Origin of the sequence: Methylobacterium sp. C1, from assembly GCF_001854385.1 — a bacterium.
GTDB lineage: Bacteria > Pseudomonadota > Alphaproteobacteria > Rhizobiales > Beijerinckiaceae > Methylobacterium > Methylobacterium radiotolerans.
Genome location: NZ_CP017640.1, coordinates 4558045 through 4613521, shown reverse-complemented (window position 1 = coordinate 4613521; position 55477 = coordinate 4558045). Strand labels below are relative to the sequence as shown.

General features: G+C 67.5%; 51 protein-coding genes, 2 tRNA genes and 1 pseudogene (1 of these 54 cut by a window edge). 28 read left to right on the top strand and 26 right to left on the bottom strand.

The window, feature by feature from the left end; genetic code table 11:
* The first annotated feature begins 1 nt into the window (after nucleotide 1).
* Nucleotides 2-973 carry a bifunctional helix-turn-helix transcriptional regulator/GNAT family N-acetyltransferase gene (locus BKE41_RS21380; RefSeq protein ID WP_053621243.1) on the top strand — a complete coding sequence of 324 codons (972 nt, stop codon included), beginning with the start codon at nucleotides 2-4 and terminating at the stop codon, nucleotides 971-973.
* A 124-nt stretch (nucleotides 974-1097) separates the two neighbouring features.
* On the opposite strand, the gene BKE41_RS21375 is transcribed toward BKE41_RS21380, so the two are convergent.
* Both BKE41_RS21375 and BKE41_RS21370 read right to left on the bottom strand, forming a co-directional pair.
* Nucleotides 1098-2771: an ABC transporter ATP-binding protein gene (locus BKE41_RS21375; RefSeq protein WP_071000073.1), complete on the bottom strand. Its 1674-nt coding sequence runs from the start codon at nucleotides 2769-2771 to the stop codon at nucleotides 1098-1100.
* 364 nt (nucleotides 2772-3135) lie between these two features.
* Nucleotides 3136-3408 (bottom strand): hypothetical protein, encoded by a 273-nt coding sequence (locus BKE41_RS21370; RefSeq protein ID WP_012320980.1) that lies wholly within the window; start codon nucleotides 3406-3408, stop codon nucleotides 3136-3138.
* 314 nt (nucleotides 3409-3722) lie between these two features.
* On the opposite strand from BKE41_RS21370, the gene BKE41_RS21365 reads away from it, so the two are divergent.
* On the top strand, nucleotides 3723-5585 hold the full coding sequence (locus BKE41_RS21365) for an amidohydrolase (protein ID WP_063112032.1): 1863 nt from the start codon (nucleotides 3723-3725) through the stop codon (nucleotides 5583-5585).
* A gap of 15 nt (nucleotides 5586-5600) precedes the next feature.
* On the opposite strand, the gene BKE41_RS21360 is transcribed toward BKE41_RS21365, so the two are convergent.
* On the bottom strand, nucleotides 5601-6527 hold the full coding sequence (locus BKE41_RS21360; RefSeq protein WP_012320978.1) for a LysR family transcriptional regulator: 927 nt from the start codon (nucleotides 6525-6527) through the stop codon (nucleotides 5601-5603).
* Between the two features lie 117 nt (nucleotides 6528-6644).
* Between BKE41_RS21360 and BKE41_RS21355 the strand changes: the two are divergent.
* The 4 genes and pseudogenes from BKE41_RS21355 to BKE41_RS21340 all read left to right on the top strand — a co-directional run bounded on the left by BKE41_RS21355 (nucleotide 6645) and on the right by BKE41_RS21340 (nucleotide 10219).
* Nucleotides 6645-7959 (top strand): annotated as a pseudogene (locus tag BKE41_RS21355) (citrate:proton symporter).
* Nucleotides 7960-7984: 25 nt separating this feature from the next.
* Nucleotides 7985-9322, top strand: a complete 1338-nt coding sequence (locus BKE41_RS21350; RefSeq protein WP_024829003.1) for an acyclic terpene utilization AtuA family protein — start codon at nucleotides 7985-7987, stop codon at nucleotides 9320-9322.
* An 18-nt stretch (nucleotides 9323-9340) separates the two neighbouring features.
* Complete coding sequence (locus tag BKE41_RS21345; protein WP_012320975.1) at nucleotides 9341-9676, top strand: hypothetical protein; 336 nt, start codon at nucleotides 9341-9343, stop codon at nucleotides 9674-9676.
* A 255-nt stretch (nucleotides 9677-9931) separates the two neighbouring features.
* Nucleotides 9932-10219: a hypothetical protein gene (locus BKE41_RS21340; protein ID WP_012320974.1), complete on the top strand. Its 288-nt coding sequence runs from the start codon at nucleotides 9932-9934 to the stop codon at nucleotides 10217-10219.
* A gap of 773 nt (nucleotides 10220-10992) precedes the next feature.
* On the opposite strand, the gene BKE41_RS21335 is transcribed toward BKE41_RS21340, so the two are convergent.
* From BKE41_RS21335 to BKE41_RS21305, 7 genes are all read right to left on the bottom strand, one after another.
* Nucleotides 10993-11084 (bottom strand) — tRNA-Ser (locus tag BKE41_RS21335).
* A gap of 12 nt (nucleotides 11085-11096) precedes the next feature.
* On the bottom strand, nucleotides 11097-11954 hold the full coding sequence (locus BKE41_RS21330) for a glycosyltransferase family 2 protein (protein WP_175654151.1): 858 nt from the start codon (nucleotides 11952-11954) through the stop codon (nucleotides 11097-11099).
* On the bottom strand, nucleotides 11951-13219 hold the full coding sequence (gene lysA / locus BKE41_RS21325) for a diaminopimelate decarboxylase (RefSeq protein WP_071000072.1): 1269 nt from the start codon (nucleotides 13217-13219) through the stop codon (nucleotides 11951-11953). Before lysA ends, BKE41_RS21330 begins: the two co-directional genes overlap by 4 nt.
* Nucleotides 13220-13374: 155 nt before the next feature.
* Nucleotides 13375-13731, bottom strand: coding sequence for a hypothetical protein (locus BKE41_RS21320; RefSeq protein ID WP_012320971.1), 357 nt, complete (start codon nucleotides 13729-13731; stop codon nucleotides 13375-13377).
* A gap of 156 nt (nucleotides 13732-13887) precedes the next feature.
* The gene (locus tag BKE41_RS21315; protein ID WP_071000071.1) at nucleotides 13888-14190 is read right to left on the bottom strand and encodes a 3',5'-cyclic-nucleotide phosphodiesterase; all 303 of its coding nucleotides are present in this window, start codon (nucleotides 14188-14190) and stop codon (nucleotides 13888-13890) included.
* A 144-nt stretch (nucleotides 14191-14334) separates the two neighbouring features.
* Nucleotides 14335-15048 (bottom strand): hypothetical protein, encoded by a 714-nt coding sequence (locus tag BKE41_RS21310; protein WP_043343910.1) that lies wholly within the window; start codon nucleotides 15046-15048, stop codon nucleotides 14335-14337.
* Nucleotides 15049-15195: 147 nt separating this feature from the next.
* Nucleotides 15196-15840, bottom strand: a complete 645-nt coding sequence (locus BKE41_RS21305; RefSeq protein ID WP_012320968.1) for a DUF1134 domain-containing protein — start codon at nucleotides 15838-15840, stop codon at nucleotides 15196-15198.
* Between the two features lie 124 nt (nucleotides 15841-15964).
* Between BKE41_RS21305 and BKE41_RS32480 the strand changes: the two genes are divergently transcribed.
* Nucleotides 15965-16549: a YHS domain-containing (seleno)protein gene (locus tag BKE41_RS32480; protein ID WP_012320967.1), complete on the top strand. Its 585-nt coding sequence runs from the start codon at nucleotides 15965-15967 to the stop codon at nucleotides 16547-16549.
* On the opposite strand, the gene BKE41_RS21295 is transcribed toward BKE41_RS32480, so the two are convergent.
* Both BKE41_RS21295 and BKE41_RS21290 read right to left on the bottom strand, forming a co-directional pair.
* Nucleotides 16530-17402 (bottom strand): 3'(2'),5'-bisphosphate nucleotidase CysQ, encoded by an 873-nt coding sequence (locus BKE41_RS21295; protein WP_071000070.1) that lies wholly within the window; start codon nucleotides 17400-17402, stop codon nucleotides 16530-16532. The genes BKE41_RS32480 and BKE41_RS21295 overlap by 20 nt on opposite strands.
* Nucleotides 17403-17474: 72 nt before the next feature.
* A complete protein-coding gene (locus BKE41_RS21290; protein ID WP_071000069.1) occupies nucleotides 17475-20480 on the bottom strand; it encodes a bifunctional [glutamine synthetase] adenylyltransferase/[glutamine synthetase]-adenylyl-L-tyrosine phosphorylase in 3006 nt (1001 codons plus the stop codon).
* 429 nt (nucleotides 20481-20909) lie between these two features.
* Here BKE41_RS21290 and BKE41_RS21285 point away from each other — a divergent pair, with 429 nt between their 5' ends.
* The 10 genes from BKE41_RS21285 (at nucleotide 20910) to BKE41_RS21240 (ending at nucleotide 31535) form a co-directional block, all read left to right on the top strand.
* Nucleotides 20910-21620 carry a histidine phosphotransferase family protein gene (locus BKE41_RS21285; RefSeq protein WP_071000068.1) on the top strand — a complete coding sequence of 237 codons (711 nt, stop codon included), beginning with the start codon at nucleotides 20910-20912 and terminating at the stop codon, nucleotides 21618-21620.
* 104 nt (nucleotides 21621-21724) lie between these two features.
* Nucleotides 21725-24487, top strand: coding sequence for a hybrid sensor histidine kinase/response regulator (locus BKE41_RS21280; RefSeq protein ID WP_071000067.1), 2763 nt, complete (start codon nucleotides 21725-21727; stop codon nucleotides 24485-24487).
* 106 nt (nucleotides 24488-24593) lie between these two features.
* The gene (locus BKE41_RS21275; protein WP_012320962.1) at nucleotides 24594-25112 is read left to right on the top strand and encodes a chemotaxis protein CheW; all 519 of its coding nucleotides are present in this window, start codon (nucleotides 24594-24596) and stop codon (nucleotides 25110-25112) included.
* A gap of 11 nt (nucleotides 25113-25123) precedes the next feature.
* Nucleotides 25124-25516 (top strand): response regulator, encoded by a 393-nt coding sequence (locus BKE41_RS21270; protein ID WP_012320961.1) that lies wholly within the window; start codon nucleotides 25124-25126, stop codon nucleotides 25514-25516.
* A 58-nt stretch (nucleotides 25517-25574) separates the two neighbouring features.
* On the top strand, nucleotides 25575-26792 hold the full coding sequence (cheB, locus tag BKE41_RS21265; RefSeq protein WP_012320960.1) for a chemotaxis-specific protein-glutamate methyltransferase CheB: 1218 nt from the start codon (nucleotides 25575-25577) through the stop codon (nucleotides 26790-26792).
* Nucleotides 26789-27652: a protein-glutamate O-methyltransferase CheR gene (locus BKE41_RS21260; RefSeq protein WP_012320959.1), complete on the top strand. Its 864-nt coding sequence runs from the start codon at nucleotides 26789-26791 to the stop codon at nucleotides 27650-27652. Before cheB ends, BKE41_RS21260 begins: the two co-directional genes overlap by 4 nt.
* 249 nt (nucleotides 27653-27901) lie before the next feature.
* Nucleotides 27902-28480, top strand: coding sequence for a hypothetical protein (locus BKE41_RS21255; protein ID WP_234740833.1), 579 nt, complete (start codon nucleotides 27902-27904; stop codon nucleotides 28478-28480).
* Between the two features lie 153 nt (nucleotides 28481-28633).
* The gene (locus tag BKE41_RS21250) at nucleotides 28634-29650 is read left to right on the top strand and encodes an asparaginase (protein ID WP_024829013.1); all 1017 of its coding nucleotides are present in this window, start codon (nucleotides 28634-28636) and stop codon (nucleotides 29648-29650) included.
* Nucleotides 29651-29956: 306 nt separating this feature from the next.
* Nucleotides 29957-30862, top strand: coding sequence for an SEL1-like repeat protein (locus BKE41_RS21245; RefSeq protein WP_043074355.1), 906 nt, complete (start codon nucleotides 29957-29959; stop codon nucleotides 30860-30862).
* A 139-nt stretch (nucleotides 30863-31001) separates the two neighbouring features.
* Nucleotides 31002-31535: an isochorismatase family protein gene (locus BKE41_RS21240; RefSeq protein ID WP_012320955.1), complete on the top strand. Its 534-nt coding sequence runs from the start codon at nucleotides 31002-31004 to the stop codon at nucleotides 31533-31535.
* 39 nt (nucleotides 31536-31574) lie between these two features.
* On the opposite strand, the gene BKE41_RS21235 is transcribed toward BKE41_RS21240, so the two are convergent.
* Both BKE41_RS21235 and BKE41_RS21230 read right to left on the bottom strand, forming a co-directional pair.
* Nucleotides 31575-32171 carry a sigma-70 family RNA polymerase sigma factor gene (locus BKE41_RS21235; protein ID WP_012320954.1) on the bottom strand — a complete coding sequence of 199 codons (597 nt, stop codon included), beginning with the start codon at nucleotides 32169-32171 and terminating at the stop codon, nucleotides 31575-31577.
* Nucleotides 32168-32464 carry a NepR family anti-sigma factor gene (locus BKE41_RS21230; RefSeq protein WP_012320953.1) on the bottom strand — a complete coding sequence of 99 codons (297 nt, stop codon included), beginning with the start codon at nucleotides 32462-32464 and terminating at the stop codon, nucleotides 32168-32170. The genes BKE41_RS21235 and BKE41_RS21230 overlap by 4 nt, the downstream gene beginning before the upstream one ends.
* Before the next feature lie 472 nt (nucleotides 32465-32936).
* On the opposite strand from BKE41_RS21230, the gene BKE41_RS21225 reads away from it, so the two are divergent.
* Nucleotides 32937-33161, top strand: a complete 225-nt coding sequence (locus BKE41_RS21225; RefSeq protein ID WP_071000066.1) for a hypothetical protein — start codon at nucleotides 32937-32939, stop codon at nucleotides 33159-33161.
* Between the two features lie 121 nt (nucleotides 33162-33282).
* Here BKE41_RS21225 and BKE41_RS21220 read toward each other — a convergent pair whose 3' ends face one another.
* The 3 genes from BKE41_RS21220 to BKE41_RS21210 form a co-directional block, all read right to left on the bottom strand.
* On the bottom strand, nucleotides 33283-34041 hold the full coding sequence (locus tag BKE41_RS21220; protein WP_071000065.1) for an SDR family oxidoreductase: 759 nt from the start codon (nucleotides 34039-34041) through the stop codon (nucleotides 33283-33285).
* Nucleotides 34042-34058: 17 nt separating this feature from the next.
* On the bottom strand, nucleotides 34059-35273 hold the full coding sequence (locus BKE41_RS21215) for an ABC transporter substrate-binding protein (protein WP_012320950.1): 1215 nt from the start codon (nucleotides 35271-35273) through the stop codon (nucleotides 34059-34061).
* 239 nt (nucleotides 35274-35512) lie between these two features.
* Nucleotides 35513-35731: a hypothetical protein gene (locus BKE41_RS21210; RefSeq protein WP_053621234.1), complete on the bottom strand. Its 219-nt coding sequence runs from the start codon at nucleotides 35729-35731 to the stop codon at nucleotides 35513-35515.
* Nucleotides 35732-36783: 1052 nt separating this feature from the next.
* Between BKE41_RS21210 and BKE41_RS30450 the strand changes: the two genes are divergently transcribed.
* The 3 genes from BKE41_RS30450 to BKE41_RS21205 all read left to right on the top strand — a co-directional run bounded on the left by BKE41_RS30450 (nucleotide 36784) and on the right by BKE41_RS21205 (nucleotide 40423).
* Nucleotides 36784-38946: a phage/plasmid primase, P4 family gene (locus tag BKE41_RS30450; protein WP_083374393.1), complete on the top strand. Its 2163-nt coding sequence runs from the start codon at nucleotides 36784-36786 to the stop codon at nucleotides 38944-38946.
* Nucleotides 38947-39232: 286 nt separating this feature from the next.
* A complete protein-coding gene (locus BKE41_RS31265; protein WP_159392770.1) occupies nucleotides 39233-39715 on the top strand; it encodes a hypothetical protein in 483 nt (160 codons plus the stop codon).
* A gap of 387 nt (nucleotides 39716-40102) precedes the next feature.
* A complete protein-coding gene (locus BKE41_RS21205) occupies nucleotides 40103-40423 on the top strand; it encodes a hypothetical protein (protein WP_071000064.1) in 321 nt (106 codons plus the stop codon).
* Here BKE41_RS21205 and BKE41_RS21200 read toward each other — a convergent pair.
* The 4 genes from BKE41_RS21200 to BKE41_RS21190 form a co-directional block, all read right to left on the bottom strand.
* Complete coding sequence (locus BKE41_RS21200; RefSeq protein ID WP_245295821.1) at nucleotides 40413-41348, bottom strand: ADP-ribosylglycohydrolase family protein; 936 nt, start codon at nucleotides 41346-41348, stop codon at nucleotides 40413-40415. The two genes, BKE41_RS21205 and BKE41_RS21200, sit on opposite strands and share 11 nt — an antisense overlap.
* Nucleotides 41349-41401: 53 nt before the next feature.
* Nucleotides 41402-41941 carry a hypothetical protein gene (locus BKE41_RS31260; protein ID WP_159392769.1) on the bottom strand — a complete coding sequence of 180 codons (540 nt, stop codon included), beginning with the start codon at nucleotides 41939-41941 and terminating at the stop codon, nucleotides 41402-41404.
* Nucleotides 41938-42498, bottom strand: coding sequence for a cyclin-dependent kinase inhibitor 3 family protein (locus BKE41_RS21195; RefSeq protein WP_071000062.1), 561 nt, complete (start codon nucleotides 42496-42498; stop codon nucleotides 41938-41940). Before BKE41_RS21195 ends, BKE41_RS31260 begins: the two co-directional genes overlap by 4 nt.
* 123 nt (nucleotides 42499-42621) lie before the next feature.
* Nucleotides 42622-43200: a recombinase family protein gene (locus BKE41_RS21190; RefSeq protein ID WP_071000061.1), complete on the bottom strand. Its 579-nt coding sequence runs from the start codon at nucleotides 43198-43200 to the stop codon at nucleotides 42622-42624.
* A 187-nt stretch (nucleotides 43201-43387) separates the two neighbouring features.
* Between BKE41_RS21190 and BKE41_RS30445 the strand changes: the two genes are divergently transcribed.
* Nucleotides 43388-45280: an AAA family ATPase gene (locus BKE41_RS30445; RefSeq protein ID WP_083374495.1), complete on the top strand. Its 1893-nt coding sequence runs from the start codon at nucleotides 43388-43390 to the stop codon at nucleotides 45278-45280.
* Between the two features lie 36 nt (nucleotides 45281-45316).
* On the opposite strand, the gene BKE41_RS31255 is transcribed toward BKE41_RS30445, so the two are convergent.
* A complete protein-coding gene (locus BKE41_RS31255) occupies nucleotides 45317-45577 on the bottom strand; it encodes a hypothetical protein (protein ID WP_159392768.1) in 261 nt (86 codons plus the stop codon).
* Between the two features lie 80 nt (nucleotides 45578-45657).
* Here BKE41_RS31255 and BKE41_RS21185 point away from each other — a divergent pair, with 80 nt between their 5' ends.
* Nucleotides 45658-46242: a hypothetical protein gene (locus BKE41_RS21185; RefSeq protein ID WP_071000060.1), complete on the top strand. Its 585-nt coding sequence runs from the start codon at nucleotides 45658-45660 to the stop codon at nucleotides 46240-46242.
* A 591-nt stretch (nucleotides 46243-46833) separates the two neighbouring features.
* Here the strand turns inward: BKE41_RS21185 and BKE41_RS21180 are convergent.
* Complete coding sequence (locus tag BKE41_RS21180; protein ID WP_071000059.1) at nucleotides 46834-48549, bottom strand: flagellin; 1716 nt, start codon at nucleotides 48547-48549, stop codon at nucleotides 46834-46836.
* A 237-nt stretch (nucleotides 48550-48786) separates the two neighbouring features.
* On the opposite strand from BKE41_RS21180, the gene BKE41_RS30440 reads away from it, so the two are divergent.
* Nucleotides 48787-49785 (top strand): AraC family transcriptional regulator, encoded by a 999-nt coding sequence (locus BKE41_RS30440; RefSeq protein ID WP_159392767.1) that lies wholly within the window; start codon nucleotides 48787-48789, stop codon nucleotides 49783-49785.
* A gap of 98 nt (nucleotides 49786-49883) precedes the next feature.
* Here the strand turns inward: BKE41_RS30440 and BKE41_RS30435 are convergent, their stop codons facing one another.
* Nucleotides 49884-50819 carry a tyrosine-type recombinase/integrase gene (locus BKE41_RS30435; protein WP_159392766.1) on the bottom strand — a complete coding sequence of 312 codons (936 nt, stop codon included), beginning with the start codon at nucleotides 50817-50819 and terminating at the stop codon, nucleotides 49884-49886.
* 476 nt (nucleotides 50820-51295) lie between these two features.
* Nucleotides 51296-51370, bottom strand: a tRNA-Thr gene (locus BKE41_RS21170).
* A gap of 510 nt (nucleotides 51371-51880) precedes the next feature.
* On the opposite strand from BKE41_RS21170, the gene BKE41_RS32215 reads away from it, so the two are divergent.
* Entirely contained in the window at nucleotides 51881-52195 is a 315-nt protein-coding gene (locus BKE41_RS32215; RefSeq protein ID WP_244413114.1) for a hypothetical protein, read from the top strand.
* Nucleotides 52196-52224: 29 nt separating this feature from the next.
* Nucleotides 52225-52626 carry a hypothetical protein gene (locus BKE41_RS21160; RefSeq protein WP_043074353.1) on the top strand — a complete coding sequence of 134 codons (402 nt, stop codon included), beginning with the start codon at nucleotides 52225-52227 and terminating at the stop codon, nucleotides 52624-52626.
* Between the two features lie 121 nt (nucleotides 52627-52747).
* On the opposite strand, the gene BKE41_RS31715 is transcribed toward BKE41_RS21160, so the two are convergent.
* On the bottom strand, nucleotides 52748-53836 hold the full coding sequence (locus BKE41_RS31715) for a hypothetical protein (RefSeq protein ID WP_199825806.1): 1089 nt from the start codon (nucleotides 53834-53836) through the stop codon (nucleotides 52748-52750).
* A 287-nt stretch (nucleotides 53837-54123) separates the two neighbouring features.
* Between BKE41_RS31715 and BKE41_RS21150 the strand changes: the two genes are divergently transcribed.
* Nucleotides 54124-55089, top strand: a complete 966-nt coding sequence (locus BKE41_RS21150; RefSeq protein WP_012320945.1) for a cysteine synthase family protein — start codon at nucleotides 54124-54126, stop codon at nucleotides 55087-55089.
* Nucleotides 55090-55388: 299 nt separating this feature from the next.
* Nucleotides 55389-55477, top strand: partial view of a hypothetical protein gene (locus BKE41_RS21145; protein ID WP_024829019.1) — the 5' portion only. It continues 691 nt past the right edge of the window; 89 of the gene's 780 nt are visible here — the first part of the coding sequence; its start codon is at nucleotides 55389-55391; the stop codon falls past the right edge of the window.

Here is a 55477-nt window from a genome sequence, read left to right as displayed (position 1 = left end):
CATGCCCGCAGACATCCTCGACGATCTCGGACCGCTGTTCCTGGGCAGCCGTCTGAAGCGTCTCGCAGACCGCTTCCAGGCCGACGCCGCCCGGATCCTGCGGGACGAGGGGCTCGGTATCCAGCCGGCCCAGTTCCCGATGCTCGCCGCCATCGACCGTTACGGCCCGCTGACCATCGGCGACGCCGCCGCCGTCCTCGGCGTCAGCCAGCCGGCGGCCACGCGCACGGCGGCCAGCCTCGTCGAGCTCGGACTGCTCGACGAGACGCGGTCGGGTGCGGACCTTCGCCAGAAAGCCCTGTCGCTCAGCGGCGCGGGCGAGGCCCTGATGGCGCGCGCCAAGGGCGCGCTCTGGCCGCGCGTCGACAGGGCCGTCGCGGGCCTGTGCGCCGGGCTGTCGGGGCCCCTGCTGGATCAGATCGCCGCGCTGGAGCGCAGGCTCGACGCCGTCCCGTTCGCGGCCCGCATCCGTGAGGACGACGCGGCCGGCGACGCCGCGACGGGCCTGACGATCCGGGACTACACGGACGCGCTGGCGGGCCGCTTCCGCGACATCAACGCCGAGTGGATCGAGGCGATGTTCGCGCTGGAGGAGAACGACCGCCGGATCCTGTCCGATCCCCGCGGCCAGATCCTGGACCGCGGCGGGCTCATCCTCTTCGTGGAGTCGGCGGATCTCGGCATCGTCGGCACCTGCGCGCTGATGCGGACGGATGCGGGCTGCTACGAGCTGACCAAGATGGCCGTGTCCGCGCGGGCCCGGGGCCGCAAGGCCGGCGAGCACCTGCTGCGGGCGGTGCTGGCCCGCGCCGCGGCGATGGAGATCGAGACGCTCTACCTGCTCACCAACACCCGGTGCGAGGCCGCCGTGCACCTGTACGAGAAGGTCGGGTTCCGGCACGATCCGGAGATCATGGACCGGTTCGGCCGGCGCTATGCCCGCTGCAACGTGGCCATGCGCTACCCCCTGTGACACCGCCGGCCCGGGGCTACCATTCCCCGCGTCCCGGCTCGCGCCCTCGGCTCGGCGGCAGAGGATCCGCAGACGCCCTGGCCCGCGGACGGTGTCGCTCTCCCGTCGGCCGCGGGCCCCGGCGTCAGACGGCCGCCTCCGGGACCGGCGCGCGCCCCGCGCGGTCCGACGCCAGGCGGACGACCTGATCGCCGTCGCGGACCGAGGCCATCCGGTGGGTGACTGCCACGATCGTCAGCCGGTCGGCCTGCCCACGCAGGCCGTCCATGACCTGGCGCTCCGTCTCCGCGTCCAGCGCCGAGCTGGCCTCGTCCAGGACGAGGACGCTCGGATCCGCGTAGAGGGCGCGGGCGATCGCGATCCTCTGCCGCTCGCCGCCCGACAGCTTCAGGCCGCGCTCGCCCACCACCGTCTCGAAACCCTCCGGCATGGCCTCGACGCGCGCCAGGATCGACGCCCGCTCGGCGGCCGCCCGCAGGCGCGCGGCGTCGAACGGGCGCCCCAGCACGATGTTGACCGCCAGGGTGTCGTTGAGGAGCATCACGTCCTGGGGCACGACGCCGACATGGGCGAACCAGTCGCCGCTGCGCACCCGGGCGAGGTCGACGCCATCGACCAGGATCCGCCCCTCGGTCGGGGCGAGCCCCTTGAGCAGCATCTTCAGGACGGTGGATTTGCCCGATCCGGTCTCGCCGACGAGGAAGGTGGGCCTGCCGCGGCGGGCGGTGAAGCTCAGGTCGGCGACGCCGCGCCCGTTCGGGTAGCGGAAGCCGACCGCCTCGAACGCGATCGTCCCCTCCGCCCCCCGGTAGGGGAGCGGATCGGACGGTTCGGCCTCCTCGGGCGCGGCCCACATCCGGGCCAGCGGGCGGAAACGGGCGGCGGCCTCCGCGGTCTCCTTGATCGCCATGCCGACGAGGTGGAACGGTTCGCTGAGCTGGATCAGCATCGTGTTGAACAGCACGATGTCGCCGACCGACAGCAGCCCGGCCTCGTAGCGCGGGAGGAGCATCAGGAACGTCACGGCCAGCTGCAGCGCGGCCGCGGCCCCGAGGGCGCCGCTGAACACGCCGCTCGCCAGCGCGAACCGGCGCCAGTTCGCGTACGCGTCCGCGGCCCCGGCCGCGAAGCGCGCGCTGATCCAGGCCTCGCCGCGGGTCTGGCGGAGCGTGTCGATGAGGGTGATGGCGTTGCCGACGAGCCGCGCGTTCTCCTGGCCGCGCTCCATGGCGGCGTCCAGGAAGGGCCGCACGCGCCCGATGCGGAGGTAGTCCAGGCCGATCACGACGGCCCCGTAGACGAGCACGATCGCGGCCGTCTCCCAGCTCAGGAGGCTGCCGAGGAGTGCGGCCCCGACGCCGATCTGCACGGCGCCCGGCAGGAGCCCGCCGATCGCGAGCTGCGTGACGACGTTGAGGGTCCGGGCGCCTTCCTGTCGGGCGCTGCCGACCTCCGCGGGGTTGTGGTCGAGGAAGAAGGCCGGGGTCTTGCGCAGAAGGCGGGCGAAGAAGGCAGCGTTGGCGATGACGCCGAGGCGCTCGGCGGACAGGAAGGCCATGAAGCGGGCGGCCTGACCGCACGCTCTCGCGACCCCGTAGAGGACCGCGTAGAGCAGCAGCAGATGCAGAGCCGCCGCGGTGTCCGGCCCGCGCGCGAGCGCGTCGACGGCGCGGGAGAACAGGTAGGGGGCCGACACCGCCGCCACGGCGCCCGCGAGGGTGGCGGCCAGGACCAGCAGGATCGTCCAGCGCGCCTCGTGCCAGTAGGCGCGGAGAAGGGAGCGGAGAATCGGCGCCATCGCTGCGGGGGTTCGCTTCCGGCGCCGGACAGGATCGTCGGTGCGCGCGGCCTCGTCTACCCGGGCGTCGCGCGGCTGCCCGGCCCGGCACGATCGGGAACGGCAGGATCCCGCGGCGGTGGGACCGCGGACCGCGGATCCGGTCGGACCGCAACAACGGGGACGAAGCCCGGGCGACGTGCAGCGAGCCGCTCCAGGCCGGGGAGGCTCACGGCACAGTAGACGTCAGATCCCGCACAAGAGTGGAGATGCGCGCCCAGACGAGACGCTGGACGCGATGTCCGGGACGAGACCCGGGCCGCTGAGCGACCGGGCCGGGAGCGAGGGGCCCTGCCTCGGGCGTCGCGACCGGCCACGCCCGCGCTCAGTTGCAGCCGTCGCAGATGCTGCGCTCGATCTTGTTGAGCCGGGCGCGCTCGCGCTCCTGCACGGCGGGCGGCGGCACTTCGCCCGGGCCGAGGGACGTGCCGGGGGGCTTGGTCACACCGAGGCTGTTGGTGTTCGGCGCCGTGATCGTCGAGGCCGGGCCGCCGCCCGTGCCGGTCTGGTCGGGCGCCAGGCCCTGGGCCGCGAGCGTGGCGGGCACGGCCAGGCTCAGCAAGGCCAGGCCCGCGGAGCGGAAGAGGGTTCGGGTCATTGTACCTCCCGTCATCGAGCGCGCGTGAAGCAACCTGGCAGTATCCGTCGCCTGGCGGAACCGCCTTCGTCCGATCGTGAGCCGGACGGCTCCACTATCCCCTGTAATCCGACTGGCCGATAGAGTCCCCATGGCGATCGGCGTGATCGGATCTTTGCCCGGGCTGGCCGCCGACCCGGGCGACCTGAACTGGTCGTCTCGATCATCCCGCGAGATCTGGGCGGACGGCTCTTAGCCAATCTCTAATAAATTTTAGCGAAGTATTTACAAGAACAGGATCGGGTCTCGTCGGGACCGGGAGGCGGGAGGCGTTCATGTGCGTCGCGTGTGATTGGGCGCCCCACTTCCAGGCCTTCGGCGGACACGCCGTCAATCGGCGCGCGGTGCTGCGGTCGGGCGCTGCCATGACCGCGACGGCCGTGACCGCGACGGCCGTGACCGCGACGGGCATGACCGCGACGGCCCTGGCGCTGGACCGCGTCCCGACGGGCGCCCGCGCCGGACAGGGGAGCGGCCGCGCGGCCGCGGCGGGGCCGGCCGACGTCGTGTTCCACAACGGTCCCGTCTACACGGTGGCGGGACCGGCCCCCTGGGCCGAAGCGGTCGCGGTCCGCGGCAACACCATCGTCCATGTCGGGGACGCGGCCGGCGCGATGGCGCTGGCCGGCCCGGCCACGCGGGTGGTGGATCTCGAGGGCCGGCTGTTGATGCCCGGCTTCGTCGAGGGCCACACCCACCCCTTCCTCGGCGCGTTCCTGACGTCCGGGGTCGACCTGCAGCGCGAGAACCTCGCCCAGGTCCTCGCGGCCATCGAGGCCCACGCGCGGGCGCATCCGACCGGACCGATCCGCGGCTTCGGGTGGCGCGTCGACATGTTCCCCCCGGAGGGCCCCAACCGGGCCGAACTCGACGCCATCCTGCCGGACCGGCCGGCCTTCTTCTTCGCCATCGACGGGCACAGCCTGTGGGCCAATTCCAGGGCGCTGGCGATGGCCGGCGTCGACCGGGACACGCCCGACCCGATCCCGCGCTTCAGCTACTACGCGCGCGACCAGAAGGGCGACCCCACCGGCTACGTGCTCGAGGTCAACGCGGTCCTCGAGCTGGTCAACGCCGTGGAGCCCATCAGCGTCGCCGCCATGGGCAGCCTGCTGGAGGGCTGGCTGCCCAAGGCCGCGGCCGCGGGCATCACCACGGTCTTCGACGCGGGCGTCCCGCCCGTCGGCAGCGATCAGGCCGCCATCATCGCGCTCTACGCGGAGGCCGAGAAGCGCGGCACGCTGCCGTTCCGCGTCTCCGCCTCCTACTCGGTGAAGTCGCTGCCGATCGACGACACGGTCGAGCAGTTCAACGCCGTGCGTCGGCAGGTCTCGAGCGAGTTCGTGCACGTCGACATCGTGAAGATCGTCGGCGACGGCTCGCAGGGCGGCTACACGGCGTGGCTGATCGAGCCCTACGCCGACCTGCCCGACTCGACCGGAGGGTCGCCCTTCACCGAGGCGCAGTGGCACGACCTCGTCGGCGCGGTCGACGCGGCGGGCTTCGACGTCCACGTCCACGCCTGCGGCGAGCGCACCGCCCGCGTCGCCCTCGACGCCATCGAGAAGGCCGTCGCGAACAACCCGGCCCGCGACCGGCGTCACGCCATCGCGCACCTGGTCTATGTCGAGGACAGCGACGCGCCCCGCTTCGCCCGGCTCGGCGTGACCGCGCAGTTCTCGGCCAACTGGTCGTCGGCCGACCCCGACACGCTGCAGAACATGATGGCGCGCTACGGCGCGCACCGCGCCAGCCGGATGTACCGGACTCGGACGATCCTGAGGCAGGGCGGGCGGGTCTCCTTCGGCACGGACTGGCCGGCGGCCGGCTACGTCTCGACCTACGAGCCCCTCACGTCGATCCAGGTCGGCGTGACGCGCCAGCTGGTCGGCCGGCCGGACGCGCCCGTGCTGAGCCCGGCCGAGGAGCGCCTGACGGTCGCGGAGGCGATCCACGCCAACACGATGGGCGCCGCCTATCAGCTCCGCATGGACGACAGGATCGGGTCGGTCGAGGTGGGCAAGCGCGCCGACCTGATCGTCCTCGACCGCAACATCCTCGCGATCGATCCGCACGAGATCCACCGGACCGCGGTCGTCCTGACCATGATGGACGGCGTCGTGCGGCACCGGGCCTGAGGATCCGATCGCCGCTCAGGGGCTCGGCGCGGCGCCGGCGTCTGTCCCGCCCGGATCCGCGAGCCGGTCCGCCACCATCCGGCAGAACGCCTCGGCGGCCGGCGGCATCGTCCGGCCCGCCTTCTTGATCAGGCAGACCGGACGCTCGAACAGCGGGTCGTCGATCGCCCGCGAGCGGAGCAGGGGCTCGGCCCGGATCTCCCGCGCCGCGCCCGGGAGGATCGTCAGGCCGAGGCCGGCCCGGACCATGCTGACCGCGGTCATCATGTAGGTGGCCTCGCAGGCCACGCGGGGCAGCCGGCCCGAGCCGATGAAGGCGCGGTCGACGACCGCCCGCACGCTCGTGGCCGGATCCATCAGGATCAGGGGGTGCTCGGCGAGCGCCGCGATCGTGACCCGGGGCAGCGCGCCGATCGGGTGATCGGCGGGATAGATCACGTGCAGGGCGTCGCGCGTCCGGTGCAGGACGCCGATCTCCGGATCGCGGACGTCGCCGCCGACGATGCCGAGATCCGCCTCCTCGCCGCGCACGAGGTCGAGCACCCGCTGCGCGATGACGTCCTTGATCCGGAAGGTCACGGCGGGGTGCTCGGCGCGGAAGCGGACGATCGCGTCGGACAGCACGCTCGCCGCGAAGGACGGCAGCGTCGCGACGCGCACGACCCCGTGGCGCCTTGCCGCGAGGTCGCGGGTGTCGACCACCACGGCGTCGAGGTCGCGCAGCACACGCTGGAACACGGGCAGCAGGTCGCGGCCGAGCCGCGTCGGCGCGACGGTGCGGCTGGTCCGGTCGAGGAGCCGCGCGTCGAGCGTCTCCTCCAGGCGCCGGATCTGAACCGTCAGGGCGGGCTGCGACAGGTTCAGCAGGGCGGCGGCCCGGGTGAAGCTGCCGGCCTGGACGACCGACACGAAGGCCCGCACCTGCCGCAGGTTGAGATCCATAAACTCAGGCTATCGCTGCGATCCGATCTTTTCAATTGTGTCATGAAGTGTTCCGCCGTCTCCTGACCCGATACAGGCGCGGATTCGAACCGCGCCGGCGCCCAACGGGAGGAACGGATGCTGGCCCTGCTCGGCCTGTGCACGATCGCGCTGCTGCTCGCCGTCATCCTGACCAAGCGGATGTCGCCCCTCGTGGCGCTGATCGTCATCCCGGTCGCGGCCGCCCTGATCGGCGGGTTCGGGTTCGACACCGGCAAGTTCGTCCTCGCGGGCCTGCAGAGCCTCGCGGGCGTCGTCGGCATGTTCGTGTTCGCGATCCTGTTCTTCGGCATCGTCAGCGATGCCGGGATGCTCGACCCGATCATCGACCGGATCCTCGCCCGGGTCGGCACTCGCCCCACCCGGATCGTGCCCGGCACCACCCTGCTGGCGCTCCTGATCCACCTCGACGGGTCGGGTGCGGTGACGTTCCTGATCACCATCCCGGCGATGCTGCCGCTCTACGACCGCGTCGGCATCGACCGGCGCATCCTGGCCTGCGCCGCCTCGATGGCGGCCGGCGTGAACTTCCTGCCCTGGACCGGGCCGATGATCCGCGCCTCCGCCGCCCTGAAGCTGCCGATCCCCGAGATCTTCTCGCCCCTCGTGCCGGTTCAGGCGGTCGGCCTCGTCTTCATCTTCGCCGTCTCGTACTGGCTCGGCCTTCGGGAGGAGCGCCGTCTGGCCCACGTCCCCGGCGCCGCGGGGGCCGCCCCCGGCCCGGCCGCGACCGCCCGGATCCTGAGCGACGCGGAGCGGACCCTGCGCCGCCCCGACCGCTTCTGGATCAACCTCGTCCTCACGGCGGCGGTCCTGGGGACGATGGTCTTCCTGGCCGAGAAGGTGCCGCCGGCGCTGATGTTCATGCTCGGCACGGCGCTCGCGCTGGTCATCAACTACCCGCAGGTCGACGCCCAGCGGCAGCGGATCGACGCGCACGCCAGGGCCGCGATCCTGATGGCCTCGATCCTCCTCGCCGCCGGCGTGTTCACCGGGATCATGCAGGGCACCGGCATGCTCAGGGCCATGGCCCAGACGGCCGTCACCTTCGTGCCGCCGGAGATGGGGCGCCACATCCCGTTCGCGCTCGGCCTCGTGTCGATGCCCCTGTCGATGCTGTTCGACCCGGACTCGTTCTACTTCGGCGTCCTGCCGGTGGTGGCGGAGGTGGCCCACCAGCTCGGCGTCCCGCCGGTGCAGGTCGCCCAGGGGGCGCTGCTCGGCCAGATGACGACGGGCTTCCCCGTCAGCCCGCTGACGCCCGCGACCTTCCTGGTCTGCGGCCTGACCGGGATCGACCTCGCCGACCACCAGAAGTACCTTCCCGTTCCTGCTGGCGGCCTCGGTGGTGATGACCCTCACCTGCGTCGTCCTCGGGGTCTTCCCCCTCTGATCTCTCTGACAGCGGAGAGCGCGCCATGAGAATCGTCCGCCTCGGTGCCGGCGCGGGCTATGCCGGGGACCGCATCGAGCCCGCCGTCGAGCTCGCGGAGCGCGGCGACATCGACTACCTCGTGTTCGAGTGCCTCGCCGAGCGCACCATCGCGCTGGCGCAGCAGGCGAAGCTGCGCGACCCCGAGGGCGGCTACGACCCGCTGCTGGAGGCGCGGCTGCGGGCCGTGCTCGGGCCGTGCCGGGCTCGCGGCATCCGCGTCGTCACCAACATGGGCGCGGCCAACCCGGTCGCCGCTGCCCGGAAGGCCGGGGCGCTCGCGCGGGAGATGGGCCTCGCCGGCCTGCGGATCGCGGCGGTGACGGGCGACGACCTGCTCGACGCGGTGCGGGCCGGCGACTTCGTCCTGGAGGAGAGCGGCGAACCGGTCGCCAGCCTCGGCAACCGCATCGTCTCGGCGAACGCCTATCTCGGCGCGGCGCCGATCGTGGCCGCCCTCGCGGACGGCGCCGACGTGGTCATCACCGGCCGCGTCGGCGACCCGGCCCTGTTCCTGGCCCCCCTCGTGCACGCCTTCGGCTGGGCGATGGACGATTGGGAGCGCCTGGGCCGCGGCACCCTCGTGGGCCACCTCCTCGAATGCGCCGGCCAGATCACCGGCGGCTACTTCGCGGATCCCGGCTGCAAGGACGTCCCGGACCTCGCGCGCCTCGGCTTCCCCATCGGGATCGTGGCCGAGGACGGCACCGTCGAGATCGCGAAGGTCGCGGGCTCGGGCGGCCGGATCAGCCTCGCCACCTGCAAGGAGCAGCTGCTCTACGAGGTGCACGACCCGGCCCGCTACCTCCAGCCGGACGTGGTCGGCGACTTCTCCGGGGTCGAGATGGAGCAGGTCGGCCCCGACCGCGTCCGGGTGAGCGGCGCGACCGGCGCGCCCGCGACGGGCCTCCTGAAGGTCTCGGTCGGGTACGTCGATTCCTATATCGGCGAGGGGCAGATCTCCTACGCCGGACCCGGTGCCCTGGCCCGCGGCCGTCTCGCCCTGGCGGTGGTGCGCGAGCGCCTCGCCCTCACCGGCGTGGCGACGCGCGAGCTGCGCTGCGACCTGATCGGCGTCGACGCGCTCCACGGCGCGGCGCTGTCGGGCGGGCGCGAGCCCTACGAGGTCCGCCTGCGGGTCGCCGGTCGGACCGAGACCCACGCCGAGGCCGTGCGGATCGGCAACGAGGTCGAGACGCTCTACACCAACGGCCCGGCCGGCGGCGGCGGCGCCTGGAAATCGGCCCGCGAGGTGGTGGCGGTGCAGTCGGTCCTCGTCCCCGCCGCGCTCGCCCGCCCGCGCGTGCACGTCGTCGAAGCCTGAGAGCCGGGAGTCCCGAGGATGAAGCTGCGCGCGCTCGCCCATGCCCGCACGGGCGACAAGGGCAACACGTCGAACATCGCGCTGATCGCCTACGACGCGGCGGATTACGAGCACCTCGCGGCGCACGTCACGGCCGAGCGGGTGCGGGAGCATTTCCGCGGGATCGTGACCGGCGGTGTGACCCGCTACGCGCTGCCGAAGATCGGGGCGCTGAACTTCGTGCTCACGGGCGCGCTCGGCGGCGGCGTCACCCGCTCCCTGGCCCTCGACGCGCACGGCAAGGGCCTCGGCTCCGCGCTCCTCGATCTGGACATCCCGGACCGGCCCGGAACCGGGGGCGCGCCGCCGCGGTGAGGCCGCCGGCCCGCCGCGCGATCCCGGGCCTCAGCGCCAGCCGAGCAGCACGAGGAAGCTCGAGAAGGTGAGGGCCGAGGCCATGAGGGTGAGAACGAGCGGATCCATCCCCATCGGCTAGCGGTCGGCCGCCGGCGCGGCCATCGGGCGTTCGGCCGCTGCGGCATGATCGCGGGCGGCCCGCGATCCGAGTTCGAACCACAGGCCGCCCACGACCGTTGACGGTCGTTCAGCGTGACCGTTCGAAGAGCCCAGATGGACCGCCCCCGTCGCGTCGGACTGCCCTGGTACGCCCCGGAGCAGTACCAAGCCCTGCGCACCAGCCTCGCGGACGGTGCCAAGCTGCCGCCCGACTACGAGACCTGGCGCATCGCCACGGAGCAGATGGAGCGGGAGGTGCAGCGCAGCGGCGTCGAGGTCGTGCGCGTGCCGATCGAGCCGGAGATCTTCGCGGCGTGGTGCGAGCGCGCCGGGCTCCCGCGGGATGCCGCGGCGCGCGCCCGGTACGCGGCCGCCGCGCTGGCGGCGGATTGGGCCGTCTGAGAGCGCCCCGAGCGGGGCGACGCGCGGAGGAGGCGGCCGCCGGGACTCCGCGCGGGCGCAGGTCCTCACCGACCGCACCGGCGCGCAACCGGATCGGACCGACGGCGCCTTGCGCGGGCGGCTCGGCCTGCTCCCTCGGCGCCCGTGGGCCGGCGTCGTGCGTGTCATCCAGCCGGGCCGTCCAGACCTTCGCGGCCGCCGACCGGAACGGCAACCCGTTCCTGCCAGCGCGGGACCACCCTGTTCGCCCGCGTCGCGCGCACCGGTTTCGGCGCCGCCGACCCGAGCCTCCAGGGGTGGCGCCCAGTTCAAGGGCCGCCCCGTCGGCGACCGTGTCTACAGTGCCTGCATCACGGTGAAGGGCTGCCGGTACGGCGAGCCGCGCACCGTGTCCGGAACGCCGACACACCGGTGGTGAGCGGTCCGCCGTACCCGCTCAGGGCGGCCGGTTGGGACAGAGCGGAAGCGCGGCCCGTCATGCCGCATGGGACGAAGGCCGCGCCGAATCCGGGGCCGGAGCCGCGTCGGGATCGGCGGAGGTCCCATCCGGGAGGGCCCGCGCCCGGATCAGGCTTCGGCCATCGGGAAGGTCTCGGCGAGCGCGCATCGGAACGCGGTGCTCCAGAGGATGCTCCGTTGCAGCGCGCCTTGCATCGCGGACAATCAGCGCGCGGCACTCGGGCTTCATTCCCCCGCAGCGAAGGTGGCACCGAGTGACCAAGCCGGTCGGGCGAAGGAAGAAAATGCCGATTCATCAGCACCTTCGACGGTGCTGGCGGAGACGGAGGGATTCGAACCCTCGATACCCATTTCTGGGTATGCTCATTTAGCAAACGAGTGCCTTCAGCCGCTCGGCCACGTCTCCGGCGCTCTGGCTCTAGAAGGTCGGATCCGGCGGGTCAACCCGATCCTGGCGGGCAGCGGCCACGCGGCGGCGCTCGACGTGCTTGGCGACGCGCAGATGCCGCGAGATCGCGTAGTTCATCGCCGTCAGGAAGCCGTAGGTGCCGCGCACGAAATGGCGGCGGCCGAGATAGGCCTTCAGGAAATTGCCCGGCAGCTCGACGAACACCCGCCAGGTCGGAATCACCACGCCCCGCGCTTCCAGGTCGTCCGCCTGCTGGTCGGAGTAACGGTTCAGCTTGTCGAGCTGGTCGCCGAGCGAGCGCACCGAGAAATGGTGGATCACGCCCCTGAGCCGCCCTGGACTCACACCCGGTTCCAGCGCCACCCGGTCGTGGACCGGCGAGGCGGCGTAGCGGCCCCGGTCCTTCCGGTAGAGCCGGACCGGCGTCAGCGTGTAGGCGAGCGGGTGCGGCCGGCCCTCGCCGGGGAAGATCTCCGCGATGCCGATCCGCCACGCCGGCCGGCGCGGCTCGCCCGCGGCCCAGAGGCCCCGGATCTCCCGGACCAGTTCCGGCGGGACCACCTCGTCGGCGTCGAGGTTCAGGAGCCAGACGTGCCGGCACTGCTCCTCGGCGAAGCGCTTCTGCGGGCCGTAGCCCGGCCAGGGATTGTGCAACACCCGCGCGCCCAGCGACGCCGCCAGCGCCTGCGTGCCGTCCGTGGAGCCCGAATCGACCACCACGAGGTCGTCGGTCAGGCCGCGCACCGCCCGGATCGTCGCGCCGATCCGGTCGACCTCGTTGTGGGCGATGATGAAGACCGACAGCGGCAGCGGCCCGTCGGGTCCCGGGGCCGGCGCGGAGGCGGCGCCCGCCGGAGCGCGGCTCACGCCAGCCAGTCCGGCACCCGGTCGAGGGCGATCAGCGCGTCGACGTCGAGGCGCGGACGGACCACCGCCGCCCGGTCGCCCCGCACCAGAACCTCCGGCACCAGCGGCCGGGTGTTGTAGGTGCAGGACTGCACCGCCCCGTAGGCGCCGGCGCTCATCACGGCGATCAGGTCGCCGGGCCTCACCTCCGGCATCTCGCGGTTGAGCGCGAGATAGTCGCCGCTCTCGCAGACCGGGCCGACCACGTCGGCGACGAGGCGCGGCGTCTCGGGGCCCGGCTCGATGACCGGTCGCAGGCCGTGATAGGCCTCGTACAGGGTCGGGCGGATCAGGTCGTTCATCGCCGCGTCGACGATCACGAAGGTCCGCCCCTCGCTGTGCTTCACGTAGAGCACCCGCGTCAGCAGGATCCCGGCATTGCCGACGATCATCCGGCCGATCTCGAAGACCGGCCGCAGGCCGAGGGGAGCGAAATGCGGCCGCAGGGTCGCGGCTAGCGCCGCCGGGTCCGGCGGCGGCGCGTTGTCGTCGCGGTAGGGGATCCCGAGCCCGCCGCCGAAGTCGATGTGGCGCAGGGGATGGCCGGCCGCCAGCAGCTCCCGGGCGAGGCCGGCCAGCAGCCGGGCCGCGTCGGCGAAGGGCGCCAGATCGGTGATCTGGCTGCCGATATGCATGTCGACGCCGTGCACCGCGATCCCCGGCAGGGCGGCCGCGGCGGCGTAGACCGCCGGAGCCCGGGTGATCGGGACGCCGAACTTGTTCTCGTACTTGCCGGTGGAGATCTTGGCGTGCGTGCCGGCATCCACGTCGGGGTTCACCCGGACCGAGACGGGCGCCCGGAGGCCGAGATCCACGGCCACCTCGGACAGGACCGCGAGCTCCGGCTCGCTCTCGACGTTGAAGCAGAAGATGCCGGCCGTCAGCGCGGCCTCCATCTCGGCGCGGCTCTTGCCCACTCCCGAGAACACGATCTTCCCGGGATCCACGCCGGCGGCCAGCGCCCGCTGCAGCTCGCCGCCGGAGACGATATCCATCCCGGCGCCCCGGGCCGCGAGGGTCCGCAGGACGGCCTGGTTCGAGTTCGCCTTCATGGCGAAGCAGACCAGCGCGTCGTCGGCCGCGAACGCCTCCGCGAACACGCGGTAGTGCCGCTCCAGCGTGGCGGTGCTGTAGCAGTAGAACGGTGTGCCGACCTCCGCGGCGAGGCCGGTCAGGTCGACCTCCTCGGCGTGCAGGCGGCCGTCGCGATAGTGGAAGTGGTGCATCTCGGCCGTGTCTCGTCGCCGTGTCTCGTCCGCGCCGGAGCGCGGGCTGTTTCCCGTGAAACACCCCGCCGCGGGCCGCGGCGGGCGCGCCGCCGACCGGGTCCGACCAGGTCACCGGGCGCGCGGCACCGCGACGAGGTGCCGGCCTCCGCCCTCTACAGCAGCGGATCCAGAATGAAAGGCTCCTTGGGCACGCGGTAGCCGCGGCGCGCCCCGCGGCTGGTCTCCACCGGCGCATCGGTGCCGCCCGGCGGCACCGCCGCCGCGGAGAGCTCGTCGCCGGCGCGCACCGAGGCCGGATCCGGCTCGGGGGCGCCGCCGCCGAGCCCGACCGAGACCGGCAACGTCCGCCGTCCGGTCGGCGCGTCCGCACTCGGCTGTGCGCCGGCCGCTGCTGCCGCGGGGGCCGCCGTCTGCGGCGGCTCCAGCGCGCCCCGCCGCCCGCAAGCGGAAGCCGCCAGGGCCACGAGGCCGGACACGGCCAGGAGTTTCAGGGCGGGTTTCGACAACATCGCGCGAGGGTCCGGCGGGCTCGGCACCGGCACGCGAGGGCCGGCGGGAGCGCTACCTTAGCCGTTGCCGCGTCCCGGCGCGAGCGCCCGCCCGCTACAGCCCGGTCGCGGCGTGCGGCCGGGCGCCGGTTCCCGGACCGCGACGGTCGGGAGGCGTCAGCCCCGCCGCTCCTTGCCGCCCTGCGAGCCCTGCCGATTCTTGGCGGGGGTGTTCTGCTGCTGCTCGGCCTCGTAGGCGTCGATCGCCCGGCGGCAGTTCTCGCTGAGCTTCTTCCAGTTCTTCTGGAAGCAGGCATCGGTGGCCGGATCGTCGGGGGCCAGGTTGCCGCAGTAGGTCAGGTAGTCGCCGGTGCAGTACTTCTTCAGGGTCTCATTGCCGCGCTTCGTCTGCTGCGCCGCTGCCGGCAGCGTCAGGGCAAGGGCCGCCGCGACGGCGAGGGCGATCGGCTTCAGGCGCATGGGTATCCGTACCATCTGTCGAAGTTGTGAATGCAGGACGCGTCGGCGATGCGATGATGCCTTTGCGTGGTCGAAACAAGGCAGTCATCGCAGGTTTTCGGTTGCGTTCCGGTAGCCAAACCCCCGTTCCGGGGGCGGATCCGCTCAGACCCGCTCGGGTTGCGGCATCGCCGACGCGGTCCGGGGCATCCGGCCCGGGGCCGTGAGGGCGTCGGCGACCTCGACGATTCGCCGCCGGAGATCGGCGTTCTCGCGCTCGATGCCGGCCTGCCGGTCCGGCGGCGGGCTTCCGGCCCGGTCGCTCTGCCGGTCGGCCAGGGTCAGGGCCAGGGCCTCCTCGGCCGCCTTCAGGCTCGCGCGCAGGTCGTCGCGCTCGGCCGCCAGCGCGGCGGCGTCGGGCGCCGGGGCCGGGCCCTGCCGGAGTGCCAGGAGGCTGTCGAGCAGGTCGGCATGGGCGTCCTCGAGGGCCTGGAGGGTGGCGAGGCTCGCGCTCCCGTCGTCGCGGGCGAGCGCCAGCTCGGTCTCGAGTTCCCGGGTCTTGGCCTGGGCCTGGGCGATCTCGGCGTCGCGGGCGGCGACGTCGCGCGCGAGGGCGGCGACCCGCATCGTCCCGGCCCCGATCGCCGCCATGTCGGCCTGCCGCCGCGCCTCGACGGTCTCGACCCGGCGCTCCAGGCGGCGCTGCTGCACGGCGAACTGCGCGCGCAGGAAGTCGCGCTCCGCGGCGATCTCGGCCGGGGACAGGGGCAGGCGCGCCTCGGCCCGGCGCCGCTCCAGGCGCGCGGCGCGCGTGTTGAGGGCCGGCAGCAGCAGCAGGCCGCACAGGCTCGCCGCCAGGAAGCCCAGCGCGAAGATCATCACCGTTTCGATCACGAGGGTGCAGCCCGCGCATCCGGCCGGAAAACCCGACCCGCCTTCACTCTAGCCCAGGTTGGCCGCGAGGGTGAAATCCCGCGGCGCCGGTCAATCAGAACGCGTTCCGATCCCGTGCCCGATCAGGCCGGATCAGAAAGGGTTCCAAGTGGGCTCACGGGTGAACTTCAGATAGCCGACATTGATCCCGAGGCGGGCGCCGACGCCGCTGCGGATCGGCACGACGATGACCCGGTCGTTGACCACCGCGGTCATCCCGAAGCCGCCCACCAGGTAGGCCGAGCCGTCGACGCCGGCGAAGCGGCGGTACAGGTCGCGCACGTTGGGCAGGTTGTAGACCAGCATCATGGTGCGGGCGCCGTCGCCGCCGACATCGAAGCCGACGGACGGGCCCTGCCAGTAGATGCGTCGCTGGCCGGCGTTGCGGGTGTAGAGGGTGCCCTCGCCGTAGCGGACGCCCGCCACCACGGCGCCGCCGCCCTCCTGGCCGAGGATGTAGCCGTTGGGCTCGCCCCAGCGCCGGCCCGCCTCCTCGACGGTGAGCGCGAGGCCGCGCGACACCGTGCCGAAGAACCGGTGGCCGGATTCCACGATCTCGCCGGGGCGGAAGGTCTCGGGCGTGTCGAGATCCTCGCCGGCCGCCCGGGCCGCTCCCGCCGTGCCGAGCCCAGCGAGGGACGCGCCGAGGGGCGCACCCAGCGCCAGGCCGAGGCCCGCGCGCAGGAGGGTGCGGCGATCGGTGCCGCGATCGGTGCCGCGATCGTCTCGTGCCGTCATCGTTGCCTCCTCGCCCGGTTCGATTAACCGTTCGTGCGACGGACCTGTGCCGCTCTGTCCCGCCGGGCCGGCAGAGGCCGCGCCGGGCGGATGAGTCGGACCAGCTTCTGAGGGAATCCGCAAGATGTGGTTAACGCGTCCTGACCCCGCAGCCCGCGCGCTCCCCGCGTTCGGACGGTCGGGCGCGATCATCCCGAAGGCGGCGCTCACGCTCGCGCGGGCGGCCGGGCTGTCCGCCGCGCTGGCGGCCCTGCCGGGGCTCGCCCCCGGCCGCGCCGCGGCGGAGGAGGGCCTGCCGGCCCGGACCCGGATCGAGCTGCTGACGCTCAACGGCTTCGATCCGGTCAGCTACTTCCTGGAGGGCGGGCCGCAGGCCGGTCTGGCCCGGTTCGAGCTGTCCTGGGGCGGCCAGGTCTGGCGCTTCTCCAGCGGCGCCAACCGCGCGGCCTTCCGGGACGATCCGCCCGCCTACGCCCCGCGCCTCGGGGGCTACGACGCCGCCGGGATCCTGGAGGGCCGGCTGGTGGACGCCGATCCCCTGGTCTTCGCGGTGATCGGCGAGCGCCTGTACCTGTTCCGGGATGCCGGGCGCCGCGCCCGGTTCCTGGCGGAGCCCGACCTGGCCCGCCAGGCGGAGGCGGCCTGGCCGGCCGTGAGCCGTCTGCAGGATGTCCCGCCCGACGCCCCGCCTACGGACGCGCCGCGCTGAGCGGCGCCGCCGGCCGGCCGGCCGCGCGGGCCGGCAGGGCGAGCCGCGGGGCCAGGGTCGGGTCCCCGAGGGCCGCGAAGGGACCGTTGCGGTGATCGGGCCCGTGCTGGCCGTAGCGGATCGGGCCGCCGCCCGGCACCACCACCCGGCCCCCCGCCGCCGCGACGATGTGGTCGCCCGCGGCCGTATCCCATTCCATGGTCGGGCCGCAGCGGACGTAGATGTCCGCCTCGCCGGCGGCGATCAGCGCGAACTTCAGGGCGGACCCGACCTGGCGCGTCTCCGCGACCGGCAGCGCGGCGAGGCAGGTGGCGGTCTCGGGATCGCCGTGCCGCCGGCTGCCCAGGGCGACGAGGCCCGCCACCGGCACCGGCCGCGCGCGGACCGGCCGCCCGGCCCCCGGCCGGCCCGCGACCACGGGACCCTCCAGGGTCGCGGGGCCGGCCCACCAGACCCGGCCGAAGCCGGGGGCCGCGAGGGCGGCCGCCACCGGGCGGGCGCCGGACACGAGCGCGATGTTGACCGAGTAGTCCGGCGTCCCGGCGAGGAAGTCGCGGGTGCCGTCCAGGGGGTCGACGAGGAAGAAGAGGTCGGCCGGGCGGGTCGCGTCGCCCTGGGCGCGCTCCTCGGCCACGACCGCGATTCCCGGGAAGCGCCCGGCGAGGGCCTCGACGATCAGGTCCTCGGCCTCGACGTCGGCGGCACTGGAGGGGGAGCCGTCCGGCTTCAGGGCGTGAGGGCAGGGGCCCCGGTGGTAGCGGCGCAGGATCTCCCCCGCCGCGCAGGCGATCTCGGCGAGCGCCGCGGCGATCCGCTCACGCTCCGGCCCCGAGATCGTCGCCGCGCCCGTCATGGTGCCTCCCAAGACCGCCCTGAATGCCCGACCGGCGGGGGATTGTCGACGGCCTCCGGCCGGAGCGCCACCTCATGGGCGCTCCGGGGGCTCCCGCGCGGCGGCCGGCATCCGCGACGGCAGCCGCACCGTCCGCCGGATCCGCGCCAGCAGGGCCTGGCTCCGGCGGCGGTGGCGGCGCAGCTCCGCCGCGAGGCCGCGCGCGTCGGGGAGGCCCACGGCCTTAGCGATCTGCCGGGACGCGGTCTCGGACGGCTCGGCGGCGGGATCGGCCATCACGAGCCGCTGCCACTGGTAGACGGCGTCGAGGAACCCGTAGGTCTCGGCGAGGGCCTCGCCCGCCGCCGCGGGCAGGAGGCCGCGCGCCGTCGCCGCCCGGAACAGCGCCTCCGCGCCGAGGCCGATGCAGCCGGGCCAGTCATGGGCCTGGCTCAGCACGATGGCCTGGGCGAGGAAGTCGAGGTCGAACAGCGCGCCGGGGGCGAGCTTCAGGTCGTAGGGGCCGGCATGGCCCCGCTCCCGCGCGACCAGGGCCCGCATCGCGCCCGCCTCGGCGCAGACGGCGGCGGTCTCGCGCGGCTGCCGGAGGATCCCGGCGATCGCGGCCGTGACGTCGGCCGCCAGGGTGGCGTCGCCGGCGACGACCCGGGCGCGGGCGAGCGCCATGTGCTCCCAGAGCTCCGCCTCGCCGCCGTGATAGGCCGCGAAGCCGCTGAGCTGCACGGCCGGCGGGCTGTGGCTGCCGTAGGGCCGCAGCCGCAGGTCGACGGCGTAGAGCCGGCCGCGCCGCGTGGCCGTGGTGAGCGCCGCGAACACGCGCTGCGCCAGCCGGTTGTAGGCGACCACGGCGTCGAGGGGGCGCCGTCCGTCGCTGGTGCGGTTCTCCGGGTCGAAATCGTACAGGAACACGAGGTCGAGGTCGGATTCGGCGCTGAGCTGCCGGGATCCGAGGCGGCCCAGCGCCAGGACGCAGCAGCGCCCCGCCGGCACCGCGCCGTGGTCCAGGGCGAACCGGCGCTCCTCCGCCTCCAGGCTCAGCGCGACCGTCGCCTCGGCGATCGCCGCGTAGGCTTCCCCGGCCTGGCGCGGGGTGAGGATGCCCGACAGCAGGCGGGCGCCGGTGACGAAGGCCATCTGCCGCGTGGCGTCCCGGCAGCGGTCGAGGCTCTCCTCGTGGCTCGCCGGCTGGCCCAGGAGCGCCCGGTACTGCGCGCGGACCTCTCCCGGATCCGTGGTCGGCGTCACGAAATCGGCGTCGAGCACGGTGTCGAGGACGTGCGGGCTCAGGCCGACCGTGTCGGCGAGGCGGGGCGCCGTCCCCAGGATGTCGGCGAACAGCAGGCGCAGGCGCTCGTGCGAGCGCAGGATGGCGAGGAGTTCGGCCACCGCGGGCATGCGCGCGAAGGCCCGGTCGAGGGCGAGGAGCGCCGCGTCGGGGTCGGCGGTCCCGCCGAGCGCGCGCAGCAGCGCCGGGAGCATCTCGGCGAGGATCTCCCGGGCCCGGCCGGTCCGCAGGGCCGGGCGGCGGCCGAGATGCCAGCCCTGCACGGTCTCCCAGGCCAGGCGCGGGTCCCGGAACCCGAAGGCGCCGAGCCGCGCCAGGGTCTCGGGATCCGGCTCGCTCTCGCCGAAGACCAGGGCGGCCCCGTCCGCGCCGGCCTCCGGCTCCGCCTCGAACAGCAGGGCGTAGTGCGCCTGGACCCGCCCGGCATGGTGGAGCAGGGCCGCCTCGAAGGCCGGCAGGTCGGGGAAGCCCGCGAACAGGGCGAGCGCGGTCAGCGCCTCGGTCCCGGTGGGCAGGCGCTGGGTCTGCTCGTCCCGGATCATCTGGATCCGGTGCTCGAGGGTGCGCAGGAAGGCGTAGGCCGCGGCGAGCTCGTCCCGGGCCCGCCCGTCGATCCAGCCCTCGGCGACGAGCTCGCCGAGCATCGCGACGGTCCGGCGGCCCCGCAGGGCGGGCTTGCGGCCGCCGAAGACGAGCTGCTGCGTCTGGACGAAGAACTCGATCTCCCGGATGCCGCCGCGGCCGATCTTGATGTCGTGGCCGCCGACCGCGACGGTCTCGTGGCCGCGGACCATGTGGATCTGCCGCTTCAGGGCGTGGATCTCGGCGATGGCCGGGAAGTCGAAGTGCCGGCGCCAGATGAACGGCGCGAGCTCCGCCAGGAAGGCCTCGCCGGCCGGGATGTCGCCGGCGATCGGCCGGGCCTTGATGAAGGCCGCGCGCTCCCAGTTCTGGCCGAGCGTCTGGTAGTAGTCGAAGGCGAAGCCGGTGGAGAGCGCCACCGCGGTCGAGCCCGGATCCGGCCGCAGCCGGTAGTCGATGCGGTGGACGTAGCCGTCGGCGGTCCGGTCGGCCAGGAGCTTCACCAGCCCCTGCGCCAGCTTCACCAGGAAGGGCTTCGGGTCGCCGCCGGTCGCCGCGGCGGCGGGCTCCGCCTCGTAGAAGACGACGAGGTCGATGTCGCTCGAGTAGTTCAGCTCGCAGCCGCCGAGCTTGCCCAGGCCCAGGACGATCAGGCCCGACCCGTCCTGCGGCGCCTCCGGATCCCTGGGCCGGTACCGCCCGGCCGCCATCCCCTGCCGGAGGAGCGCCTCCACCGCCGCGCTCACCGAGGCGTCGGCGAAGGCCGACAGGGCGCCGGTCACCGCGTCGAGGTCCCAGCAGCCGCCGAGATCCGCCAGGGCGACCAGGAGGGCGTGCGCCTCCCGGTTGGCGCGCAGCCGCCGGCCGACCTCGGCGAGGTCGGGATTCGCCCCGCAGGCGGCGCCGACCCCGCGCTGCCGCGCGATGATGTCCCGGCTCGCCGCGTCCGGCGACTGCTCCAGCAGGGCGACGAGGCGCTCGGGCGACCGGGTGGCCGCCCGCCAGAGGAAGGGGGAGTGGTCCGCGAGGCCCAGGAGCAGCTCCCGGCAGGCCGGCGTCAGGAGGCCGGCCGGCAGCGCCGGCGCGAGCTCGGCGAGCCGGGCCCGCGCGGCGTCCGGGTCGGCGAGCCCGAGCCGGGGGCGCAGGCCCGCGCGCAGCGTCGTGGCCGATCCGCTCGCCGATCCGTTCCGGGGATCGGTCTCGTCTCTCATGCCGCATCCTCCCTGGCGCGACGGGGCCGGCATCGTAGCCGACCGGGCCGCCCGTGTCCGGCCCCGCGCGCGGCGCCGGGCGGGCGCCGCGCGTTCACGATGCGGCCAGGGATGGGTCCGGCTTCGCGGCCGTTCCAGGGCCGCGGCGGCGGCTTCGCGGCCGCGCGGGCCCGGAATCGGGGCGCGGCCCGGCCTTCCGTCCGATCCGGTAACGCTTTTCAAAGCCGACCGTGGCGTCTATCCGTGCGGACCGGTCGTCGCCCCCGGTCCGGCCCGCGGGCCGCGCGGGATCCCTTCGGGCGACTCGATCGCCGCAGGGGCGGCCGAGGACCGGGCGGCCGAGAACCGGGCGGCCGGGAACCGGCAGCCCCACTCGGGGCCCCGGCCCGCAGACGTCCGCACCTCAGATCCGCCCGCCCGGAGCGCACCATGTCCTCCCCGACCTCGCCGACCCTGAATCTCGACGGCCTCGACCTCGCCGCCCTGCTCTGCTCCCGCGTCTGCCACGACGTGATCAGCCCCGTCGGCGCAATCGTGAACGGGCTCGAGGTCCTGGAGGACGACCAGGACGAATCGATGCGGACCTTCGCCCTGGAGCTGATCGGGAAGAGCGCCCGTCAGGCCTCGGCGCGGCTGAAATTCGCCCGGATCGCCTTCGGGGCCGCCGGCTCGGCCGGGGCCTCGATCGACCTCGCCGACGCCGAGAGCGTGGCCAAGGGCATGTTCGCCGACGACAAGACCAAGCTGACCTGGAGCGCCCCGCAGGCGCTGTTCCCGAAGAACAAGGTCAAGCTCCTGCTCAATCTCGTGATGATCGCCACCTCGGCGATTCCCCGGGGCGGCGTGATCGACGTCGTCGTCTCCGGCGACGGCGAGGCGCCCACGCTGGTGCTCAAGGCCAAGGGCTCCCACGCCCGCATCCCGCCCCACGTCGAGGAGCTGATGGCCGGCCGGCCCGAGAGCGGCACCGTCGACGCCCACGGCATCCTGCCGTTCTACGCCGGCCTCGTGGCGCGGGCCGCCGCCATGGACGTGCGCTTCGCCATCGAGGGCGATGAAGTGACTATCACCGCCACGCCCGCAGTGATCGACGCGTCCGAAGACCCCGATGGAGAGGCTTCGGACACGACGCTGGCGTGAAACTCTGAAAAAGGCGCCGCGCGGGGCCGGGATGGAAACGCTTCCCTAACCCCGCGCGAGTAAGTAGGTTGCGCGAGACCTTCTCCGCGTAACGAGTAGCGCCTATGGACGACCTGCTTCGCGAGTTTTTGACCGAGAGCGGGGAGCATCTCGACACGGTCGATGCAGAATTGGTTCGATTCGAGCAGGATCCGAACAACGAGACTATTCTGCGGAATATTTTCAGACTCGTCCACACGATCAAGGGAACCTGCGGGTTTCTCGGCCTCCCGCGGCTCGAAGCCCTGGCGCACGCCGCCGAGACCTTGATGGGTCGATTCCGCGACGGGCTGCCCGCCACGTCCGATTCCGTGACCCTGATCCTGCTGACGCTGGACCGGCTGAAGGCCATCCTGGCCGATCTGGAGGCCACCGGCACCGAGCCCGCGGGCTCGGACGACGACCTCATCTCCGCCCTCGAGCGCATGGCCGAGGGCTCGCCCGAGCCGGCGGCCGCCGCCCCGCCGCCGCCCGAGCCGGTCCTGCCCGATCCGGTGGTCCGCGAGCTGAAGCCCGGTGAGGTCTCCCTGGACGATCTGGAGGCCGCCTTCCTGGCCGCCCCCGGTCCGGACGAATCGGATTTCCTCCCGCCGCCGCCGGCCGCCCCGGCTCCGGTGCCCGCGCCTGCGGCCGCCGTCGCCCCCGCTCCGGCGCCCGCCGCCAGCGCGGCGCCCAAGGCCGAGAAGAGGCCCGAACCGGCCCGGGCCGAGCCCGTCGAGGCCGAGAAGGCCGAGCCGGCGCGCGCCGAGAAGGCCGAGGCCGTCGAGGGCGAGGCGACCGCCGCCGCCAAGAACCAGACGATCCGGGTGAACGTCGACACGCTCGAGCACCTGATGACGATGGTCTCGGAGCTGGTGCTGACCCGCAACCAGCTCCTCGAGATCGCCCGCCGGCACGAGGATTCGAGCTACAAGGTCCCGCTGCAGCGCCTGTCGCACGTCACCGCCGAGCTGCAGGAAGGCGTCATGAAGACGCGCATGCAGCCGATCGGCAACGCGTGGCAGAAGCTGCCGCGCGTGGTGCGCGACCTCTCGGCCGAGCTCGGCAAGCAGATCGACCTCGTGATGGTCGGCAACGAGACCGAGCTCGACCGGCAGGTCCTCGAGGTCATCAAGGACCCGCTGACCCACATGGTCCGCAACTCGGCGGATCACGGCCTCGAATCGACCGCCGAGCGCGTGGCGGCGGGCAAGCCCGCCCGCGGCACGATCCGGCTCGCCGCCTACCACGAGGGCGGCACGATCACGATCGAGATCGCCGACGACGGCAAGGGCCTGAACCTCGCGGCCATCCGCAAGAAGGCGGTGGAGCGCGGCCTCGCCTCCCAGGCCGATGTCGAGCGGATGACCGACGCCCAGGTCGCCAAGTTCATCTTCCACGCCGGCTTCTCGACGGCGGCGGCGGTGACCTCGGTCTCGGGCCGCGGCGTCGGTATGGACGTGGTCAAGACCAACATCGAGACCATCGGCGGCCTGATCGACATCGCCACCACGGCGGGCCGCGGCACCACCTTCACCATCAAGATCCCGCTGACCCTGGCCATCGTGGCCGCCCTGATCGTGCGGGCCGGCGAGCACCGCTTCGCCCTGCCGCAGGTGGCGGTTCTGGAGCTGGTCCGGGTCGATGCCGGGGCGCAGCGGGTCGAGCACATCAACGGCGCGCCGGTGCTGCGCCTGCGCGAGCGGCTCCTGCCGATCGTCTCGCTCACCGGCCTGCTCGGGCAGTCGAGCCCGGGCGGCGAGGCGGAGCAGGCCGGCTTCGTGGTGGTCGCCCAGGTCGGGCGCGAGCGCTTCGGCATCCTCGTCGACGAGGTCTTCCACACGGAGGAGATCGTCGTGAAGCCGATGTCGGTGAAGCTGCGGCACATCCCGATGTTTGCCGGCAACACGATCCTCGGCGACGGTGCCGTGGTGCTGATCGTCGATCCGAACGGCGTGGCCCGCCAGGTGGCGCAGGGCGTCCAGGGCAGCGGCGGCCACATCGACGCCGACGCCGACGAGGCGGTCGAGATGGCCGACACCAAGACCACGCTCCTGGTGTTCAAGGGCGGCCAGGGCAGCTTCAAGGCGGTGCCGCTGTCGCTGGTCACCCGCCTCGAGGAGATCGAGTGCGCCAAGGTCGAGTGGCTGGGCGGCCGCGCGCTGATCCAGTACCGCGGGCGCCTGATGCCCCTGGTCCCGGCCGACGCGGCGATCACCATCAAGTCGGAGGGCACGCAGGCCCTGGTGGTGTTCTCCGACGGCGAGCGCGCCATGGGCCTCGTGGTCGACGAGATCGTCGACATCGTCGAGGAGCGCCTCGACATCGAGATCGCCGCGGACCGGTCGGACCTGATCGGCTCGGCGGTGCTGCGGGGCCGGGCGACCGACATCATCAACATCGCCCACTTCCTGCCGCTGGCCTACGACGACTGGGCGCGCGGCCTGAAGCGGCCCGAGCAGATCTCCACGATCCTGCTGGTCGACGACTCGGCCTTCTTCCGCGACATGCTGAGCCCGGTGCTGAAGGCCGCGGGCTACCAGGTGGTCACGGCGTCGAGCGCCGAGACGGCCCTGTCGACCCTCCAGTCCGATCCGCAGATCGAGGTGGTGGTCACCGACCTGGAGATGCCGGGCCGCAGCGGCTTCGACCTCGTCGCCGCCATGCGGCGGGCCGAGCCGCGCCTCGCCGGGCTCCCGGTGATCGGGCTCACCGGCGCGATCGGCGCCGACGCGGTGGAGAAAGCGCGGGCGCTCGCGATCAGCGACCTCGTGGCGAAGTTCGACCGCAGCGGCCTGATCTCGGCGCTGGCCGAGATCGGCGCCGCCACGGTGTCGAAAGCCGCCTGAGCCTCCGCGCCGACCGCCCCAGGGCGATCGACCCGCGCCGATCGACCCAGGCCGATCGCCCCATGCCGATCGCGACGATCGCGACGAACGAATCCGGAGAGTTCCGATGCAGGCTGCCAACGCCAACACCAGCGGCGCCACCACCAACGGGGTCGAGACCGGCGCCACCGACGACTTCGTCACGGTCTATGTCGGCGAGACGCTGTTCGGCCTGGCGATCGAGCGGGTCCACGACGTCTTCGTCCCGTCGGGCGTCACGCCGGTGCCCCTGGCGCCGGCCGAGATCGTCGGCCTCCTGAACCTGCGCGGCCGGGTCGTGACGGCCATGAGCCTGCGCCGGCGCCTGGGCCTGCCCGACGCGGAGGCCGAGGCGGACGGCACCAAGGCCAGCCCCAAGATGGCGATCGGCCTGGAGCAGGCCGGCGAGACCTTCGCGCTGGTGGTCGACGGCGTCGGCGAGGTGCTCAAGCTCGGCGCCGACAGCCGCGAGGCGGTGCCGATCAACCTGGATCCGCGCTTCCGCGACCTCGCCACCTGCGTCCACCGCCTCGACGGGCGGCTCCTGGTGATCCTCGACGTGGACGCGCTCCTCGGCTTCACGCCCGCCGGCGCCAAGGCGGCTTGAGGGAGAGGTCGATGAAGGCGCCCCACGAGACCACCTGCCTGGTGGTGGACGATTCCGCGGTGATCCGGAAGGTCGCCCGGCGGATCATCGAGGATCTCGGCATGAACGTCAGCGAGGCCGAGGACGGCAGCGCCGCCCTCGAAGCCTGCGCGGCCAGCATGCCCGACGCCATCCTGCTCGACTGGAACATGCCGAACATGGACGGCTACGCGTTCCTCCAGGCCCTGCGCCAGAGCGAGGGCGGGGGCGCGCCGAAGGTCCTGTTCTGCACGACCGAGAACGACGTCGGGGCGATCGCCCGCGCCCTCCGGGCGGGGGCCGACGAGTACATCATGAAGCCCTTCGACCGCGACATCCTGACGGCCAAGCTCGAACAGGTCGGTCTCGTCGCCGACGCGGCCTGATCGCCCGCTCCCTGACCCGCGGCCCGAGCCCCGCGACCCTGCACCCGAGGCAATCATCATGGCCCTGAGTCCCGCGGTCGCCCCGCTGCGCACGCCGCCAACCCAGAGCACGACCTCATCGGCCACGGCGATCCGTGTCCTGGTGGCCGACGATTCGGCCGTGGTGCGCGGCCTCGTCGCCCGCTGGATCGGCGAGGCCGGATTCGAGCTCGTCGGCACGGCCTCGAACGGCCGGATCGCCCTCGAGCTGATGGCCAAGCACGACCCGGACGTGGTCCTGCTCGACATCGAGATGCCGGAACTCGACGGCACGACCGCGCTGCCGCGCATGCTCGCCATGAGCCCGAGCGTGCAGGTCGTGATGATGTCGACGCTGACGACGCGCAACGCCGACATCTCGCTGAAATGCCTCGCCCTCGGCGCGGTGGACTACATCGCCAAGCCGGAGAGCAGCCGCGGCGTCACCACCTCGGACACGTTCCGGGTCGAGCTGATCGAGCGCGTCCGCGTGTTCGGCTCCGCCCGCGCGCGGAACCGGCGCCCGGCCGCCGCGCCCGCCGGCCACGCCCCGGGGCACCACGCCGCGCCCGCACCCGTGGCCGTGCCGGCCGCGGCGCATCCGGCGCCGGCCGCCGCGGCGCGCCCGGCGACCCCCTTCACCCTGCGGCCCAAGGTCCGCAACCGGACCCAGCCCCGGGCCCTGCTGATCGGCTCGTCCACGGGCGGGCCGCGGGCCGTGGGCGAGATGCTGGAGGGCATCGGCGCGGCCGCCCTGCGGCGCCTGCCGGTCCTGATCGTCCAGCACATGCCGCCGATCTTCACGGCGGTCTTCGCCGAGCACCTGTCCACCCGCACCGGGCTCCCGGCGGCCGAGGGCAAGGCCGAGGAGCGGGTCGAGCCGGGCCGCATCTACGTGGCCCCGGGCGGCCGCCACATGGGGCTGGCCGCCGGGGCCGGCGGCCCGATCATCAAGCTCACCGACGGCCCGCCGGTGAATTTCTGCCGCCCCGCGGTCGACGTGCTGTTCAAGGACGCGGCGGTCGTGTTCGGCGCCGCCACCGCGACGGTGATCCTCACCGGCATGGGCTCGGACGGGACCAACGGCGCCCGGGCGCTCACCGAGGCCGGCGGCCCGGTCCTCGCCCAGGACGAGGCCACCAGCACGGTCTGGGGCATGCCGGGCAGCGTCGCGCGGGCCGGGCTCGCCGAGGCCGTGCTGCCGCTGCCCGAGCTCGCGACGGCGCTGCGCGCCCTGATCACGGGGCAGCCGGCATGACCGAACTCGAGTTCGAATTCCTGCGCACCTTCCTGAAGCAGCGCTCCGGCCTCGCGCTGACGCCGGAGAAGCGCTACCTCGTGGAGAGCCGGCTGACCCCGGTCTGCCGCCGCTTCGGCCTCGCCAGCCTCGGCGACCTGATCGGCACCCTCAAGCTCGCCCAGAACAGCACGATCGAGCGGGCCGTGGTCGAGGCCATGACCACGAACGAGACCTTCTTCTTCCGCGACCGGATCCCCTTCGACCTGTTCCGCGACACGCTCCTGCCGGACGTGCTGGCGCGCAATGCCGGCCGCCGCCGGCTGCGGATCTGGTGCGCGGCGGCCTCCACCGGGCAGGAGCCGTACTCGCTGGCCATGCTCCTCCAGGAGGCGGCGCCGCGGCTCGCCGGCTGGCAGGTGGAGATCGTCGCCACCGACCTGTCGACCGAGGTGATCGAGAAGGCCAAGCTCGGGCTGTACAGCCATTTCGAGGTCCAGCGCGGCCTGCCGGTGCAGTGGCTGATCAAGTACTTCACCCAGGTCGGCGAGCAGTGGCAGATCGCCCAGAGCCTGCGCAGCATGGTGGATTACCGGCAGCTCAACCTGCTGCACAGCTTCGCCTCGCTGGGCCAGTTCGACGTGATCTACTGCCGCAACGTGCTGATCTACTTCGACGCGCCGACCAAGTCGGACGTCCTGGCGCGGCTCGCGGCGCAGCTCGCCCCGGAGGGCGCGCTCCTGCTCGGCGCCGCCGAGACGGTGATCGGCCTGACCGACCGGCTGTCGCCGAACCCTAAGCACCGCGGCCTCTACGGCCACGCCGAGGCCGCGCTGCGCCCGGCCGAGGCGGCGCCGCTGCGCATGGCCGCGAGCCTCTGAGCGGCGCGATCGGGGTTCCCGGTCGCGCCCCGGCTCCGAGCCGTCGCCGTACTCGACCCCGCGGCAGGGATCCGGGCGATCCCGGAAACGCGGCTTTAAGAACCGCGTGGGTAATTTGCACACGGACCCGCCGCCGGGCGAATCCGGCTCATCCGTGACCCGAGCCCCGTCATGAGTACCCTCACGTCCACCGCGGCAGCACAGCTCGCCGCGCAGCGATGGTCGCCGCCTCCGTCGCCCCAGACTCGGATGTCCGACACGATCAGCGGCGCGCTGTCGGCCGGCACGATCAGCAGCACCGACGCGACGGCGCTCACGAGCGCCCTGAGCAGCATCGATTCGAGCCTGTCGTCGGCCAGCTCCGCCTCGGGCAGCACCGCGACAGGGTCGAAGCTCGACCCGTCCTCGATGAAGGACCGGATCGACGGTCTGATCGCCGATCAGGTCAGCAGCGGCAGCCTCACCGCCGACCAGGCCGCGGAACTGAAGAACCTGTTCGCCAGCCACGGCCGGAGCACCCAGAGCGGCGACGCCGCCGGCGACGGCATCGGCGACGTCGCCGGTCCGGCCGGCCCGCCGCCCGGGCCCCCGCCCGGCCCGCCGCCGGCGGACGCCGCGGGCAGCGCCGGGAGCGGGACGTCGGCCTCCGCGTCGGCCTCCGCGGCGGCCTCGACGTCGACCACCTCCGCGGCGCGGACGACGAACGACCTGCTGTCCACCTTCATCCAGCAGCTCCAGAGCAGCCAGTCGGTCAGCGCCGGCTACGGGGCGAGCGGCACCGCCAACGGCGGCACCGCCTCGGCGCTTCTGGTCGACTTCCGCAGCTGAGGCCGCGGCCCGTCCCGGCGAGGGGCCGGGGCGCGGGGCCGGGGCGCGCTCGGCGGGCCTCCCGCCCGGCGCATCGCCCGCCTGCGCGCGGCCGGGGTCGACCGCGGCCGCGCGACGCGGCATCACAGCGTGGACAGGATCGGGAGAGACGGCATGGCGGCAGGATCGGGGACCGGATTGCCCAAGGTCGCGTTCATCGGCACGGGCGGGACGATCTCGTCCCTCGGCCGCGACGCCCTCGACATCCTCGACTACACCGCCACCGACCGGCGCCTCGAGGCCGGCGCGATCCTGGACGCCGTCCCGGAACTCGCGACGGTCGCCACGGTGGTGCCGGTGCCGTTCCGGGCGGTCCCGAGCCCGGCGATCGGATTCGCCGAGTGGCGCGACCTCGTCCGCCTGTGCGAGCGCCTCGCGGCCGAGCACCCGGATCTCGCCGGCATCGTCATCGGGCACGGCACCGCCACCCTGGAGGAGACCGCCTACGCCCTCAGCCTGACCCTGACGGTGGATCTGCCGGTGGTGCTGGTCGGCTCGCAGCGGCCGATGAGCGCCCTCTCCACGGATGCCAAGCTGAACCTCGTGGCGGCCGTGCGCACGGCCGCGGCGCCGGCCTCTCGCGGGCGCGGCGTGCTGGTGGTGCTCAACGACGAGATCCAGGCGGCCCGCGAGGTGACCAAGACCTCGGTGGCGCGGCTCCAGACCTTCCGGACCCCGGATTTCGGCGTGCTCGGCCACGTCGACGGCGAGTCGGTCCGCTACTACCGCCGCTCCGAGCGGGCGCACGCGCCGGGCACGCCGTTCGACATCCGGACGCTGTCGGCGCTGCCGCGGGTCGACGTCGCCTACGGATACGCCGACGCCGACGGCACCGCGGTCCGGGCCTTCCTGGCCGCCGGCGCGCGCGGCCTCGTCGCGGCCGGTCTCGCCCCCGGCATGACCCCGCCCGCCGAGGCCGAGGCCCTGGAGGCGGCGGCCGCCGCCGGGATCGTGGTGGTGATGTCGACCCGGGCCGGCAGCGGGGTGGTCCCGCTCACCACCCGGCTGCGCAGCCGCGGCATCCTCAGCGCCGACAACCTCACCCCGCAGAAGGCCCGGATCCTGCTCGCCCTGGCGCTGACCGTCACGGCGGAGCCCGAGGCGGTGGCGCGGCTGTTCGCGACCTACTAGGCGCCGCGCCCGCCGGGCCCCGGACGCTCCCCGACGCGCGTGGGCTGCCACGCGCGAGCCCGTCGCGCGCCTGCGGGACGCGCCGACGCGGCGGGCCGCATGTGCGATTTGGTCCAGAAAGTCCTACCGGACCCGGATAGGTCACGGATCAGTTCGGTGCAGTCCAGCTGAAGGGTCCTCGTCCCGGAAGACTGTCATCGGACGGAACAAGGTTCTGAAAGACGCCATCAGCATTGCGGAAGATGCTCGGGATCGGCTTCCGCGCAGGGCATGACGGTTCGCGTGCCCGCACAGGGATTCACGGCCATGCGCGCGACATCCATCGTTTCCATGACGCTGGCGCTCTCGGTCCTGTCCGGACTGGGCGCCCGGGCGGAGACCGCCCGGAGCGCCTCCGCGACGCTGGCCACCGGCGCCAGCGCTGCCGCGATGTACAATCTCGGGATCCTCTACATCAACGGCCAGGGCGTGAAGCAGGATTTCGGCACGGCCGGACGCTGGTTCGAGAAGTCCGCCGCCGGCGGCGACGTCGATGCCATGCTCAACCTCGGCAGCCTGTACTACAACGGGCAGGGCGTGAAGCAGGATTACGCCGCCGCGGCCGCGTGGTTCGAGAAGGCCGCCCGCGCCGGCAACGCCGAGGCCATGAACAACCTCGGCAGCCTCTACGATGCCGGCCAGGGCGTGGCGCAGGACTACGCCGCCGCCCGCAGCTGGTACGAGAAGGCCGCGGCCGCCGGTGCCGCGTCGGCCATGTACAATCTCGGGCTTCTCTACACCAACGGTCAGGGTGTCGGGCAGGATTACGGCGCGGCCGCCTCCTGGTTCGGGAAGGCCGCCGCCGGCGGCAACGTCGACGCGATGAACGCCCTCGGCAGCCTGCACCTCAACGGTCTGGGCGTGAAGCCGGACGCCCCCGCGGCCCGCCGCTGGTTCGAGAAGGCGGTCGCCGGCGGCAACGTGGACGCGATGAACAACCTCGGCAGCCTCTACCTGAACGGCCAGGGCGTGAAGCCGGACGCCGCCGCGGCCCGCCGCTGGTTCGAGAAGGCGGCCGCCGCCGGCCACGCGGAGGCGATGAACAACCTCGGCTTCCTCTACCTCAACGGTCGCGGGGTGAAGCAGGATTTCGACGCCGCCCGGCGGTGGTTCGAGAAGGCCGCCGGCGGGGCCGCGGCCACGGGCGTCCCCGGAGACATCGCGCTCCGCTAGGGCAATGCGACGGCGGGGGCGCGGTCGAGACGCGCACCTGTCATGCCGGCGGGCGCGGTCCCAAGCGGGCCCGATGGGGCGAGGATGCGGCGCGGGTGGCCCGTCCCCGTCGGGACCCGTCCGGAGGGATCACAGACCCATGCCGCTGATCGACCCCGCCCGCTCGCTCCTCCTCGTCATCGACGTTCAGACCCGGCTGATGCCGGCGATCGCCGACGGGGCCGGGGTCATCGCCAATACGGGCCGCCTCACCGCCGCCGCGAAGCTGCTCGACGTCCCGGTCCTGGTCACCGAGCAGAATGCCGGGGGCCTCGGGCCGACCGTGCCGGCCCTGGCGCCCGAGCCCGGGACGGCCTTCACCAAGATGAGCTTCGGCGCGACCCGGACGCCCGGCTTCCTGGAACGCCTGCCCGCGGACCGCGACCTCGTGGTCAGCGGCTGCGAGGCCCATGTCTGCGTGCTGCAGACGGTTCTCGGCCTGCGCGAGGCCGGCCGCGGGGTCGCCGTGGTGGCCGACGCCGTGGGCTCGCGGCGGGTCGAGAACCGGGAGGCCGCGCTCGCCCGGATGGCGGCCCACGGCGCCGAGATCGTCACCGCCGAGATGGTGGTGTTCGAGTGGCTCGGCACGGCGCGACACAGGCGGTTCCGCGACGTGGTGAGGCTCATCAAGTAGGCGCCGGGGCGGCGTCCGGGTCCCGCTGCGGAGCGCGCCTCAGGGGCCGTCGAGGGCCGCGCGGGTCTGCGGGTCGGGCCCGATATCGTCGGTGCCGGTCATGCCCAGCACCTCGATCAGGCGGGTCCGGGCGCGGCTGACCCGGCTCTTGATCGTGCCCACCGCCACGCCGCAGATGGCCGCGGCCTCCTCGTAGGTGAAGCTCTGGGCGCCGACCAGGACCAGCGCCTCGCGCTGGGCCGGCGGCAGCTGGTTCAGCGCGCTCTGGAACTGCGCCATCTCCATCCGGATCTCCTGCTCGGGGAGGGCGGTCAGGCGCCCGGCATGGACGCCGTCGGCATCCTCGACCTCGCGCTTGCGCTTGCGCTGCTCCGAGTAGAACAGGTTCCGCAGGATCGTGAACAGCCACGCGGTCAGGTTGGTCCCGCGGCGGAAGCTGGCGGCGTTGACCCAGGCGCGCACGAGCGTGTCCTGCACGAGATCGTCCGAGCGGTCGAGGTCGTAGGTCAGCGAGAACGCGAAGGCCCGCAGCGCCGGGATCGCTCCCAGCAGGAGGTCGCGCATCTCGGCGTCGGCGCCCCGGGGCACCGGACCGGACCCGCTCCCCGCGGGAGCGGCTTGCAGCATCAGGGTCATCGCGAGGCCTCCGTGTCGGAGTGGGCGGCGAGCTCGTCGAGCAGCGTCCGGAGCCGGTCCGGAATCGGCAGGGCCAGGACGCCGGCGTAGTGCAGGCGCAGGCCGCGCCCGATCCGGTCCCGCGCCCCGTCGTCGATCGGCCGGCCGGGCCCGCCGTCCCGCCGTGCCGGACGAAGCGCCGGATCCGGCGTCCGGCCCGGCACCGCGCGTGACGAGGCCGCGGCGACCGGTCCGGCCGCGTCCGCCGCGCCGGCGGCGTCCGGAATCCCTGGATCGTCCTCGGTCCCTGACATGGTCGCGCCCCCTGGCGTGCGCGATGCGGCCCCGCGGGGCCCGGCGGTCCGCCGGACCGTTGTCCCCATCGGTTCGGCGAAGACGCGTCTCATCGCCTTCGGGCAGCGCTGGTAGGCGCGGTGGATTTAATCGGTTCTGAACTCGGCATTCATCAAATCTTAATCTTGAAATAGCCCAGCTTGTGCCGAGATTAATCCGTATAATCTCAGATACAGATCAGAAATACTTATCTTTAGCTTGGCCGTGGCGACACTCGCCCGGCCTGCATGAACGGGGGGTGAGCGGGTCGCGGCGCGCCGCGGGGCCAGGAGCGTTCCGGCATTCGCGCCGGTCGACCGGCGTACGGCGACCGGGCGGACCCGGGGCATGAGCGGCGACGCGCGCGCGGGTGGCCCGAAAATTTGAGCGCCCGCGCCCGAGATTCTAACCTACCTTGTAGGACGGGCGCGCCGATTGCTGTCTGTTTGCCCAATGACACATGCTGGTTCTCAGTATCTGCAGTATGTCATCACTGCCAAGGCGCCGAACGGCGTCATCCAGCAGACCCGGGTCCGGGCGGCCAGCGCGGTCGTACTCGCGAAAGCTTGGCTCGCGGCGGGTCACACCGACGTCCGGATCGTGGATCCCCTCGGCAAGGCGCTTCATCCCGAGGGCTACCGTATGGCGATCATGAAGGGCGGAAAGGCCTACCGCTGACACGGGCCGGCCGCTCGGCGGGGCGACCCGCCTCGACGCCGGGTCCGTGATCCGCGTCCTCCGCGCCGGCGGCTCCCGCGCGCGGATCGCGCGCCGTCCGAGCGCGCCGGGACGGCACCGCTCAGAGCTTCACACCCTCGAGATAGCCACGGTTCCAGGTGGGGCTGATCAGGATCTCGTTGACGCAGACGGAGGCCGGCAGGCGGGCGACGAACAGGATCGTCTCGGCGAGATCCTCCGCCTGCAGCATGCGCCCGCGGTCCTCCGCGGTGACCGGAACCGGCCGCTTGTCGAGGAGGGGCGTCGCGACCTCGCCCGGGCAGATGCAGCAGGACCGGATGCCGTGCCCGCACTCCTCCTGGTTCAGGCTCTCCGAGAGCGCCACGAGCCCGTGCTTGGCGGCGGAATAGGCCGGTCCCGTCAGCTTGGAGACGTAGCGGCCGGCCCAGGAGGAGACGTGGATGATCAGGCCGCCCCGCTGCGCCCGCATGGTCGGCAGCACCGCCCGCGCCGCGTAGAAGGGGCCGTTGAGATTGACGCCGACCACGGCGTCGATGCCGGCCGGCGTGATCTCGCTCCAGCCGCGCTGAGGCACGTTGAGGCCCGCCGCGTTCACCAGCAGGTCGCAGCGCCGCCACGCGGCGTGAACCGTCTCCCAGGCGCGCTGCACGTCGCCGGCCACGCCCATGTCGGCCGGGACGACCAGCGCCTCGCCGCCCGCCGCGCGGACGAGCTCCGCGGTGCGCGCGAGGGCCTCCCGCTCCCGTCCCGTGAGCGCGAGCCGCATCCCGGCCCGCGCCAGCGCCAGGGCGGCCGCCTGCCCGATGCCGGATCCGGCCCCCGTCACCCAGGCGACCTGCCCTTCGAGCGCGCGCATCATGGCTTTCGGCCCCGTCCCTACGGCTTGGCGACGAGCGGGCAGCCACCCTCGGCCAGGGGGCGGAAGGCCTGCTCGGCGGGGATCGTGTCGAGGAGCTCGTAGAGGTCCCACGGACCCTTCGACTCGGACGGCGCCTTCACGGCGAACAGGTACATCGGGTGGATCTTGCGCCCGTCCGCCCGGACGACGCCCTTGCCGAACAGCGGGTCGTCGGTCGGGTTGGCCTTCATCCACGCCATGGTCTTCTGCGGGTCCGTGGACTTCGTGGCCGCCACGGCCTTCAGGTAGTGCAGGAGCCCGGCATAGACGCCCGCATGGTTCATCGTCGGCATGGTGTTGCCGTTGCGCGGGTAGAAGCGCTCCGAGAAGGCCCGCGTCTCCGGGTTGAGATCCCAGTAGAACGACTCGGTCAGCACCAGCCCCTGCGCGGTCTGCAGGCCGATCGCGTGGACGTCCACGGCGTAGATCAGCAGGGCGGCGAGCTTCTGGCCGCCGTCGGTCAGCCCGAACTCGTGCGCCTGCTTGACCGCGTTGACCGTGTCGCCACCCGCGTTGGCCAGACCCACCACCTTCGCGCCCGAGGCTTGCGCCTGCAGCAGGAACGAGGAGAAGTCCGTGGCGGGGAACGGGACTCGGGCGGCGCCCAGCACCCGCCCGCCGCCCGCGTCGATCACGGCCTTCGCCTCGTTCTGCAGGGAGAGGCCGAACGCGTAGTCGGCGGTGAGGAAGTACCACGTGTCGCCGCCGCGCTTGAGCATGGCGCCGGCCGTGCCGTGCGCGAGGGCGTAGGTGTCGTAGGTCCACTGGATCGTGTTCGGCGAGCATTGCTTGCCGGTCAGCTCCGTGGTGCCGGCCCCCGAGTCGATGAAGATCTTGTTCTTCTCGCGGGTGACCTGGCTCACCGCCAGCGCCACCGAGGAGGTCGGCACGTCGAGGATCGCGTCCACGCCGTCGCGGTCGTACCACTGGCGGGCGACGGCGGCGCCGACGTCGGGCTTGTTCTGGTGGTCGGCCGAGACGATCTCGACCTGCACGTCCGGGCTGGTCTTGGCGAAATCCTCGACCGCCATCTGCGCGGCGACGACGGAGCCCTTGCCGCCGGTATCGGCGTAGACGCCCGACATGTCGTTGAGGACGCCGACCTTGACGCGGATCGGCTCGGCGGCGGCCGGTCCGGCGAGCACGGCGATGCCGATCGCGACCGAGAGGACGCAGCTCCGGATCAACGCCATCGTGGGCCGTCCTCCGCGAATGGTTCTGTCTTTCGGCCAGGAGGGCACGCTGGCATCCCAGCGTCAAGCGCCGGTCCGCGACCGGATCCGGGGCCGGCGAGACAGGCCGCGGCCGGATGTGTCGCGCCGGCGGTGCCGAAGACCTCGGGCCGGGCGCGCCTGCGGGGCCGCCCGCCGAGCTGTCTGGACCGGCGCGGCGGCGCGGCCTCCGGCCGGTCGCGCGGTCGGGCCTCGCGCGCTCAGCGGTACACGGTACAGCTGTTGACGTCCCCGCTCGGCAGGAACTCGCAGTTGGTGACCGGCGGGATGATCCCGTCGTCCGTCAAGGTCGAGACGGCCGCCTCGCTGATCGGCGGCGAGGTCAGCATCACCGTGCCGAACACCAGGCTGGCGGCGGCGAACGCTAGAACGGACAGCAGCACGGTGCGCCGGAGCGCGGGGAGCAGGGCGGTGGCCATGGATGTCCTCCCGAGCGGCGCAGCGTCGGCGCCAGCGGAGAGATTGGACTCCCAGGGCTCGGGGCGCGTCCCGCGTATGGGGGAGGGACCCGTGATTTCACGCGCGCCGACCGAAGGGTCGCCGGGCTGGCGACCGCCGTCGCGCTCAGGGCCGTCGCCCGGAACGCTCGCCGGCGGCTCCGCGCCCGCTCACCGCGACCTCGAGGGGGTTCCAGGGCCCGGGCGTGGCGGTCGAGCGGCGTCCACCGCTCAGCCGTGGCGCCGATCCGACGCGCTCGGTGCATCCTCTCGCACCATCGGCGGCCGCTCACGCATTCGTGGAGTCCGCAACGCCGGCGGCGATCCACGCCCGCCCGCTCCGGTCGGAGATGCTGCCAAGCGGGCGTGGACGGCCGGCGGGGGCTTAGGCCACCGACAAGCTCGGCCCTAGCCGACGCACTTTGCCGGATGATGTCCGCGCCGCGCGGGCGCCGCGTGCAGGGCCGGACCTGCCGGCAGACGGCCAGCGGGACGCATCCGCCGCTATCCCCCGTCACACCGGCTGGGGCGCGAGGGTCTTGGCAGAGGCGAGAACAGGCCTCAGCGCTCGAATTTCATGGTGCCGGCGGAGGGGATCGAACCCCCGATGAACGGCTATTTCACCGTCATTTGACCAGTAGTCTCAGGGCAGACGACTTGAGAGAGACAATCCTACAAGCCGTATGTGTGAGAGTTTGGTGTGATCGTCAAGGGCAATCCAGGGCTATCATGGTTCAGCGGCCTGTGGAACGGTTTCGGCGTCAGCGATTAGTTCGTTTCAGCGGCTGTCCAAAACTTTCCCTTGACAGATGTATATACGCAACACGCTCGATGATTCGAATATTTATATGAAAATCCGGTTAAAACCTGTTGACTCTGGGAGCGCAATCAGAGATAACGTATTTGCCTGACCGATTGGGGTGCCGTTTCGTGCCCGATCAACAGTGTAGGCGAGTCACTCAACCCACATTGCGATTATCGACACACCGACCTTTTGGGCGGACGAAGACGCATGACTTAAATGGTATAAGAACTTGAGCATTAATTGTATTAAGAGCAACTCCACTTACATTCCTCTGCATCCTAAAACAAAGAGACCACTACAACCCGGCTGGCAGAACCGCGGTGTAGGATATGACGCCTTAGACGATTTCGGGTCTATCCCCACTGACATCAACGTGGGCGTGCTGACAGGTGCGGCATCCGGTGGTCTGGTAGACATTGACCTCGACGGACCGTTCACGATTGAGGCGGGCGCGCTGATCCTTCCCTCAACGGGTCTGGTCATGGGCCGCGATAGTAGGCCAGCGTCACATTGGTTCTACCTCGTTGAAGGAAGCACCACGACCGTCAAACTCCAACATCCTGTCACCGGAAAGATGCTTGTCGAATTCAGGGGCGACGGGTGTCAAACGATGATGGCCGGATCGATCCATCCGGATGACGGCCAGACGGTGAGGTTTGAGGCAGGCAAGGACGGCGATCCCACTCGGATCGAGCGCACGAGGCTTCTGACGCTGATCGGCCACGTGGCGACCGTGAGCGTCTTAGCCGAGTTCTGGGCCGAGGGTAGTCGCCACTATCTCGCGTTGCGGTTCGCTGGCCTGTGCGCATCCAATGGGATCAGCAAAGATGCCTGTGAGTGCGTCGTTCAGACCATTTGCGCCATCACTAGCGACGGTGAACGCGAAGATCGTTTGCTCGCAGTCGAGACCACCTATGAAAGGGCTGCACAAAGGCTCCCTGTAGAATGGCGTTCCGATCTTGCGATACTTCTCGGCTCAGACAAGGCGGTCATGACCCTCATCGAATGGATGGGCCGACCGCAGGCTAAGAAGGCCGATATGATCCCACGACAGGCGTCTTTTGTCGCGGATCGAATCGATAAATTTGAGTCAACGAAACTCGATACTGATGTCGCAATTGCTGAATGGTTCAAGACGGTAAACGGAGATCGCCTCCTGTTCGCCGACCGTGAGAATCAGTTCTACAAGAATGTTCACGGCGTATACGAACCGATCACGGCGATCGAAGCAAAGGGAGAAGTGACGGACTTTCTTAAGGGACCGTATTGCAGCAATTTAGGTGGGGAGCCGGAGAAGCGGCGACTGCTACAGTCTGTTGCAAAGATCAATTCAACATACGAAATCTCGAAATCTCTGATGCGCGTAGATGATCACTCGTTTGACAAGGACGACCATCTTCTTGGGACTGGAAACGGTGTCTTCGATCTGAGTGCGTTTCAGATGATCGAGACAGACGCCTATGTGACGAAGCGGATCGGGTGCAAGTTTATTCCCGATGCTGATTGTCCACTATTCAGCGACTTTGTCCAACAAGTCCTGGGTCATGATGAAGAAACGGTCAGATACTTGCAGAGGGCGGTAGGATATACACTTACTGGCAGTGTTGACGCACAGGTAATGTTTATTCTGACCGGCAAAGGCGCAAATGGTAAATCGGTTTTGCTCAAACTATTGTCCACTTTGATGGGGACGTATGGGGGCGCTGTTCCCGCACACAGTATCACGCAGCAGAAGTTCGGGAATGATAAGACAGACGATCTGGCCTCACTGACCGGGAAGCGTTTCGTCGTGGCCTCGGAAGGTGATGCCGGGGATAAGCTGGCGGTTGCTAAGGTCAAGCGAATGGTAGCTGGCGATCCAATTGCCGTTAGAAGGCTGTATGGATCCTACTTCGACCTGCAACCGAAGTTCAAGCTGTGGTTTGGATCGAATGATCTGCCAGAAGTATCCGGAACTGACTATGCTATTTGGCGACGCATGCATGTTATAAGGTTTCCCAGGACCTTCGAGCCTCATGAGCGAGATCCGAAACTCTTGGACAAGCTGAAAGTTGAACTACCTGGCATTTTCAATTGGGCTCTTGAGGGCCTGAGAGAGATTGGCACAATGAAGGGAGACTTCCTTGCACCGCCTCCATCTGTGCTGCAATCGACTGAAAACTACAGGGTTGAAAACGACAACGTCTCGAATTTCATCTCAGATCGTTGCGTGTGCGAGGCGGGATCATCTGTAAGCATGGGAGACCTATACAACAGTTATAAGGGGTGGTGTTTCGAGAACGCCGTCGATCCCCTAACGAACAACATATTCGGGAAGGATTTGACCAGCTTGGGGTTTTCGGTGACTAAACGAAACTCCGGTAACGCGAGGCGAGGACTCAAATTGAAATAGTGGTTCAGGGGACTTTGGCCCCTTCGCGCCCTTCGTTCGCGATTAACTGTTAGATCTCGCAGTGGAGGCAGTGGAAGTTTGGCAGCAAACTATTCCCCATATATTCTTTCTGTTTCTAATAGTAAGGTATGTAACTTCCACATCCTCCACACATAACAACCAACTCGGAAAGACGGGGCAGGGGATATACTCATTGATGGCACCCTGCACCAGATAATCGGCAATCTTATGAACAAGAAGGGAGAAGATCGCGTCCCAACAAAAAAATATCCATGCAGGCTGCCAGATGAATGAGAGGGCAGCGAATAAATCGACGACATATACACTCTACTATTCAACTTCTAATAAATTTCTGACTAAGAAAGAATTACAAACTATGATTTACGAAAAATATAACAGACTCTACGAAATTATTATCAATCGATACGGCGCTGAAGATTGCGAATTTAGGTTCGTTCTGCGTAGCATTCTCCACAGAGGCGCCGAAGAAGCAAATTTCCTCTCGTTTCAATTCGACGGAGACGACGGCAGGGAGTTCAGGCGAGCGAGTATCTACCTTGAAGGGGTGATCTTAGATCTTCATGAAATGTTGGACGATCGAGGGAACGTCCTTCCTCATAGTCATTCCGCTATCTCACAAGCTGTCGCCCTGGCACGCTTCTTCATTGCCATAGAGAATGAGCAGACAGCAGGACTGCTGAACATGCTTGAGGAACGGCTTGAGGGATGCCCCTGCTCTGATTGCCAGGGAAAGCTAATGGTGGCTTAGGGGTTAACGGCTCTACAAAGGCGGCAGAGAAGACTAAATAGGACGGGATGACCCACAACGGGGATCTATGAGCGGTCCTGGCAGATTGTTTTGGTCATTCCCAACCCCACCCTCTTGATCGGCTGTGGTCCGGAACGTCTGAGCAGCCGGTCAACAACTGTTATACTACCGCTCGGCGATGTCGATTCGGATCCGTGCTATAATCAAGCTATGCACATTCAAACAGTCACTGTTCGTATCAAGGACGGTTCACCGGACCTGACTGAGGAACCAACGCATACCCTTCCTCCTGTTCTCATCCGATGCGAGAAGCTATGGCAGGAGCGCGGTCGGCGTAAATCGTGGCCGAAAGATCAGTGGGCGCTTGTTCGGAGCGCCGTTGAACCCTTGATCTACGCCAGGATTGAACCTGAGCCTGAGCATTACCAGCACGGCCTTCTAAACCCGAAGGGACCGATCCAGGCTACCGCTATCGAACTGTCGTCTGTCAGTTTCGAGAATGGCCCTCTCCCGACCATCTCAGGGTGTGCGCAGTTCCAAATGACCTTCGACCGGGCCTTCACGGATACCGGTGAGTTTTATGACTGGATGGAAGCGACCGATTGGCTGGATCACGCCTTATCCTTCGGTTTCCGCTTACAGGATGGTGGCGAATGGGATGCCACCTACGATCACGCGGGCATCGACTTCGAGATCGTCACGCCTTGATGCTTGCCTCGTATAACTGTTGTGCAGTTTCGACGATACGATCATTCCAGGCGAGGCGGTTGAACCATTCCTCAGGGATAGCCGAGACACCGTAGGCCGCTCCCGCAATCTGCCCAGTCACAGCTCCTACCGTATCGGCATCATCGCCCAGGTTCACGGCCAGAAGCACGGCATCCCTGAACGTGGTCGTCTCGGATACGCACCAAAGCGCCGCTTCAAGGGTATGGATCACGTAGCCCGAAGATCGGATCGCGGATCGTGTCTTGCCTCGATACGAACCATCCATGACCGTCCGAACCCCAGAACCGAATGGCCCATAGGATGCTGAGAGAACGTCCCTGAGAGGCTTTCCGGCAATCAGCGAGGCTAGGACCGTCGCCAGGGCATCACAGGCGTCCACGGCCTCATCAGCACCGTGGGTCGTGTAACTCTGACGCCGACTCACGTCCCTTAGGCGTTCGGGGTCGTTCCAGTAGCGCAACGCCACCGGAGCCAGGCGCATGATGGAACCATTGCCCGCGGTGCTGGCACTTGTTGGACCGGCCACGGGATCATCGGTGCACCGGAAGCGCTCCAAGGCATCGCGGGTCGTCACGCCGATATCGAAGCACCCGCCCGTGCAGGAGTTCTCGCCGGCCTGAAACCAGCGACAGAACCGTTCCATGAGATCGCGTTCGTCCAGGCCACCGCAGGCAATCAGTGAGCCGCCGAGACAGAGAGCCATGGACGTGTCATCGGTCCATTGTCCAGGCAGCAGATCGAATGGGCCGCCTCCGACCATGTCATAGACCGGTGGCTTCGCGTCCCTAGCCTCAAACTCAAGCGTGGTCCCGAGGGCATCACCGACAGCAAGGCCGATGAATGCACCTAAAGAACGATTCATTTTCTCGTTGTTGGATGAGCTTCGAACCGAATCGTAGCGCAAATTTTATCCCTCGCCATTGGTGGGATCGTATAAATTATCGTTGTATGTTGTAACTATTCTTTGCCCCACTCAACTATATATCTCACTCCTGCTAGGCTCCCGCCGGCTGTACTCCGTGGTACAAGTCTTGCTATACCGCTATTCACATACTGATCTTTCCTTCCTATACTTAGTTCCCAAGCCGTACCCTTGTTAGACAGCTTTTTAATAACATACCTATCGTCTTGTAAGGTCACATATGGCCTATACCTTCTTTGCTCTCTGATTGTACGTACGCCGTTCGAATCATCCTCATCCTCATCCTCATCCTCATCCTCATCGTCGTCGGAATCACTATTTGATCCGTTGCCGTCCGATTGAAATACTTTGAATATAAGACCAAGGACAAATGATATCAGCAGGAGTGTAATGGCGCATCCTGCCCAATATAAAGCGTGAGAAAAATATGAATCTCCGTTGATGGCATCGAGATACCAAATCCAAGCACGAGATGCGAGTGACGCAACTGCCCCGAATACGTACGCAAAAGCAATAAATACGAACTTAATAGACAATATGAAGGCAGTAAATAGCCAAACGATGGCATCTATCATCGTTGATTGCTCCACTCGACTACATAATTTAGCTGATCTGTTGTCTCTATCGCGCCGGGTCTGATGCTTCGTACCCGTTCAATCGCTTGTCTCGGATCCTCATCCAGCATCACCATCAGCATGGCAGCGATCATACCGGCACGTCCGAGGCCCCCACGACAATGAAGTACGACGGCCCCGCCCGTACGTAACTGTTCCGAGATACTAGAGCCTATGGTTCGCCAAGCTGCTTCGAACGCCGGCCCTGGAACGCTGCCATCGGGAATGGGTGCGTGATGCCAAACCATTCCGGCATCCCCGACCGCATCCGGCAAGCGTTTCACCGACAGGAGGTCAAATTCGTGGGGTTCGATCAGCGTTAGAACGGATGATGCGCCCCAGTCCCGAATCGCCCTTACGTCCACAGTCAAATCGCGATCCCGATGGGCCCCAAAAACGGATGGCCCCTTCTTGCCAGGACAAAATGTAATTCCGATCCTTCCTCCCTTCTCTCCTACGGTTACCGTTGCGATTTTTAGGGGATGAGCAATGGAAGTTCGGGAATATCTTTGTGACATAGGGAGACTGTGTGATCGGAATACAGTTTGCTCAACGCAACAAATATCACCGCTCGCCATCGATCCTCCGATGTCATGATTATACCACATCGGAGAACCGGATGAAATGCCCAGCTAGTGTTGCTATTTTAAATTCACTCGGTTCTGGTTAGTAGGAACCCCATTGCTAATCAAACGGTAGACCGATGCCCTTCCGACGTTCAGTTCCTTAGCGATGGCCGTGGCACCCATTCCCTGTGCGGCCAGTGCCTTGATCCGTTCGGCGTCGATGGTTGGCTTCCTGCCTTTGTAGACGCCCTCGACCTTGGCTTTCGCGATGCCCTCAAGCTGGCGTTCACGGCGGATCGCGGTCTCGAACTCGGCAAAAACTCCAAGCATTTGCAGAAAACACCGCCCGGCTGCCGTGGACGTATCGACCGGTTGCTCAAGGACTCTTAGGGAAACGCCCTTCGCCTCCAACCGCTTCACGATAGAGGCGAGGTCTCCCACCGATCTGGCAAGCCGGTCAATCCGTGTAACAGTTATAGAATCTCCTGGACGCGCGAACTGGATGATCGTCTCAAGCTCGCTTCGACCGTCCAGTTTCGTGCCAGTCACCTTCTCGGATCGGATGACATTGCAACCTGAGCGTTCCAACGCCTCTTGCTGAATCGCCAAACTCTGAGATGATGCACTCACGCGAGCGTAACCGTAGATAGCCATAGGCGGAGTATCTGTCTCGGATGGTTCTAGACCCGCCCACTCTAGCGTCTCGCAATCCCGACAGCAACCCATATGAGACGCTATTCGATGGTGCGGGCTGTCTCGCGCCTTTGTCTCGCTCGGGTTTACCCTTCTGAGATGCATCATTCGCTTTGAGTTGTCAGATAATTATCAGAGTGAGTATTAGATGAGTTCCGGCAAAGCTGGCGTCTACATCAAAGAGTTGAACTTCTCTGGCGGCGCCAAGCTGAAATTGATAGACAACAGTATTGTTGTTTTGGTTGGTCCCAACAATTCTGGGAAAAGCCTCTCACTTCGCGAAATAAATCACGTACTTCGGGACGGAGACGGCGACACGAAATCTGTATCGTCGATCACGATTGAAAGAATCGGTGATGACGAGGCACTTGCTAATGCGGTTGCGCCATTCCGCAGCCCCAAAGATGGATATTATTATCTTGGTGACAGCGAATATAGCCATACCAGTAGCAGAGATGTCGCGACCGCCTGGAAGTCGGATGGCCCTAAGATATCGGACTTGGCGAAACTATTTGTTGCTCATCTGACTACCGCTACCCGACTGGAGGACTCTAATCCGGTTCCAACCTTTGACGCTTCGAAATTGCGCACAGGCATACACCCAATTCACAGCCTGTACCTAGATTTAGACAAGGAACACGAAGTAAGCAATCTATTTAGATCTTTCTTCGGCTTGGATTTGGTCATCCACAGGAGCCCGGGAAGGGAGATACCATTATACGTTGGTGTCCGGCCGCCGTTAGAAGGGAATGAGACCCTTAATTCTCGTTCTTATCTTGATAAAGTTGAAGATTTGCAACCTTTGCACTTGCAGGGCGATGGATTTCGAAGCTTTGCATCGATTGTTTTAAGGGTTTGGACCGGTGTTCATAGTGTGATACTTGTTGATGAGCCGGAAGCGTTCTTACACCCCCCTCAAGCTCGGGCAATTGGGGAAATTATATCCGCAGGCACAGAGTATCAGAAGCAGATCTTCATCGCCACGCACAGCAATGAGGTGATTCAGGGACTTCTAAGCAAGTTCCCAGATCGTGTTTATGTCGTGAGATTGGACAAGAGCCCAGAAGGCCGTAGCGCGGTATACTTACCGAGCGAACAAGTTTCCGAACTATGGAAGGATCCAATTCTACGTTATTCTAATATATTGAGCGGCCTATTCCATGACAAGGTCATAGTCACAGAGGCTGACGGAGATTGTAGATTCTACGAGGCGATAGCCGATGCTCAAGGCTCTCCATACGGCTCAATTTTCTTTACCTATGCTGGCGGAAAAGATCGAATTGCCGTTATAGTTCGTGCGTTGCGGGCTCTTCACGTTCCAGTTCGGGTCGTTGTTGATATCGATGCCTTTGCCGACGATGCGGCGCTCAAAGGTATTATCAATGCATTCGGAGAAGATTGGGATGCGTTCAGGAGCGATATTAGTAGCGTCAGAAATGTTATTCAAAGCAGGAAATCATTACTTATTGGGCTTGGTTTCAAAGAAAGAGTTCGCAGTATAGTCGCCAACGTGAAAGATACCGAAATAGTTCCAAAAGACATAATTTCGAAACTTTCTTCTTCAATGAAGGAAACTTCGCCATGGGAGTCGATAAAAGAAGGCGGCGTTGCGGCTATTCCATCAGGTGAGCCGACAAGACAGATCAATCAGTTAATCGCGCGATTGCGGGATATCGGTATATTTGTTGTCCCGGTGGGGCAAATGGAAAGATTTTATAAGGAAGTAGGCAACCATGGCCCTCGTTGGGTGATGGAAGTATTGAAGAAGGACTTGCAGCAAGATCCGGATCTGGAAGGGGCAAGAACATTTGTTTCTAATCTTGTTACATTTGAAACCACGCCTCCTGTTTTCAAGAAAGTTGATCCCGTCGCAGTAAAGCGTCTTATGTTAAGTAGGAAGGACGAGACGAAGAAGAACTTCAAGACCTTTGTTCGAAATTTAGGAAATACCTGGCGGACAATATTTTACATTACAATGGGATCTTACTTTGGAATTCAGACGGTGATGCTAATTTACCATGGAATTATAATGAAGAAATGACATGGTGGCAGTGGCATTCGATTTTCGAACTGTCGATCAGCGAAGTTGGAAGCGCGGGAAGCGGGCCATAGCGCCCGCGAGCATCTTGAGGGTCGATGTCTCGTATCGCCGGCCCACCGACGCGATACGATGGCCGGTGATTGCGTCCCTCAACCGTTCCTCGATACCTGCCCCAAGTGCGCGCGTCTTGAACGTGTGCCGCCAGCCGTGGTTCGGATCAATGCCTGGATCAAGCTGGACGGTCTGGCGAACCCACTTGGCTGCCTTATGCCCTCTCAGTTCGGCCTGGGCGGTCACCCTGTTAGGCTTGGCAATGGGCACTAGTTGCTACCGGGAGCCGACACACCAACAAGCCGCACCCGAGCCACTGAGCCCTTATGTCCGCACTGACTGTCATGTTCATCCGTCATGCCGAGAAGCCGGGCGGTAGCTTCCCAGGGGATGGCACCACGGCAGACGGCACGGCTGACGATAAGTCGCTTGTGATCCGGGGATGGCAAAGGGCCGGAGCATGGGCGGCACTGTTCGGATCCGATCTGTCCAGCGCCGACTATCCGAGGCCGAACGTCATCTATGCGGCGAAGCCCAAGCCCGTGTTCAAGAAGGCCAAGTTCAGCCACCGACCGTTTGAGACCGCGACGCCCCTAGCCGAACGCCTGCAACTGCCCCTCAGAGCGGACTACGGGGTCTCACAGGAGCACGAACTGGCGGATGAGATACGGAGCCTAACCGGGGTGGTGATCGTCTTCTGGGAGCATAAGGCCATCGTCACGGACCTGATCCCGGCTCTCAAGGCCTCTCAGACCATCCCCGGCGTTCCGACCAAATGGGATGGGGACCGCTTCGACGTGGTTCTCCGGTTCGATAGGGCGGTCCCTGACGCTCCCTGGTCGTTCCGCCAAATGTCCCCGCGCCTAATGAGCGGTGATAGTGATGCGCCGTTCTCGGAGCTTGAAGGATAAAGCCTCGCAGAATGAGGTCGGTGCAACGTGGCTTCCGCCTGATCTGCCTGCCAGACCAATCAGTTATCCTATGCGGCGCTTCACTAGTTACATCATTGAGAGGCGTCAGATCTTAGAAATCGCAAAGCATTCAGTTTCATAAACGCTTTGGGGCGTGAGACTATTGTAGGTTAGTTGAGGGCACATTGACGGGCGGGCATACTGCCGTCTAGCAATCCGTGTAGCATTGTCTCGTGCTCGACCATTGCCTGGCCGACGAGTAGCGCAGCTCCATAGTTTCCTTCGTCCACGTGGGCATGCAGCTCCAAAACGTGTCTTCCGAAAGATTTGGTTGTCGATAGAAGCTGCTTTGAGAGCGTCATGAGATGAAGTTCGTGCGGCATTCGTGAGCCGTCTCGCGCCATCCGGCTAACCATCACGCATATACGCTTGCAACAGGTGTCAGCGCCCGACTCATCGGCGAGAGCCCGGTAACACTCGGTGACTGGATCAGAGTATGTCATTTGCAAACTCGCAACGGGCTTCTCGTGTTCAGGCCAAGTCGCGGCCGGAGTGGTCCCCGGCCGCCTTTGGTCAAAAGTCTATTGCCGCCTAGCGGAGAAGCTGCAGGACGCCCTGCTGAGCCTGATTCGCGAGCGAGAGCGCGGAGATACCGAGCGAGTTGCGGGTTGAGAGTGCCTGAGAGTTGGCCGCTTCCTCGTTCATGTCAGCGTTCACGAGATTGGCCGAACCCGTATCGAGGATGTTGATCACCTTTTTGGAAAAATCCTGCCGGTTCTGCACGACGGTGAGGTTTGAGCCAAAGGTGGACGACTGGCTGCGCAGCAGGGACGAAGCCGAATTGAGCTGAGCCATTGCTGTTTTGATGTCGTCATCACTGGCGAAGCTTCCGGTCGCCTGTGATAGGCCTAGACCAGCGGCGTCGAACTTAACACCCTTGAGGTCTAGGAAGCTCGAGTCCTTTTCGTTGAAAGAGATGTGAAGGGTGTTTTCCTTTGGATCCGAACCACCGCGGTAGAGTAGATTGACGCCGTTATAGCTTGAGTCCTGCGCTTGTTGCGTAATCTGGGTCAGCAGATCATTGAACTGCTGAGCAAGGGCCGCACGTGCATTCGCGCTATTCGCCGAAGTGGAGCCGGCCCCTGTCGCAGTAGCTTTGCCATCTGCAATGGTCTGACTAGTAGCGTTTGTGCCGAAGCCGATATCGTTGGCGCCAGCGGATGTGACTGTTACTTTCTGATCAGCACCACTTGCCGTAGTACGGATCGAGATCGCACCCGTGGTGTTATTTGCCTCTGCAATAATCTTGCCCTTCAATCCAACATCGTTGTTGATTTGAAGATTGATAGCATCGCGGACATCTTCGGCGGTCGCAGCTGCCGAGAGAGGCAAATCCGTCCCGACGCGAAGATCGATTTTCTTGGACGCTCCGTCTCCGAGCTGAATATTGATTGAGCCGTCATCCCCGTCGGCCAGGGCCGTTGTGGTTCCGGTCGCGAGGGAGGCAAGGCCGGCAGCACTTGCAGCCGTAACCTTGGCTTTCGTGGAGCCGTCCGTGGCATTTACGCCGGTGGCAGTAATAGCAGCAAAGCCATTTGCCCCAAAGCCGACGTCCTTCGTCGAGCTAGCGACAGCTTCAATCTTCACTGACGCGTCAGAGCCAGTGTCGGTTGATTGGAAGTTGAGACGCCCGTCTGTCGTCAGGCTTGCAGTGACTTGAGCGCCATTGCCTGAGGCAGAAAGCTGCTTATTGATCTCCGTCAAGATCTCGTCGCTCGTGACCTTTGAAAGGTCGGCAACTTTGCCAGCAAGATGAGATGAGTCGATTGTGACAGTGGTGGACTGACCCGTGGCATCGGTCACTTTGAAAGCGGCGTTGTCGGTCGACAACGAGAAATCCAGAGTGCCGGAGCCGTCCGTTGCTGCGGAGGAAGACGCCTTAATAGCTAAGGCAGCCGTGATGTTGGCCTGAGTCGCGCTTGCGCCAGTCGCCGTCGTCTTCGTAGCAAGCGCCTGGGTCGCGGTCGACTTCGCGCTGTCAACTAGCTTCTGAATCGAAGTGATGCCCTGGTTAGCGGCCTGAATGGTCTGAATGCCATTCGAGATGCCGTCCAAGAGGTTGCTCAGGTCGGAAGACCGATTGTTCAGCGACTGCGACGTGAAGAAGTTCACCGGATTGTCTAGGGCCGAGTTGACCTTCTTGCCGGTAGACAAGCGGTTTTGGGTCGTCGCCAGGAGGTTCGCCGTGTCCTGCAGGGAGAGCAGGTTCTGACGTGTGGCCGCAGAAAGGGTGATGTTGGAAGACATGGATGCGATCCCTTTTGGGTGAGGTGTCTTTCTCGAAGACAGGCTCAGGATCGGGATCCCAAGTTTAAACGAAGATAAATATTAGACCTCCTAAGCAGCGATGATGTCTACCAACGTCCGTATTATGTCGCCTATCGTCCTTTACTGGCTGGTAGCGTTGCAGGATCGATATTCGATTGAGCGGGGTTGACACAAATAGCCATGTGTCTACCTAGGGTGGTACCCTATGAGCACCTGATGCCCGACTTCATCGATCCAGGCTTCGATCAGATTGAGAGTGACCGCGACCGCGCCCAAGCCTGGGTGCAGGCGGTATCGACGATTGTGAGGCCGACGCTGACCGCCGAGGAAGCGGTGACGCGACGCGTACGGTTCCATTCCTGGCAGCTTGGCGGACTGATTCTCAACGAGATCGACGCGCCGCCACAAGTGGTCGAGCGCACGCCGTTTCAGATCGCGAGCCAAGGCGTCGATCACGTGATGCTCAGTCTAATAACGGCCGGAAAGGTTTCTCTTATCGCGTCCGATACTGAGCAGCCTGTTCCGGTCGGCTCGCTCATTCTATTTGATCTGTCTCAGCAATCTCAGGCGAGATCACTGGGCGTGAGCGGTCTGAACGTGATAATCCCGCGTCGCTATTTGGACGCGCGGTTGGGGGAGCCGGCCGATCTTCATCACTCAATCATTTCCCCGTGCAGCCAACCGCTCGTTCGGCTTCTTGGCGACCTCATCCGGAACACCCATTCCTGCATCGAACAACTGGATGGTAAGCAGAAGAAACTTCTAGCCGACGGGATCGTTTCATCGCTCAACGCCGTTATACCTCCAGTCGAGAACAGCTCTCAAGCAGCGCCGGCTCCACGGGAAATCAAGGTTCGGCAGTTTATAGAAGCAAATCTGAGCCGCAATGATCTTAGTGTGGACGCGCTGTGCGCGGAGTTCGGGCTTTCCCGCACTCCTGTCTACGAAATATTCGAGGCAGAGGGAGGCGTGATGACATATATCCGCAACCGTCGCCTATCCTGGGCTATGCGAATGCTATCCGGCTTAGAAGGTAACTCGCAGAAGCGGATTTCCGAAGTTGCCTATGCTTGCGGGTATGACACCCTCAAGGCCTTCTCGAAGGCATTCAAAGCGCGTTATGGCGTCATTCCGCGGGAGGTCGACGCCTCATATGTAGCCGAACGGGTTCGGGGACCCGGGCAAGCTTTGCAGTCTTGGATCAAAGCTCTTTAACTTAGTTGCGTCGTCTAAGTCTCGCGTTGGATCGTTGGTTCGAAGAACTTATCATCGGTAGATCAACTTTTGGATCGTGCCTTGTGTGTCGTCCTCCGTCACAGTCCGATACTGTACCGTGGGAAGCGGCCTATAGCGTCCGCAAGCATCTTGAGGGTCGGTGTCTCGTATCGCCGACCCACTGAAGCAACGCTATGGCCCGTGACGGCATCCCTCAATCGTTCCTCAATGCCGGCTTCGAGAGCCCTCGTTTTCCAGGTGTGCCGCCAGCCGTGATTTGGATGGACGCCCTTATCGAGGCTAACCTTCTCCCGGATCCATCTTCCTAGCTTATGGCCCTGAAGTTCGCTTGGAGTAGTCGCGGTCCCCTTGCCGTGTCTGTTGGGGTCATAAAACAGCGGACCCTCCGGACGTGTTGCGACAAAGGCCAAGAACCCCTGCTCGATGAGATGCGGGTGTAGAGGGACGGTCCGTGGTTGGCCTGTCTTTGTGACCTTCAAGTCCATCACCGGAATGCTGCCCTCATCGCGTATGTCTCGACGCTCCAAACTTGTCAGCTCTCCTATCCGCGCTCCCGAGTAGGCGGCTAGCCACGGGCACCACCTTCGTGTGGCGCTGCGGGGTAGGTTTGTGGGATCGAGATAGACCGCGGAAGCCGCTGTAAGGATGGCCCGAGCCTCGTTGTCTCGGAACGTTCGTTCACGTCCCACAACGATCTTAGGCCGATCAAGCGAAATGCCCGAGGCGGGGTTGCCCGTCATCAATGAGCCGCCGGACCTTCCCGATGCCCACCGGAACACCGAACTGACGGTCGCTAGGTCATTCCGGTTGATCGCTCGGACCGAGATGCCTTCGCAGTCACGCCGCGCCTCTGCCCAGGAGTACATGTCGTCGGTTGTCAGCGTCCGAACGTCGCGCCCTTCGAAGAACCGTATGAGTGAGCGGAAGCTGCCACGGTAACGCTTGATGGTGTTCCGGGATCGTTTGTCCGCGTTGTATGCCGCCCAACCGTCGAACAGGTGGCCGACCGTCAAGGGAGAGCCGCCTGTCCCCGTTGGCGGATGGCCGGGAGAGAGCAGGTGCCTAGGTTCCGATTTGGCGGTGTCGGCGATTGGAGCTTGGTCTGTTCTCCCGACCGCGCCAAACGGGTCATTCAGGCTTTGTGTGACCATCCCGGCTTGATGCGCGTGCCAGAACCGCTTGAGCGCACCGTCGGCAATCGCATGACGGACTTTGGCTTCGCGTAGGTCTTTGGTTCGTAGCGATGCTTGGACGATAGGGCCGACAGTGAGCGAAGCCGACGCCTCTCCGATGGGAAGCGTGACCGACTGTCCCTTTAACCGTTGAAGCAGATCGGCCGGTGTCCGCTGACGAAGATGGTAGACCCCTGACCTCGGGTGCTTCCACGGACGGGCGATTCGAAGGGACAATGTGTGATACCGCTGTGTGAGAGTAGCGGTTGCCTCGCCCTTATCGTCTGCCTAACCCACTGATTTTCATAGACGGATGATGGTGCCGGCGGAGGGGATCGAACCCCCGACCTTCGGTTTACAAAACCGCTGCACTACCGCTGTGCTACACCGGCAGGCGCCCTGAAACCATTGAGGAAATTGGCGGTTTCGGTGCGTCAGGAGCGTCTTTGACTACGATTGTAGGCGTTTCGTCAAGGCACAGAACTCGGCACACTCCGTTCACTGCTCGTTCGCGTTGCCCTTCGAGCGAGCCCAACAGGCCGGCTCCCGAGGAAATCGGGGGTCGGCACAAGAGTCGGCACACTTTACGGCACAGGATCGAATGGCCAAGGACCCTGCGACCGTCTCCGAGCTGTTTGAGGCGAAGGAGATCACCGACCAGGAGTTGGGAGGCTTGCCGAAGACCCGACGGGCGTGAACGGGACCTGTTTGACGGCCCGGCCGCGTTCCACCTCCTCGGCGAGGAAGATGACGAGATCGTCGCCTACGCCAGGTTCCTGCCGACGACGAGGCCACACCTTCTCTCGCACCTGTACCCTGAGATCATGCAAGGCGGCTCCGCTCCGAAGGGACCGGCGATCTACGAATGGACACGCCAAGCGATCGTCGCGAGGAGACGTGAGATGCCGGATGCCGACCTATTCGCCGCGGCTGTTTCTGGTGCCATAGCGCTGGTGGTCCATGCTCTGAATCTCGACGGTTTGCTCATCGAGTTCCATCCCGCGCATATCCCGCGGCTGCTCGACACCGGCTGGGATGTCCGACCGCTCGCCCTTCCGACCTCCTACGAAGGCTCCAAGATCGTCCCGGTCTACGCCCGGGCGACCGGCCGCACCCTGAATGCTGCGCAGGCGGCCTTCGCGGCTTGGCCAAGCGCTCAGCTTCGCCTGCCGCACGGCCTCGTGGGGCGCGGGCAGCTCGAAGCCACAATTCAGTAACGTTCGGACCGCCGAGAGGAGCACGACCGATGTCACTCGCCGCGCAAAGCGTGCCGTTCTTCCGGGTGTATCGCGAGGTCACCTTGGCCCTTTACACCACTCTCGTGGAAGAGCTCTGCAGCTCGCCAGGCTTGCCGTATCAATTCGCCACCACGCTTGAGGATATCGGGCAGGGCTTCATGAAGCTCACCGACAGGGTCAACGGCGAACTCGAACGCCGTAGCCTCCTCGACCGCGAAGTCGAAGCCGAGCATACCGTCGAGGCCAAGATTGAAGCGTTTCTGGCCCGCACGTTCGTCACTCACCGGGATCCGTTGAGCAACATGCCAGGCGAGGCGGCGAACGCGGGGCTGGATCGGGCGCTCGTTGAGCAAGCGCTGAAGATCGCCCTCACGATGACCCACGATCTACCGGTTGTTCAGCCAAGCTGAACAGCGGATCTGTCGCCTTGCCTTCTCCGTGGGATGACACGGCGCAAGGCGGGCCGACGCCACGCCGAAGATCCTACCGCCTCAGGGCATCCGCCCGCGCTCGGATTTGCATCGGCGCTCGCTAACGCGCTGCCGACCGAGCTTCGACCACCACCACGATCGCCGAGCGTGCCGAGCTGCCCGGTCGTGACTGAGCCGCATAATCTATCTTTGGATGGCGATCTCCTCGCCAGGCGGAATCATCCTGCCCGAGGGGACCCGCGGTGCCGGCGAGCCGACCGACGACCTCGAAGGCGATGGACGAGATCGTGGCGCTGGAGCCCAGATCGAAGTCGGGCGAGGCGAGGTAGGCGGTGCCGTTGTAGGGCGGCGCGGCGGCCGGGTAGCGGGCCAGCGCCGGGCCCCAGGGCCGCTGCGGCGTGTCGCCGGGGATGAGGCTGAGGAAGTTGGTCGGGAACGGCGTGACCGACTGGCCGCTGAGGACCTCGCCGATGCCCTGGACCGGCCCCTCGGCGAGGCCGAACATGATCCAGGTCGAGTAGGTGTAGCCGGTGCCGCCGTGGCGGCCGCCATCCTTGCCGCCCGCCTTCTTGCCGCGCTGCGCGTGGGTCTGGAAGCCGTCGGACCAGATGACGTTCGGGGCGATGCGGTTGGTCCCGTAGACGACCGGGATCGGCAGCGCGCTCGAGGCGGTCTGGACCTGCAGGCCGGTGTAGTCCGGCCGGACTGTGCGCTGCTTCCCGCCGAACAGGCTCATGGCAGCCTCAGACCGGGTCGGCCTCGGCGGTCGCGCGGGCGGCCCAGAGGCTGAAGAAGCGGGGGGGGGGCGGCCGGGCTCGGCGAGGACGGGGTTGCGCATGATCGGCTCCTCGATCACGGCCTGGGCCGGCGAGAAGGCGTGGACGAGGGTCAGCGGCTCGGTCGCCGTGACGATGCCGCGATGAGCGTAGGCGCGGCCGTAGCGGAACACCACGACATCCCCGGGCTGCGGGTGCTCAACTTCGGTGGCGCGCTCGAACACGAAGCCGAGGTAGCGCTCGTCGTCGCGGTGGAGGTGCCAATCCTGCGGGTAGGGGCGCGGGTCGAAAGTCGGCACGAGGCCGGCATCGACGAACACGCGCACGAGGAGCATGCCGCAATCGACGCCGACGCCGCGCAGGTCGGCGCCGGGATGGTAGGGGGGGCCAAGCCAGCCTCGTGCCTCGCGCACGAGGATCCGGCGCACTCCATCTTCAGCGAGCATTCGGAGCCCTCGACGCGCTGCATCCCCGGTCATGTCATCGCGCGCTGAGCCCTACTCTCTGGCAGACGAGCCCAGCTAAGCGATCCGGATCTGACGCCGGATCCAGGCTCGGTATGTCTGCTTCGCGTGGTTTCCTGCCTGTCTTCTTGCGGTCGGCGGATGAACTGAAGCGGACACGGCGGCGGGACATGCTCACGACCGCGAGCGGACCTCGATATCTCCCGAAGGCTGGATGCTCCTGCTACGATCCCTCGATGCGCCCCACATCGCTGTCCCCATCTCCTTCGACTGCGCGGATCAAGCCTTCCGCCCTCGACCTGATCGGCCATACGCCACTGATCGCTCTCGACCGCATCCACCGTGGCCCCGGCCGCATCCTGGCGAAGGCCGAGTTCATGCAGCCCGGTGGGAGCGTCAAGGATCGGGCGGCCCGTGCCATCGTCCTTGCCGCGCGTGAGGACGGGCGTTTGGCCCCCGGTGCGCCCGTTGTGGAGATGACCAGCGGCAACATGGGAGCCGGTCTCGCGGTGGCCTGCGCTGCACTGGGACATCCCCTCGTGGTCACGATGTCCGCCGGGAACAGCCCCCAGCGTGCCCGGATGCTCGAAGCGCTCGGGGCCGAAGTTATTCTGGTGCCGCAGATCGACGGAGCAGCTGGGCAAGTCACCGGGGCGGACGTAGACGCGGCGGCTGATGCGGCGGCGCGCATCGCGGAAGATCGGGGCGGCTATTACGTCAACCAGTTCCACGCGCCGGAGTGTATGCGCGCCCACCGCGAAACGACCGGGCCGGAGATATGGGAGCAATCCTCCGGCCAGGTCGATGCCTGGGTGGCCGCTGTAGGGACCGGTGCGACTTTCCTCGGAGTAGCGGCGGCATTGAGGGAACGTAATCCCCACGTGATCTGCGCCGCCGTCGAACCGGAGGGATGTCGCCCCCTGGCGGGATTATCAGTCACAAAGCACCGCCACCTCATCCAGGGCACAAGCTACGGAAGCATCCCCCCACACTGGAATGGTGATCTGATGGACCTGTCTATTCCCGTAACCGATGAGGAGGTGGAGCGCTGGCGTAGAGGGCTCGCGACGCAGGAGGGCTTGCACGTCGGCTACTCGGCCGCTGCCAACGTAGCTGCGGCTGCTGCGCTGTTGTCGTCCGGACGCCTTCCAGCCGACGCAATCGCCGTGACCGTGCTGTGCGATACAGGCTTGAAATACTGAGGCCCACATCCCGCGCCTATCACGCCGATCCGAGGTTGCCGGACGGAGACGAATGTCCGCTTCCGGGAAGCGCCCGCGGCGGTGCGGGCGACTGACATGGGTCGAAAGCAGGCCGTCCGCTCACGGTGGTTTTGCGACGGTCCGCTTTTGGACGGAGAAGCATCGAAGCGGACGTCGCTGCCGTGCCTGCTTTCGACGCCGGGCGGGCTCCCAAGGGACCTGCTTATGGGCATTCAGCAGCGCAGATTTCGGCGCGGTGGTTGGTGGTTTCATCGGGCGCCTGTTGTAAGATCTGAACTATGCCCGGCATCTTCGATTGGCTCAGCAACCGTAGGTCGTCCGAACAGCGTGGCCCTGCTGTCGCGGCGCACTCGGATATGGCAGCTGG

What these genes read in the sequence shown, in the direction of transcription:
- BKE41_RS21270 (WP_012320961.1), top strand. Translation starts at nt 25,124, where the DNA reads ATGAAGGCGCCCCACGAGACCACCTGCCTGGTGGTGGACGATTCCGCG.
- lysA (WP_071000072.1), bottom strand. Translation starts at nt 13,219, where the DNA reads ATGCACCACTTCCACTATCGCGACGGCCGCCTGCACGCCGAGGAGGTC.
- cheB (WP_012320960.1), top strand. Translation starts at nt 25,575, where the DNA reads ATGGCCCTGAGTCCCGCGGTCGCCCCGCTGCGCACGCCGCCAACCCAG.
- BKE41_RS21235 (WP_012320954.1), bottom strand. Translation starts at nt 32,171, where the DNA reads ATGACCCTGATGCTGCAAGCCGCTCCCGCGGGGAGCGGGTCCGGTCCG.
- BKE41_RS21320 (WP_012320971.1), bottom strand. Translation starts at nt 13,731, where the DNA reads ATGTTGTCGAAACCCGCCCTGAAACTCCTGGCCGTGTCCGGCCTCGTG.
- BKE41_RS21220 (WP_071000065.1), bottom strand. Translation starts at nt 34,041, where the DNA reads ATGATGCGCGCGCTCGAAGGGCAGGTCGCCTGGGTGACGGGGGCCGGA.
- BKE41_RS21285 (WP_071000068.1), top strand. Translation starts at nt 20,910, where the DNA reads ATGTCCTCCCCGACCTCGCCGACCCTGAATCTCGACGGCCTCGACCTC.
- BKE41_RS21315 (WP_071000071.1), bottom strand. Translation starts at nt 14,190, where the DNA reads ATGCGCCTGAAGCCGATCGCCCTCGCCGTCGCGGCGGCCCTTGCCCTG.
- BKE41_RS21225 (WP_071000066.1), top strand. Translation starts at nt 32,937, where the DNA reads ATGACACATGCTGGTTCTCAGTATCTGCAGTATGTCATCACTGCCAAG.
- BKE41_RS21215 (WP_012320950.1), bottom strand. Translation starts at nt 35,273, where the DNA reads ATGGCGTTGATCCGGAGCTGCGTCCTCTCGGTCGCGATCGGCATCGCC.
- BKE41_RS21345 (WP_012320975.1), top strand. Translation starts at nt 9,341, where the DNA reads ATGAAGCTGCGCGCGCTCGCCCATGCCCGCACGGGCGACAAGGGCAAC.
- BKE41_RS21295 (WP_071000070.1), bottom strand. Translation starts at nt 17,402, where the DNA reads ATGACGGGCGCGGCGACGATCTCGGGGCCGGAGCGTGAGCGGATCGCC.
- BKE41_RS21310 (WP_043343910.1), bottom strand. Translation starts at nt 15,048, where the DNA reads ATGATCTTCGCGCTGGGCTTCCTGGCGGCGAGCCTGTGCGGCCTGCTG.
- BKE41_RS21365 (WP_063112032.1), top strand. Translation starts at nt 3,723, where the DNA reads ATGTGCGTCGCGTGTGATTGGGCGCCCCACTTCCAGGCCTTCGGCGGA.
- BKE41_RS21375 (WP_071000073.1), bottom strand. Translation starts at nt 2,771, where the DNA reads ATGGCGCCGATTCTCCGCTCCCTTCTCCGCGCCTACTGGCACGAGGCG.
- BKE41_RS21240 (WP_012320955.1), top strand. Translation starts at nt 31,002, where the DNA reads ATGCCGCTGATCGACCCCGCCCGCTCGCTCCTCCTCGTCATCGACGTT.
- BKE41_RS21370 (WP_012320980.1), bottom strand. Translation starts at nt 3,408, where the DNA reads ATGACCCGAACCCTCTTCCGCTCCGCGGGCCTGGCCTTGCTGAGCCTG.
- BKE41_RS21255 (WP_234740833.1), top strand. Translation starts at nt 27,902, where the DNA reads ATGTCCGACACGATCAGCGGCGCGCTGTCGGCCGGCACGATCAGCAGC.
- BKE41_RS21180 (WP_071000059.1), bottom strand. Translation starts at nt 48,549, where the DNA reads ATGTCTTCCAACATCACCCTTTCTGCGGCCACACGTCAGAACCTGCTC.
- BKE41_RS21380 (WP_053621243.1), top strand. Translation starts at nt 2, where the DNA reads ATGCCCGCAGACATCCTCGACGATCTCGGACCGCTGTTCCTGGGCAGC.
- BKE41_RS21340 (WP_012320974.1), top strand. Translation starts at nt 9,932, where the DNA reads ATGGACCGCCCCCGTCGCGTCGGACTGCCCTGGTACGCCCCGGAGCAG.
- BKE41_RS31260 (WP_159392769.1), bottom strand. Translation starts at nt 41,941, where the DNA reads ATGATAGATGCCATCGTTTGGCTATTTACTGCCTTCATATTGTCTATT.
- BKE41_RS21230 (WP_012320953.1), bottom strand. Translation starts at nt 32,464, where the DNA reads ATGTCAGGGACCGAGGACGATCCAGGGATTCCGGACGCCGCCGGCGCG.
- BKE41_RS21260 (WP_012320959.1), top strand. Translation starts at nt 26,789, where the DNA reads ATGACCGAACTCGAGTTCGAATTCCTGCGCACCTTCCTGAAGCAGCGC.
- BKE41_RS21210 (WP_053621234.1), bottom strand. Translation starts at nt 35,731, where the DNA reads ATGGCCACCGCCCTGCTCCCCGCGCTCCGGCGCACCGTGCTGCTGTCC.
- BKE41_RS30440 (WP_159392767.1), top strand. Translation starts at nt 48,787, where the DNA reads ATGCCCGACTTCATCGATCCAGGCTTCGATCAGATTGAGAGTGACCGC.
- BKE41_RS31265 (WP_159392770.1), top strand. Translation starts at nt 39,233, where the DNA reads ATGAATGAGAGGGCAGCGAATAAATCGACGACATATACACTCTACTAT.
- BKE41_RS21250 (WP_024829013.1), top strand. Translation starts at nt 28,634, where the DNA reads ATGGCGGCAGGATCGGGGACCGGATTGCCCAAGGTCGCGTTCATCGGC.
- BKE41_RS21275 (WP_012320962.1), top strand. Translation starts at nt 24,594, where the DNA reads ATGCAGGCTGCCAACGCCAACACCAGCGGCGCCACCACCAACGGGGTC.
- BKE41_RS30445 (WP_083374495.1), top strand. Translation starts at nt 43,388, where the DNA reads ATGAGTTCCGGCAAAGCTGGCGTCTACATCAAAGAGTTGAACTTCTCT.
- BKE41_RS21350 (WP_024829003.1), top strand. Translation starts at nt 7,985, where the DNA reads ATGAGAATCGTCCGCCTCGGTGCCGGCGCGGGCTATGCCGGGGACCGC.
- BKE41_RS21160 (WP_043074353.1), top strand. Translation starts at nt 52,225, where the DNA reads ATGTCACTCGCCGCGCAAAGCGTGCCGTTCTTCCGGGTGTATCGCGAG.
- BKE41_RS21360 (WP_012320978.1), bottom strand. Translation starts at nt 6,527, where the DNA reads ATGGATCTCAACCTGCGGCAGGTGCGGGCCTTCGTGTCGGTCGTCCAG.
- BKE41_RS32215 (WP_244413114.1), top strand. Translation starts at nt 51,881, where the DNA reads ATGCCGGATGCCGACCTATTCGCCGCGGCTGTTTCTGGTGCCATAGCG.
- BKE41_RS32480 (WP_012320967.1), top strand. Translation starts at nt 15,965, where the DNA reads ATGTGGTTAACGCGTCCTGACCCCGCAGCCCGCGCGCTCCCCGCGTTC.
- BKE41_RS21290 (WP_071000069.1), bottom strand. Translation starts at nt 20,480, where the DNA reads ATGAGAGACGAGACCGATCCCCGGAACGGATCGGCGAGCGGATCGGCC.
- BKE41_RS21305 (WP_012320968.1), bottom strand. Translation starts at nt 15,840, where the DNA reads ATGACGGCACGAGACGATCGCGGCACCGATCGCGGCACCGATCGCCGC.
- BKE41_RS21150 (WP_012320945.1), top strand. Translation starts at nt 54,124, where the DNA reads ATGCGCCCCACATCGCTGTCCCCATCTCCTTCGACTGCGCGGATCAAG.
- BKE41_RS21190 (WP_071000061.1), bottom strand. Translation starts at nt 43,200, where the DNA reads ATGGCTATCTACGGTTACGCTCGCGTGAGTGCATCATCTCAGAGTTTG.
- BKE41_RS21185 (WP_071000060.1), top strand. Translation starts at nt 45,658, where the DNA reads ATGTCCGCACTGACTGTCATGTTCATCCGTCATGCCGAGAAGCCGGGC.
- BKE41_RS21245 (WP_043074355.1), top strand. Translation starts at nt 29,957, where the DNA reads ATGCGCGCGACATCCATCGTTTCCATGACGCTGGCGCTCTCGGTCCTG.
- BKE41_RS21280 (WP_071000067.1), top strand. Translation starts at nt 21,725, where the DNA reads ATGGACGACCTGCTTCGCGAGTTTTTGACCGAGAGCGGGGAGCATCTC.
- BKE41_RS21195 (WP_071000062.1), bottom strand. Translation starts at nt 42,498, where the DNA reads ATGTCACAAAGATATTCCCGAACTTCCATTGCTCATCCCCTAAAAATC.